46 protein-coding genes, 2 rRNA genes and 1 other RNA gene (1 of these 49 running past the window's edge) are annotated in these 57,671 nt (G+C 45.8%); 17 read left to right on the top strand and 32 right to left on the bottom strand.

The window, feature by feature from the left end; genetic code table 11:
• Window positions 1-1,163, bottom strand: the 5' portion of a protein-coding gene (locus K5Q92_RS11655; protein ID WP_220769172.1) for a YgiQ family radical SAM protein. The gene continues 1,162 nt to the left of window position 1, outside the view; the window shows 1,163 of its 2,325 coding nt (coding positions 1-1,163); it begins with the start codon at window positions 1,161-1,163; the stop codon falls past the left edge of the window.
• A 240-nt stretch (window positions 1,164-1,403) separates the two neighbouring features.
• Window positions 1,404-1,802, bottom strand: coding sequence for an MAPEG family protein (locus K5Q92_RS11650; protein WP_220769171.1), 399 nt, complete (start codon window positions 1,800-1,802; stop codon window positions 1,404-1,406).
• 212 nt (window positions 1,803-2,014) lie between these two features.
• Between K5Q92_RS11650 and K5Q92_RS11645 the strand changes: the two genes are divergently transcribed.
• Together K5Q92_RS11645 and K5Q92_RS11640 are read left to right on the top strand one after the other, a co-directional pair.
• Complete coding sequence (locus K5Q92_RS11645) at window positions 2,015-3,235, top strand: threonine/serine exporter ThrE family protein (RefSeq protein ID WP_220769170.1); 1,221 nt, start codon at window positions 2,015-2,017, stop codon at window positions 3,233-3,235.
• Window positions 3,236-3,403: 168 nt separating this feature from the next.
• Complete coding sequence (locus K5Q92_RS11640; protein WP_220769169.1) at window positions 3,404-5,044, top strand: ShlB/FhaC/HecB family hemolysin secretion/activation protein; 1,641 nt, start codon at window positions 3,404-3,406, stop codon at window positions 5,042-5,044.
• On the opposite strand, the gene K5Q92_RS11635 is transcribed toward K5Q92_RS11640, so the two are convergent.
• The gene (locus K5Q92_RS11635) at window positions 5,041-7,140 is read right to left on the bottom strand and encodes a winged helix-turn-helix domain-containing protein (RefSeq protein WP_220769168.1); all 2,100 of its coding nucleotides are present in this window, start codon (window positions 7,138-7,140) and stop codon (window positions 5,041-5,043) included. The genes K5Q92_RS11640 and K5Q92_RS11635 overlap by 4 nt on opposite strands.
• A 319-nt stretch (window positions 7,141-7,459) precedes the next feature.
• Window positions 7,460-11,113: a S8 family serine peptidase gene (locus K5Q92_RS11630; RefSeq protein WP_220769167.1), complete on the bottom strand. Its 3,654-nt coding sequence runs from the start codon at window positions 11,111-11,113 to the stop codon at window positions 7,460-7,462.
• Window positions 11,114-11,793: 680 nt separating this feature from the next.
• Between K5Q92_RS11630 and K5Q92_RS11625 the strand changes: the two genes are divergently transcribed.
• The gene (locus K5Q92_RS11625) at window positions 11,794-15,624 is read left to right on the top strand and encodes a S8 family serine peptidase (protein WP_220769166.1); all 3,831 of its coding nucleotides are present in this window, start codon (window positions 11,794-11,796) and stop codon (window positions 15,622-15,624) included.
• Between the two features lie 157 nt (window positions 15,625-15,781).
• Here K5Q92_RS11625 and K5Q92_RS11620 read toward each other — a convergent pair whose 3' ends face one another.
• The 5 genes from K5Q92_RS11620 to K5Q92_RS11600 form a co-directional block, all read right to left on the bottom strand.
• Window positions 15,782-16,201 (bottom strand): DUF6491 family protein, encoded by a 420-nt coding sequence (locus tag K5Q92_RS11620; RefSeq protein WP_220769165.1) that lies wholly within the window; start codon window positions 16,199-16,201, stop codon window positions 15,782-15,784.
• A 122-nt stretch (window positions 16,202-16,323) separates the two neighbouring features.
• On the bottom strand, window positions 16,324-16,650 hold the full coding sequence (locus K5Q92_RS11615) for a multidrug efflux SMR transporter (RefSeq protein ID WP_028767378.1): 327 nt from the start codon (window positions 16,648-16,650) through the stop codon (window positions 16,324-16,326).
• Window positions 16,651-16,899: 249 nt separating this feature from the next.
• On the bottom strand, window positions 16,900-17,739 hold the full coding sequence (gene fghA, locus K5Q92_RS11610; RefSeq protein WP_220769164.1) for an S-formylglutathione hydrolase: 840 nt from the start codon (window positions 17,737-17,739) through the stop codon (window positions 16,900-16,902).
• Between the two features lie 114 nt (window positions 17,740-17,853).
• Entirely contained in the window at window positions 17,854-18,984 is a 1,131-nt protein-coding gene (locus K5Q92_RS11605) for an S-(hydroxymethyl)glutathione dehydrogenase/class III alcohol dehydrogenase (RefSeq protein ID WP_259649550.1), read from the bottom strand.
• Between the two features lie 224 nt (window positions 18,985-19,208).
• Window positions 19,209-19,475, bottom strand: a complete 267-nt coding sequence (locus K5Q92_RS11600; protein WP_220769163.1) for a DksA/TraR family C4-type zinc finger protein — start codon at window positions 19,473-19,475, stop codon at window positions 19,209-19,211.
• Window positions 19,476-19,734: 259 nt separating this feature from the next.
• Between K5Q92_RS11600 and K5Q92_RS11595 the strand changes: the two genes are divergently transcribed.
• Both K5Q92_RS11595 and K5Q92_RS11590 read left to right on the top strand, forming a co-directional pair.
• The gene (locus K5Q92_RS11595) at window positions 19,735-20,610 is read left to right on the top strand and encodes a LysR substrate-binding domain-containing protein (protein ID WP_220769162.1); all 876 of its coding nucleotides are present in this window, start codon (window positions 19,735-19,737) and stop codon (window positions 20,608-20,610) included.
• 665 nt (window positions 20,611-21,275) lie between these two features.
• Window positions 21,276-22,340 (top strand): M43 family zinc metalloprotease, encoded by a 1,065-nt coding sequence (locus tag K5Q92_RS11590; RefSeq protein WP_220769161.1) that lies wholly within the window; start codon window positions 21,276-21,278, stop codon window positions 22,338-22,340.
• 176 nt (window positions 22,341-22,516) lie between these two features.
• Here the strand turns inward: K5Q92_RS11590 and rnpB are convergent.
• Together rnpB and rsmI are read right to left on the bottom strand one after the other, a co-directional pair.
• Window positions 22,517-22,862: RNase P RNA component class A (gene rnpB / locus K5Q92_RS11585), an RNA gene on the bottom strand.
• A 72-nt stretch (window positions 22,863-22,934) separates the two neighbouring features.
• Window positions 22,935-23,777, bottom strand: coding sequence for a 16S rRNA (cytidine(1402)-2'-O)-methyltransferase (rsmI, locus tag K5Q92_RS11580; protein ID WP_220769160.1), 843 nt, complete (start codon window positions 23,775-23,777; stop codon window positions 22,935-22,937).
• Window positions 23,778-23,879: 102 nt separating this feature from the next.
• Between rsmI and K5Q92_RS11575 the strand changes: the two genes are divergently transcribed.
• The 4 genes from K5Q92_RS11575 to K5Q92_RS11560 all read left to right on the top strand — a co-directional run bounded on the left by K5Q92_RS11575 (window position 23,880) and on the right by K5Q92_RS11560 (window position 27,481).
• On the top strand, window positions 23,880-25,808 hold the full coding sequence (locus K5Q92_RS11575; RefSeq protein WP_220769159.1) for a penicillin-binding protein activator: 1,929 nt from the start codon (window positions 23,880-23,882) through the stop codon (window positions 25,806-25,808).
• A 102-nt stretch (window positions 25,809-25,910) separates the two neighbouring features.
• Complete coding sequence (locus tag K5Q92_RS11570) at window positions 25,911-26,249, top strand: YraN family protein (protein WP_220769158.1); 339 nt, start codon at window positions 25,911-25,913, stop codon at window positions 26,247-26,249.
• A 72-nt stretch (window positions 26,250-26,321) separates the two neighbouring features.
• Entirely contained in the window at window positions 26,322-26,915 is a 594-nt protein-coding gene (locus K5Q92_RS11565; RefSeq protein ID WP_012153519.1) for a phosphoheptose isomerase, read from the top strand.
• Window positions 26,912-27,481, top strand: a complete 570-nt coding sequence (locus K5Q92_RS11560; RefSeq protein ID WP_220769157.1) for a BON domain-containing protein — start codon at window positions 26,912-26,914, stop codon at window positions 27,479-27,481. The genes K5Q92_RS11565 and K5Q92_RS11560 overlap by 4 nt, the downstream gene beginning before the upstream one ends.
• Before the next feature lie 34 nt (window positions 27,482-27,515).
• On the opposite strand, the gene K5Q92_RS11555 is transcribed toward K5Q92_RS11560, so the two are convergent.
• Window positions 27,516-28,400, bottom strand: coding sequence for a DMT family transporter (locus tag K5Q92_RS11555; protein ID WP_220769156.1), 885 nt, complete (start codon window positions 28,398-28,400; stop codon window positions 27,516-27,518).
• Between the two features lie 143 nt (window positions 28,401-28,543).
• Between K5Q92_RS11555 and K5Q92_RS11550 the strand changes: the two genes are divergently transcribed.
• On the top strand, window positions 28,544-29,416 hold the full coding sequence (locus K5Q92_RS11550) for a LysR substrate-binding domain-containing protein (RefSeq protein WP_220769155.1): 873 nt from the start codon (window positions 28,544-28,546) through the stop codon (window positions 29,414-29,416).
• A gap of 66 nt (window positions 29,417-29,482) precedes the next feature.
• Here K5Q92_RS11550 and trpS read toward each other — a convergent pair whose 3' ends face one another.
• Genes trpS through rpe form a run of 3 tightly spaced genes read right to left on the bottom strand, consistent with a single transcriptional unit; the run spans window position 29,483 to window position 31,875 of the window.
• Window positions 29,483-30,493: a tryptophan--tRNA ligase gene (gene trpS / locus K5Q92_RS11545; RefSeq protein WP_220769154.1), complete on the bottom strand. Its 1,011-nt coding sequence runs from the start codon at window positions 30,491-30,493 to the stop codon at window positions 29,483-29,485.
• 5 nt (window positions 30,494-30,498) lie between these two features.
• On the bottom strand, window positions 30,499-31,197 hold the full coding sequence (locus K5Q92_RS11540; RefSeq protein WP_220769153.1) for a phosphoglycolate phosphatase: 699 nt from the start codon (window positions 31,195-31,197) through the stop codon (window positions 30,499-30,501).
• Window positions 31,198-31,200: 3 nt separating this feature from the next.
• On the bottom strand, window positions 31,201-31,875 hold the full coding sequence (rpe, locus tag K5Q92_RS11535) for a ribulose-phosphate 3-epimerase (RefSeq protein WP_220769152.1): 675 nt from the start codon (window positions 31,873-31,875) through the stop codon (window positions 31,201-31,203).
• Between the two features lie 200 nt (window positions 31,876-32,075).
• Between rpe and K5Q92_RS11530 the strand changes: the two genes are divergently transcribed.
• Both K5Q92_RS11530 and K5Q92_RS11525 read left to right on the top strand, forming a co-directional pair.
• Window positions 32,076-32,414 carry a hypothetical protein gene (locus K5Q92_RS11530; protein ID WP_220769151.1) on the top strand — a complete coding sequence of 113 codons (339 nt, stop codon included), beginning with the start codon at window positions 32,076-32,078 and terminating at the stop codon, window positions 32,412-32,414.
• 8 nt (window positions 32,415-32,422) lie between these two features.
• Window positions 32,423-32,608 carry a DUF2970 domain-containing protein gene (locus K5Q92_RS11525; RefSeq protein WP_220769150.1) on the top strand — a complete coding sequence of 62 codons (186 nt, stop codon included), beginning with the start codon at window positions 32,423-32,425 and terminating at the stop codon, window positions 32,606-32,608.
• 25 nt (window positions 32,609-32,633) lie between these two features.
• Here K5Q92_RS11525 and K5Q92_RS11520 read toward each other — a convergent pair whose 3' ends face one another.
• The 9 genes from K5Q92_RS11520 to K5Q92_RS11480 form a co-directional block, all read right to left on the bottom strand.
• The gene (locus K5Q92_RS11520; RefSeq protein ID WP_220769149.1) at window positions 32,634-33,473 is read right to left on the bottom strand and encodes a Dam family site-specific DNA-(adenine-N6)-methyltransferase; all 840 of its coding nucleotides are present in this window, start codon (window positions 33,471-33,473) and stop codon (window positions 32,634-32,636) included.
• Window positions 33,474-33,527: 54 nt separating this feature from the next.
• Entirely contained in the window at window positions 33,528-34,931 is a 1,404-nt protein-coding gene (locus tag K5Q92_RS11515; RefSeq protein ID WP_220769148.1) for an AAA family ATPase, read from the bottom strand.
• A gap of 153 nt (window positions 34,932-35,084) precedes the next feature.
• Window positions 35,085-36,164: a 3-dehydroquinate synthase gene (aroB, locus tag K5Q92_RS11510; protein ID WP_220769147.1), complete on the bottom strand. Its 1,080-nt coding sequence runs from the start codon at window positions 36,162-36,164 to the stop codon at window positions 35,085-35,087.
• A gap of 3 nt (window positions 36,165-36,167) precedes the next feature.
• On the bottom strand, window positions 36,168-36,683 hold the full coding sequence (aroK, locus tag K5Q92_RS11505) for a shikimate kinase AroK (RefSeq protein WP_202723319.1): 516 nt from the start codon (window positions 36,681-36,683) through the stop codon (window positions 36,168-36,170).
• Between the two features lie 216 nt (window positions 36,684-36,899).
• On the bottom strand, window positions 36,900-38,951 hold the full coding sequence (locus K5Q92_RS11500; protein WP_220769146.1) for a type IV pilus secretin PilQ: 2,052 nt from the start codon (window positions 38,949-38,951) through the stop codon (window positions 36,900-36,902).
• A gap of 21 nt (window positions 38,952-38,972) precedes the next feature.
• Window positions 38,973-39,488 (bottom strand): pilus assembly protein PilP, encoded by a 516-nt coding sequence (locus tag K5Q92_RS11495; protein ID WP_220769181.1) that lies wholly within the window; start codon window positions 39,486-39,488, stop codon window positions 38,973-38,975.
• Window positions 39,488-40,108 (bottom strand): type 4a pilus biogenesis protein PilO, encoded by a 621-nt coding sequence (locus tag K5Q92_RS11490; RefSeq protein ID WP_220769145.1) that lies wholly within the window; start codon window positions 40,106-40,108, stop codon window positions 39,488-39,490. The genes K5Q92_RS11495 and K5Q92_RS11490 overlap by 1 nt, the downstream gene beginning before the upstream one ends.
• Window positions 40,105-40,680 (bottom strand): PilN domain-containing protein, encoded by a 576-nt coding sequence (locus tag K5Q92_RS11485; RefSeq protein ID WP_220769144.1) that lies wholly within the window; start codon window positions 40,678-40,680, stop codon window positions 40,105-40,107. The genes K5Q92_RS11490 and K5Q92_RS11485 overlap by 4 nt, the downstream gene beginning before the upstream one ends.
• Entirely contained in the window at window positions 40,668-41,747 is a 1,080-nt protein-coding gene (locus K5Q92_RS11480) for a pilus assembly protein PilM (protein WP_220769143.1), read from the bottom strand. The genes K5Q92_RS11485 and K5Q92_RS11480 overlap by 13 nt, the downstream gene beginning before the upstream one ends.
• A gap of 425 nt (window positions 41,748-42,172) precedes the next feature.
• Between K5Q92_RS11480 and K5Q92_RS11475 the strand changes: the two genes are divergently transcribed.
• Entirely contained in the window at window positions 42,173-44,725 is a 2,553-nt protein-coding gene (locus tag K5Q92_RS11475) for a penicillin-binding protein 1A (protein ID WP_220769142.1), read from the top strand.
• Window positions 44,726-44,808: 83 nt separating this feature from the next.
• Here the strand turns inward: K5Q92_RS11475 and argH are convergent, their stop codons facing one another.
• From argH to argC, 5 genes are all read right to left on the bottom strand, one after another.
• Complete coding sequence (gene argH / locus K5Q92_RS11470; protein WP_220769141.1) at window positions 44,809-46,176, bottom strand: argininosuccinate lyase; 1,368 nt, start codon at window positions 46,174-46,176, stop codon at window positions 44,809-44,811.
• Window positions 46,177-46,287: 111 nt separating this feature from the next.
• The gene (locus tag K5Q92_RS11465; RefSeq protein ID WP_220769140.1) at window positions 46,288-47,526 is read right to left on the bottom strand and encodes an argininosuccinate synthase; all 1,239 of its coding nucleotides are present in this window, start codon (window positions 47,524-47,526) and stop codon (window positions 46,288-46,290) included.
• A 69-nt stretch (window positions 47,527-47,595) separates the two neighbouring features.
• Entirely contained in the window at window positions 47,596-48,501 is a 906-nt protein-coding gene (locus tag K5Q92_RS11460; RefSeq protein WP_220769139.1) for an ornithine carbamoyltransferase, read from the bottom strand.
• A 12-nt stretch (window positions 48,502-48,513) separates the two neighbouring features.
• On the bottom strand, window positions 48,514-49,317 hold the full coding sequence (gene argB, locus K5Q92_RS11455) for an acetylglutamate kinase (RefSeq protein ID WP_220769180.1): 804 nt from the start codon (window positions 49,315-49,317) through the stop codon (window positions 48,514-48,516).
• On the bottom strand, window positions 49,317-50,324 hold the full coding sequence (gene argC / locus K5Q92_RS11450; protein ID WP_220769138.1) for an N-acetyl-gamma-glutamyl-phosphate reductase: 1,008 nt from the start codon (window positions 50,322-50,324) through the stop codon (window positions 49,317-49,319). The genes argB and argC overlap by 1 nt, the downstream gene beginning before the upstream one ends.
• A gap of 275 nt (window positions 50,325-50,599) precedes the next feature.
• Between argC and argE the strand changes: the two genes are divergently transcribed.
• From argE to K5Q92_RS11435, 3 genes are all read left to right on the top strand, one after another.
• Window positions 50,600-51,751 (top strand): acetylornithine deacetylase, encoded by a 1,152-nt coding sequence (gene argE, locus K5Q92_RS11445; RefSeq protein WP_220769137.1) that lies wholly within the window; start codon window positions 50,600-50,602, stop codon window positions 51,749-51,751.
• A gap of 167 nt (window positions 51,752-51,918) precedes the next feature.
• On the top strand, window positions 51,919-54,555 hold the full coding sequence (ppc, locus tag K5Q92_RS11440; RefSeq protein WP_220769136.1) for a phosphoenolpyruvate carboxylase: 2,637 nt from the start codon (window positions 51,919-51,921) through the stop codon (window positions 54,553-54,555).
• Entirely contained in the window at window positions 54,555-55,097 is a 543-nt protein-coding gene (locus tag K5Q92_RS11435) for a DUF1439 domain-containing protein (protein WP_220769135.1), read from the top strand. Before ppc ends, K5Q92_RS11435 begins: the two co-directional genes overlap by 1 nt.
• Window positions 55,098-55,186: 89 nt before the next feature.
• Here K5Q92_RS11435 and K5Q92_RS11430 read toward each other — a convergent pair whose 3' ends face one another.
• Window positions 55,187-56,461 (bottom strand): CinA family nicotinamide mononucleotide deamidase-related protein, encoded by a 1,275-nt coding sequence (locus K5Q92_RS11430; protein ID WP_220769134.1) that lies wholly within the window; start codon window positions 56,459-56,461, stop codon window positions 55,187-55,189.
• A gap of 413 nt (window positions 56,462-56,874) precedes the next feature.
• On the opposite strand from K5Q92_RS11430, the gene K5Q92_RS11425 reads away from it, so the two are divergent.
• A complete protein-coding gene (locus tag K5Q92_RS11425; protein ID WP_220769133.1) occupies window positions 56,875-57,015 on the top strand; it encodes a hypothetical protein in 141 nt (46 codons plus the stop codon).
• Between the two features lie 294 nt (window positions 57,016-57,309).
• Here the strand turns inward: K5Q92_RS11425 and rrf are convergent.
• Together rrf and K5Q92_RS11415 are read right to left on the bottom strand one after the other, a co-directional pair.
• Window positions 57,310-57,425: ribosomal RNA gene (rrf, locus tag K5Q92_RS11420) — 5S ribosomal RNA — on the bottom strand.
• A 130-nt stretch (window positions 57,426-57,555) separates the two neighbouring features.
• A 23S ribosomal RNA gene (locus K5Q92_RS11415) occupies window positions 57,556-57,671 on the bottom strand; the annotation flags it as partial.

The raw sequence follows: 57,671 nt of genomic DNA, 5'->3' as shown, positions 1-57,671 counted from the left end.
CCGCCAAAACAACCACGCATGATATTAATCGACGTCTTAATCATGTCGTAAGCTGGGATCTTCTCTTTGCCGTACGATGGGTGTGGCACACGCTGATAAGGGAGATCGAATACGCCATCCATTTCATCGGTATTCAGTGGCCACGCAGGCGGATTAACCCACACCGCACGTTCGGCGTGTTTTTGAAACAGTGCGCGGGCACAGCCAGGGTTTTGCTCTTGATGCAAAATACGCGAGGCGTGAGCATAGAGATACTTGTCTTCTGAGACCTTCTCATAACTTGGCAACATGACATAGGTCTTCTCCCAAGGCTTCGGTCTAGCTGGCTGTACACTGATCGCCTTTGGCGCATCATTGTCGAAAATCTTTTCATCCGTCGGTCCGGACAGGTTTTTACAACCTACGTCATCGGCGCCATACGGGTTCGGGATCGGGTCAATCTTATGTAGTTGATCGATCTTGCGAGAATCCATGCCCTTCCATTCAGGCAAAGGTTCTTTACGGATAACCGTGGTGCCGCGGATATCGTGCAGCTGTGACACTGGCTCGCCAGCCGCTAAACGATGCGATAGCTCCACCAGTGGTCGCTCGGCGTTACCGTAAATCAAGATGTCAGCTTTAGCGTCTAAAATAACACTGCGGCGCACTTTATCAGACCAGTAATCGTAGTGGGCAATACGGCGCAGACTCGCTTCGATACCACCAATCACCACAGGTACCTGCTTAAAGGCTTCTTTACAGCGCTGGGTATAGACTGTTACGGCACGGTCGGGACGCTTGCCGCCAACATTACCGGCGGTATAGGCATCATCATGACGCATACGACGCTCTGCCGTATAGCGGTTGATCATCGAGTCCATGTTACCTGCGGTAACACCAAAGTAGAGGTTAGGCTTACCTAACTTCATGAAGTCTTCTTTGTTAGACCAGTCTGGTTGGGAAATAATGCCCACTCTAAAACCTTGGGCTTCGAGCATGCGACCAATTACCGCCATACCAAAACTGGGGTGATCCACGTAAGCATCGCCCGTTACGATAATGATATCGCAACTATCCCATCCTAACTTTGCCATCTCTTTACGAGACATAGGCAAAAATGGCGCAGGTTTTGTCAACTCTGGGCGATACTTTGGAAAGGTAAATAAGGTGGATTCTACTTGCATGGATTAGGCAGCCTAACTGAAATACAAAAAATTACGCAGGTTTCGCGCCCCAAGTTGCTCTCACAGTGGGGACGCGGAGTATAACAGGCTACGCCTGCTAGGTGTGACTAAAAAAACATCAAATTAGCGCTTTTTTTAGTATAGACCTTTAACCCATAATTTGGCTGTGGGTATTATGCCGCTGGGATTTAACGCTTAATTGCTACACTCAATCACATCCAGTCAGTCCTGCACTCGCCATTAGAGATGAGTCACGAAAGCGAATAAGTTAGTCGCTACCAGTCCAATGATGACCGCCCATGTCATCAACACGCCCCAAAATCGGCCAAAGTGGTAACCTCCTCTCCCCTGAGTTAACCCTATGGCATGCATCAATCGAGACACTATCCACAGCGTACCAAATAGATGCAGAACTGCTGCACTTATGCCATTGCCCTCGGCGACCACCAGTAGCAACATGGTGATAGGAGCATTCTCCAAAAAATTAGCGTGTACTCTTTGTGCCAGAATCAGTGCACTATTCCCCTCACTACCAATGCCTATTTTATGTATACGCCTAAGCCTTATCACTCTATAGGTCAAAATCACCATAAGCAGCGCACTAAGGCTGAGATACAGTCCTGATATTAATAGCGGCATTCGCCCTCCTATTCTATGGACGGAAAAACCACAGCATTACAATTACGGAACATTATGTAAATAAATGGCAACTTTTTTAGCTCAAATAGGTTAAGATGCGCTCGTCAAAACATGGCAAGCAAGCACCTGCGTCGAACAACCGGTAAAAATAATAATAAGCAGTTGTTTCATCTAGTAAATCATCCTGAAATCACCTATAGCGAAGTAAGATAGTGGATAATCAAGAGTTTTTAGAAAAGCGCCGTTTCATCATCAGGCTCGGTAAGGCACTGCATAAATTTGGTACGCCAGCCTATCGCCTAGAAGCCCATCTGCAAGGTGTCTCCAAGGTACTTGGCATTGAAGGTTACTTCTTGATCTCGCCCACGGCGATGACCTTTGTACTGCAACACGATGAAGATCAAGAGTACAATCACGTTGCCCGAGTGAAACCCGGCGAACTCGATTTAGGCTCACTAGCCAGAACCGATGAACTGGTCGAAGAGTTGATGTCAGGTCAACGTACACTCAGTGAAGCTCTTGAGCGTCTTGAAGAGATAGCCAATAAACCTAACCCTTACGGCACTAAGTTGACGTTACTGGCCTTTGGCGTTTCTGCTGGTGCCTTTGCCATGTTGATGGGCACCAGTTGGAATGATGTATTTTGGTCGGGCATGTTGGGCCTAATGGTTTACGGTTTGGTTTTTAGTGCTGAGCGCTCAAAGCCCATGGCGGAGATGTTAGAACCCTTATCGGCAATCCTTTGCGCCATTGTCGCCTTTGCTATCGCCCGCATCGACCCTTCGGTGAATATTCCGGTGGTGATCCTGTCCGGCATTATTATCTTTATTCCTGGCCTCGCCCTCACCCTAGGGCTGGCGGAGCTCGCCGCCCGCGACCTTATTTCCGGCACAGCAAGGGTCATGGACGCCTTCATGCTGCTATTTAAGCTCTACTTTGGCGTGATATTAGGCATGGCCATTGGTAAAGCACTATTTGGTGAAACAACTTACATTCCGCCTGCTGCATTGCCCAAGTGGGCTGTATTTGTCTCAGTGCCTATACTATCCATGGCATTGGTGATTATATTCAGAGCGCGAATGAAAGACTCACCATGGGGAGTATTGGCGGGCACAGTGGCCTTTTTCTCTGCCATGCTAGGCGGACTCTATTTTGGAGAGTCTATCGGTATCTTCTTTGGCGCACTAGCAGTAGGAATATATTCCAATCTATTTGCTCGCTGGATGAAGGCTCCCGCCTCTATCGCACTCTTGCAAGGTATCGTAATCTTGGTTCCGGGCAGCAAAACCTATATTGGCCTTAATACCCTTATTTTAGGCGAAACCATATTTAATCAATCGCACCTTGGTATACAGATTTTCCTAATCTTTATGTCAATTATTGCGGGGTTAATTTTTGCCAACGTAGCCGTTCCGCCAAGGCGTACACTGTAATAGCTCAGAGCAACCTACATCAGAAGAGCGCATATTGGCGCTCTTTTTATTACAGAAAATCATTTTCTACTTAAGTAAATCAGTCTCTTAATACTTGACTAATCAACACTTAGCATCTGTTATTAATCTATGCCTGTTGTCGATACTAGCCAAGGAGGACTGCTATCAATGGAGCGGGTTTGCGGCCTTGCATTAGCGATCTGTTTTAGCACCCAAGCGGGTGCCGCTTCGGCTGAAAGTAAAACTCCAGATAATCACTCCTCTGGCGAGGATGAACAGAAAAAGCCAACCAAGAATATTGTAATCAAGAGTAACGATATCTTCGATCTATCGGATCCTGAAACCTTCTTCATTCACCGTTGGGCCAACTACCTACATATCAATACGCGAGACTTAGTGATCCGCGATAAGTTGAGCTTCTATGAGGGGGATGACGTCAGCCAGAAAGACCTTGAAGAAGCACAGCGAATTTTACGCTCCCAACCTTATATCCGGGATGCAAGAGTCACATTTTCTCAACCTGCAACCGATGCCGATCTCGCCGATGAAGGTGAAAACATTCTGGTTGAAACTTGGGATAACTGGTCGCTACTGCCCACCTTTAGCGCTAGCCATAGTGGCGGAGAAAGTAAGTTCTCTATTGGCCTAAAAGAGGATAACTTACTCGGCTACGGTATTCGTACTCGGATAAAGTATCAATCAAATGCCGAGAGAACAGGCTATCTATTTGCAGTTGAAACACCAGTAAACGTCATCAAACACGCAACCCTCTCCGCGAGCTTTTACGATAATAGTGATGGCCAAGCTAAACATGTTTATTTTGAAAAACCTTTCTACAGTTTAGGTGGCTCTCACAGCTACTCTGCCGAATATTTAGATGATTTGCGCGTCGACACACTTAAACAAAACGGCATGGATATCAATGAGTTTGAACATAGCGAGAACTATAACAGTGCCCGTTTTGGCTGGCTAGTCGGCCGCGATAGTGAACAAGTATCAAGAATTATCACCGGGATCACCCAAGACCGTCACCAGTTCGCCAATATCGACAGCTACCCAACGACAGAGCTGCCACAGGATAGAGATTTTCTTTACCCTTGGGTTGCCTACCAATATCTACAAGATGACTTTAAGGTGCTCAACAATGTGCACTTGATTAGTAACAACGAGGACTTTAACTTAGGCTGGCAGCACTACTTTAAGCTAGGTATCGAAACCCGCGATCTCAATAACAGCTCACCAGTGGGTTACCACTTAGGCTGGCAGTCGAGCCGCGGCTATCAAGGGAATGAACAACTCGTTTTATTAGAGATGGACGCTAAGGGCATATTCGCCACCAGCCAAAAAGATTTCTATCAAGTCAACCTTGCCGCAGAGTATTTCTATCATATCACCCCAAAATGGACAGCCTACTCCAAGCTCAGGCTCAGTACTTCACACAACAACTACTTAGACGAGCCTTTTGCCCTAGGTGATGAGACGGGCGTTCGAGGTTATCCAAATGACTACCAGTATGGCGATCATCAATGGACCTTTACCGCTGAGCTCCGTAATTATCCTAATATCAATCTGTATCAGTTAGCCGAGCTCGGCTGGGCCGTTTTTACCGATGTAGGCCACGCATTTGGCGGGCCCGATGAAAACAATGCGGTATCATCGGCTATCGGTAGTTTCGGTATTGGCGCTAGAATTTATTCATCGAAATCGAGCTACGGCAATGTCGCCCACATTGATTTGAGTGTTCCCTATACATCAGGGCCTGAAGTGAATAGTTGGGAATGGCGCTTTCAGGTTAAGAATCACTTCTAAAGTCGATGACTATCCTCCAGCGAAATTCGATAAATATCAGCATCATTAATTCCCAGCATACTCACGACCAATGCACCGTCAGCCGCTTTAGCTAATGATCTCCCTCCACGAATACTTACCGCGGGAAGTGAAAAAACAATTTCAGGCTGCCACTGACTATCGAGGCGCACCAATATATCTTGGCTATCACTGCGCTTTAAAAAGTACAGTGCCTGCTCTTGATAAAAGAAACTGCCCCAATCCCCAACCGCTAATTCCTCTGTCACTAATACTTCGTTGCCAACCTTTGGCTGATAGAAAAGGCCCGGAGTATTATCCTTACTGTAATAAAGACCGCCTAAGTTATCTTCGACCGCATACTTACCTCCCTCTTCTACAATACGCTTCACTTTCTGGGTATCCACCTCATATTGATAGATCCCCCATTTACCCTCGACATTGGATGAGTAGTAAATCTTACGTCCATCCAGAGAAAACGATGGGTTCCTTATATCTCCTAGGGCTTGGGGAACGACGTTCAACTGGTTAGCACTTAAACTACCAACATATAGCATGTAATGATCTGCCCCTACAGGCTTTAAGGGGAGGGCGTATCGATCATCCACCGGTGAGGCGGCAGGCACGCCCACCAATCCCTGTTTAGCAGTAAGCTGCTTACTGCCATTCCTCTGCTTTAGCCATAATTCCCAACTACCGCTGCGATTAGATAAAAATAGTAATTCGCCAGTTGAAACAAACTGTTGACCAAACATATCTCGGGATGATGAGGCGAGCTGTCTTAAAATACGGCCGTCAGCTAACGAACGTAGAGTGATGTGTTCCTGTGAAATATGCCTCGAATAATACAAGCTTTGGGTTGTGTCATTGATGACTAAACTGCTGATCGTATCGTCTCGATGAAAATCCTGAACCGACTGGGTCGCAAAACTGTATCGCTCAATGACAAAATTCCCCTCCCGCAATGCATTAAAATATAGCAAGTTGTTTTCGTGTTCCCACTCAAGTGAAATAATCATCGACTCACCAGAGATCACCTCTAAAGCGGTGTCATCAACCAATGAATGGATCAAAACTCGAGCGCTAAGCTCTACGGCACGTACAACGGCTAACTTTTTGCTGTCTGCAGACCAGCTGACTAAGAGATCTTCCTCGCCGATCTGTGGCATCGTTAGCTGGGTAATTTTATTACTGTGTAACTCATAACTAAAAACAGCAACTCTATCGCTTAAAGATTTTGCATACGCTAGACTCTGCCCGTCGGGCGACCAATCTAAGCTGTTCAGGTATCCGCGACTCATACAGCCAGTATCGAGTAAGCGGTCTTGGTTAGTAATCAGCTCACGTACGTGAAGCTCACACTCCCCGGAAGAGTTAAACCTAAAGTATGCCAATGCCTGCCCATCAGGAGACCAAGTTGGTGAAGTTTCTTTATCTTCGCTCATCGATACCTGTCGCAATGGCGCGGTGTCATCACTCAAGTCTTTAATGTAGATCTGCGCCTTCTTCTGATCTCGACGCCATTGAAATGCCATAAAGCGTCCATCTGGCGAGATAGCCGCTTGTTCCTCAACGCCCTCGAAGTTAGTGATACGCTCGGGAGTGACCAATACCTCTTGCTTAACCTCAGATGTAAATGGATAAAATTGATATCCACCTAGCATTAAGATAAGTAGAAACACAGCAAAGACAATGGCTTTAATCAAAGGTTTCTGAGTAGATGAAATTGGCTGGGTCTCTTGGCTGAGAGATTGAGATGGGGCTTCAACCGCTTTTGGCGTTACGAGTAACTGATAACCGACTTTTGTAATGGTCTTAAAGTATGCTTCCGGCTCCTCTCCAAGTTCAGATATCGTCTTTCTCAGCTGCCAAATCGCATTGCCAGTACCTCGCTTTCCCACCTCTATGTTACCAAGCCAAACTTGCTCGATAGCGGTTTCTTTAGTGACGGTTTCACCTGCATGCAATACCAGTAATTTAAGAAACTCAAATACTTTGGCGGGCAAAGTCAGTTTTAGCGCTCCTTTACTTATCGTCATATCGTGGCAATTAACGATACATTGACCAATCTGATATTTTTGATGTGGTAACGAAATCATATTGGCTATCGACACTCCCCAGATACCTATAAAAAACAACGAAACTTAACTTTTGTGCAACATACATCTTATCTAGGTGACTCATTTAATCTAGTGCCAACTTAATTAATTAGATTACAAACCTGTCTATAGTTAACGCTTATCTAATCTAACTGCCAAATGGCTATAGCCATCTCCCCTTAACAATCAGCAGCTTGAAGCAATGTCGGCAATACCTATATTTCGCTGTATCAATTTGTAATCTTATAAATACAAAAAGAGAGCATCTTTGATGCTCTCTTTTTAAAAGGAGGAGATCCCCTATGACATTAATGAGTCTTTAGCGACGCACTTTGCGGCGTAGGCCAAGCAAGGCAAATAGGCCTAATAAACTCAGACCCAAACTTCCGCCATCATTGCTATCTTGAACTGGCTCGGCAGTAACGGGAGCATTCACTGTCATTACAAAACTGGCTTCAGTCTTATGCACCGAATCATCGGCGGTGACCACCACACTATATTCACCTGCACTACCCGCTGAAGCATGACCCGTGATCACGCCACTAACACTGTCGATACTCATACCTTCAGGCATGCCTGTCGCACTATAGGTTAAGGCGTCTCCCTCTGCTTCAATAAAATACTCGGATGCATTAATTTCAACGGCATCGGTTTCAGTAAGTGCCAAAGCAGGCATCTCTCCTACTAGCTCAGGTGCAATGTCGTTAACATTATTAATTGCTACATATACATTAGACACAGCGCTATAGGTGTTACCTTGGCTAGCGATAACTTCAAGGGTATAACCAAGATTACCAACATCGTAGTCCAGCGCATCAGTGTTGTTGACGACTATTTCCCCTTGATCACTGATGATGAATGGATCGCCAGGAATCGCATTTGCAAGACTTAGGCTATAAGGGTAAGACTCATGCTCAAAATTAGCACTGGCAAAAAAGGTTTCAGAATCAAGCTGAATCTTTGCCACAACTGCGCCTATTTCAGCGTCTTCATCTACACTGTGGACTTGCCCATCCAGTGGGTGAGCCATTAATGAATAACTCCCTTGCCCCATAGGGGACAACATACCCCAGTTATTCTCTAAACTCATCAACATCATGCCGTGATTATCACAACCGCCGCCACTGCCAAAACCAAAGCTAAAGTCACATTCACTGGCCATCCCAAGCTCGGCTGTTTCACCCGCAGCAAGGGTTACCATAGGCTGATAATCTTTCGCCTCTCCTTCGGCGACCAAACGTGAGATGAGCGGCAATCCCCCACCGTTAATTTCCACTTCTCCCATCTCGCCAGTAAACCAGTCAAAATACGTTTCGACCTTCACTTTGCCGTATTTAACTGGATTATATTGAATGATAGGCTCACCAAGATTAGCGACCGCATCACGGTCAGTGGCGAAAATCCAACCATGGTTTTGATCTAAATCTTCAACACTGTCCATACTCTCGCTATGGAAAAGCTCTTCCAAACAGTATTGAGCAACGACATTTTGCCCATGACCTGTCATCAATGTTGGCAACTTAGATTGCGTGTAACGCTTTCGAGGCTGGGTCCAGTCATACTCTTGGTTATAGTCGATATACCACGCCGCTGGAGAGCCATTTTCATCGGGCTCAATAAAGCCACCCATAACAACTTGAGAGGACTCATCCCAAGTATAAGGATCGTTTATGACCGCTTTATCTAACTCATTATCGAGAACAAACTGCTCTTGATATACGTTCCACCACATCAATGCCGCACCACCTTTATCGAAGTGGTTCGCCATGCCTGCATCGTTTGGCCTAAAGAAGCGACTCGCAATCACTAACTTCTTACCCGTTGTACACATGGCTTCATCATAGACTCCACCACCAACGGCATTGAGCATATTGCCTTGGGTATTTTCTTTGCCCTCTGGAAGTTGCTTTTGATGATACATGACGGGAAACACCGCAAACGTGTTCTCCGTCGTACCCGTATTAGTGAACTCTTGGGTATAAGCTCCTGCTTCATGGCTAAAAAGTAGACTGAATTCACTGCTAAAGCTTTCGTTAAAAGTACTAAAATCTCGTTGAATATCAGCACTGGGCCTAGGTTTTACCAACCAGCTCATGCTCACCGTTGGCTTTTCCTCTGCTGACAGCTGCAGCTGACCAGAAAGCTCAACTTTAGACCAGTTTTCCGATATAAGATCACTGGCTTGCTTCATCGGCCAGTTATCAAGTTTTGAAAAATCAATCTCCAGTACCACAGGGAAAATAACGGTCTGCCCAGCTGGTACACTCACGCTTGTAGGCACATCCCAACTCAATGCTGAATCACCACTCTTGCCCATAGACGTCATAGTGACTTCATAGGTAACCGTCTCCTCAGCGAGGTTTTTAAGCTGAACCTCTTTCACAAAGCGCTGCAGACCCGCAGCTTCTTCAAAACCAAAACTTAAATTTGGCTGATAGCTATTTTTCTCCCAAGCAACCACCGATGAATTGATAGCGGCATCGATGTTTTCAACACCGTTACCTATCAAGACAAGATCGGCCTGCTCATTAGCGAGATTCATAACATTGTTATCGGCGGTGTTCATCAATAGCGCTTTGATCTCTACCATAGATAACTCTGGACGCTTAGATTTTAGCACTGCGGCTGCGGCAGCCACTCGCGCAGCCGCCATTACGGTATGCGATTCGGTATCTGTTTGATCGCCGCCGCCAACAACTGCAACATCAATATTTTCGGCGTAGCTCACCATATCAGGCTTTGAGAAACCATTGGCTCCACGCACAGGCCCGTGGGGAGTACTTTCGGTCACCTGCATATTGTTATCAGCATCAGTTCTCATGCCGCCAACCGTCAACGCACTAGGTGCGGCGCCGCGCCAAGTCATATTGAAGCGGTTATCAAACCACTCGCCACCCGTACCAGCGTTGACCACGACCAAAGCCCCTAAACCCGATGCCATTTCGATGGCGTGAGCCTCAACAACAGGGCTCGAGATCCCGTTGTCTGACGGCGCATAAAATGCGCTGCCACCGATAGCATCAACGACGATGATATCTGCACGATCATCGAAACTACCATCTTGATTAGGATCTAGCGCGTACTCTAAAGCCAGCATAAAGGTACTGCTACTCTCAGGTGCTAAGCTATAACCATAACCATATGGGTCTGAAACATTTGAGGTTTTAAAAGCGGCAATTTTTGCCCCTGGAGCCAGAGAGTGCACCACACTCGCAAGGCGTGTTCCATGGCCAGTATTATGAGTCGCACCATCGTAATCACGGGTGTAATAGATATTCTGATCAATTGGGTTTGGATCCAGCCCCCAGCCGGCATCACTGCTTAAATCCATCCCTTCAACGACAACATCAGTTGGGAAGCCATCAAAGGTATTCATGGCATTGGCCATCGCCTCTCCGTAAGTTGCAGCCTCGCCATCTCCTCCTAAGCCCACATGAGTATAATCCACCCCTGTGCCAATAATGGCGACCTTAACGCCCTCTCCCGCCGTTACGTCATCGACTAAAGCTGGTGCCTTTGTCATAGTTGAAGCAGTATTGGCGCTTGGCTTACTCATCGCATTGACCGGCGCTACCGCAGTGGTTGTGTCAGCGATAACCGCCTTTACACCTGCGATAGCCTTAATTTTATCGGCATAAGAAGCGTCGGCTTGAACCCGCACAAAATTACCAAAGATTTTCGCCCCCGGTAACACTTCAATATTGCCATCCAGCGCCAGAATATCGTTAAGTACGGTCTTCTGCTTAGCTTCAACCTGCTTAAGACTTTCGGCGAATTTCTTTTTGTTATTTAAAGTGGCCTTAGTCAGTGAGCCGACATCTGCAAGATAGACATTGAAAGTCTGTAGTTGCACTTTCTGAGCCTGTGTACTGAAGGCGGGTAAAGTATCTGAGTTTTGTGCGATGGCAATTGAAGCAGGAACCATCGCAGCCAGTGCAATGCATGTTGCCAGTTTAGATTTTTTAAATGACATATTTTTTCCCTAAGAAGTTGCGACATTATTTTTATTGTTCAAGTCATACATTTAAGGCCGACTAGGAATCTCACCTCGACCGAATAACAACTCATTAACGCTAACCTCTATGGTTTTCTTTTAAATACGGCTAAACAACAAGCATTCGGCCTTTGATTTTGTTTCTTTTCTCTTTCTATTTATCTTCACTCCCTTATAAATCAAAGTGTTAACTTGACAGCATTGACAAAGAAAACTCTGTTAGAAAAGCAAGGTTTCACTCAATGGCTCAGTGATTTTCTATTTGTACTCACCCTAATCTCCACATTTAGCCGCCGACCTTTTCTCTGTTGTGCCTTCCCCCTTTAACCACTTGGATATACGAGAACTATTCAAGAGCTGTTCGAACATAACTCCCTTCATCCGCCTTAGCTGACTCATCTTTAGCAGGGGCAATCCTTACCTAACACTGAAGAAATAAAAGGATACATATAGATACAAACAATCTTTATAACCAATTGTTTTAAAAGAAATTGAAAAAGAAATGAAGCATAAGTGAAGTCGAAATGTAGAGCGCTATTTGCCCTCAATCGTTTTGATGGGGTATCAAGTTGACGTCGAATTAACAACTTCTACCGATTTTGCTCTCACTACCACAGTGCTGCAGCGCAAAAAAATAATTAAAAAAACGAGGAAGACCTGTGAAATCATCTTATAAGAAAAGTCTTATTGCAGCGGCGCTAAGTATGGCGCTTGTCCCTGCATCTCAAGCATCAATGCTAGACAGTCGAGGACTTGACCCCGACAGCGGTCAACGTAGCAATAAACTCCAACCTAGCAAGCGCAATACAGATAATCTCTACATGGTTATGCTTGATGAGCAACCTCTGGCGACCTACAGAGGTGATATTGCCAACTTAAAAGCCACCAGCTTACTAAGCAATAACGCTAACAAACGAGAAAGCACTGGCACTTTAGATGTGCAAAGTGCGGCGAGCCAAAACTATCTCAACTACTTAGCCACGCAAAAACGTAGCACTATTAATCGCGCGCAAAAGAGCCTCAAGCGCCAGCTGACCATTCAGAATGATTACCAAATTGCTCTTAACGGCTTTAGTACTGAATTAACAGAAGAGGAAGCCAAGCTTCTCGGTACTGTTGACGGGGTTAAATTCGTTCAAAAAGTAGAAAGACGTTACCTCACTACCGATTCAGGGCCCAGTTACATTCAAGCGCCTTCAGCTTGGGATGGCACTGCAACGGGAATAGCCAGCAAAGGCGAAGGTGTCATCGTCGGTATTCTCGATACAGGGATCAGCGCCTTCAACCCTTCATTTGCCGATATTGGTGGCGATGGCTACGATCATACCAACCCATTGGGGGAAGGCGTATACCTAGGCCATTGCAGCGACTCTGAACTTGCCCATTACTGCAACGATAAGTTGATTGGGATCTGGGCCCATGACGGAGTTTTGGCTGACTATACTCCCGAAGGCGATGATGTGATTGGAATCGACCATAATGGTCATGGCTCCCATACTGCATCAACCACAGCTGGCAACGTAGTAAAAAACGTGCCTATCTACAATGTGATGGGGGATAAGGCTGAGTTTACTTTCGGTCAAATCAGCGGCGTAGCCCCTCACGCTAACATTGTTTCTTACCAAGTTTGCGCCGCCGACGCGGGTTGCTGGCCCGATGTTAGTGCGCTCGCCGTTGAACATGCTATCGCTAATGGCGTTCAAGTACTCAATTACTCGGTAGGTGGCGGAGCCAGTAACCCTTGGTACGATACCGATGCTCAGGCTTTTTTAGCCGCCCGAGAGGCTGGGATTCATGTGGCCACCTCTGCTGGAAACTCTGGTCCTGAAGCTGGCACTGTTGGCTCTCCCGGTAATGCCCCTTGGTTAACAACCGTTGCCGCCTACACCCATGACCGCGGATTTACCGATAAAGAAGTGAGCTTCAATGGTGGTGACTTTGCCCTAGCGAGTTTATCTGGCAAAGGCGCAACAAATGGGATCACTGCTAAAGTGGTGCATGCCGAGGATTTTGGTGATGCAGACTGTTTAAACCCATTTGCGGAAAACACCTTTAGCGGTGAAATTGTGGTTTGCCAACGTGGCGAAATTGCCCGTGTATCAAAAGGAACGAATGTTTTGGCTGGCGGTGCGGGAGGCATGATATTAGTCAACGTGGATGGCGGTTCTGAAACCATAGATGCCGACTTTCATGTGCTACCTGCAATCCATATCGATGCTTTACAGGGCAGTGAACTCACCGCTTGGCTAACCACAGGCGAAGATCATATGGCGACGATTGGCGCCTCAACCATGGAGAATACTCCCGAGAACGCTGATATAGCAGCAGTGTTTACCTCTCGCGGACCTGAGCCCATCATGAACCGCTGGTTAACCCCTCATGTTGCCGCACCAGGCGTAGCGATTTATGCCGCCAACTCTGAATATCAGCCATGGCGAGAGCAAAAAACCGAGTCTCCTTACACCTTTATGGATGGCACATCTATGTCTAGCCCCCATGTGGCTGGAGCGATGGCGCTGATGACAGCCCTTAAGCCCGAGTGGACACCCGCACAGCTACAGTCGGCCTTGATGCTAAGCGCCGAATTTAATACCCGCAAAGATGACGGGGTGACGCCATCAGACTTTTTTGACTCGGGAGCTGGTAGCATTCGTATTAATAACGCCCTCAATACGGGCCTAATTATGGATGTAACCTATCAAGAGTACGTGGACGCCAACCCCGACATTGGTGGCAAACCTGAAGCAATGAACATGCCGTCGGCCGTACAACAAGATTGCATGATAAGCTGTAGCTGGACACGTACATTCACCGCAACCTCGGCATCGACTTGGACCGTAAGCGGCGATACTAGCGTGAATGGTTTAACCATTAGCGCCTCCCCTAGCAGCTTTAGCCTAGCTGCTGGAGAAAGTATCACCTTGGAAGTGAATGCCACCATATCTAACGGTTTCAATTCAGAATACGGTATGGGTCGACTCCTACTCACCCCTTCCAATGGGAGTTTAACCCCGTCAGCTATGCCAGTAATCGGTACATTTGTCGCAGGCAGTTTCCCTGAAGCCACCTATCTTGAAACCAATAAAAATAAAGACAGTGCGGCCATAGAAGGGGTCACAACCGTTGGTAGTAGTGATCTTCAAGTTGCTGTTTTCGAACTAGCAGAAGTTGAACGTATCGAAGTCTCTATTCCGCGAGATGATAGCGATGATGCTAGTTGGCCGACTAATGTCTGGAATGATAGCCGCTTTTTCCATTCTCAACTCATTAACGTCACACCGAATACCAAGCGTATTGTGGCGCGAATCAAACAGACTACATCACCGGATCTTGACCTCTATATCGGCCGAGATTCCAACTACAACGGCAAGCCTGACGATTACTTTGAAATGGCTGAACTGCTGTGTATGAGCGCCACAGAAACCGCACTAGAGAGCTGCGTAGTCGACAACCCCCAACCTGGCAGTTACTACGTAGCTGTGCACAATTTTGGTGATACTTCAGCACCTTCAGACACGGTAGATGACATCACTATAGAACTTGCCGTTATCGATAAAGATGACTCAAGTATTAGTGTAGATTTCAAAACACAAGTCGATGCTCGAGAAGATATAGGCCTAGTACTCAACTGGGATAAAACACTCAAGTCTGACACCTTATATACCACAGTACTTGAAATTGGCACTGGCCCCGATGCCGCGAGTAATGTCGGCCTAATGCCAATTGAGCTGTATCGCAATGCCACTTACCTCACAAGCACCCTTGATAGTGAATTTGTCAATACAGGCGACAAACTCACCTTATCGCTTGAACTAGCAGCGAACCCCAGTGATAAGGAAATGGTATTCGATGTTGCGGTTAACCTTCCTGAAGGTCTCACCATCGAAAGTGATAGTCACTCAGGTCTGCTAGATCAAGGCAACCTTAGCTGGCAAGTCACCCAAGCAGTAAACAGTGAAGCACAAACGATTGTGCTGGTGCTAGATACTTCTGATCAAGTGATGTCAACGACCTTGAACTTTGAAGTGTCACACACAGTTAATAGCATTAGCCTAAGTGAAACCCTCAATCCAGTGGCATTGGAGGGGATCCCTGTCGCGCGAATTAATGGTGCCAATAGCATAGATATCACTGCCGATGAGCAAACAAGTGTGAATCTCTCGGCAATTGAGAGCACCGCTCCCAATACCGACGATGTGCTCAGTTATCACTGGGTGCAAACTTCAGGACCAGCTATCACCATCGCTGACAATTCTGCTGCAGAAATTAATATCCAGTTACCAGATATTGAAACCGATGCGACCGCTGTGGTGGAGTTGACCGTGAGTAACGGCCTGAAGACAGCAACGGCAGCCACAGCCACGATTAACATTATAGCCAAAGAGGTTAGCCCCGAGCCGACACCAGAAAAGAGCGGGGGCGCTTTAGGGCTAACGGTGTTGCTGCTTGGACTACTCGGCTATCGCCGTCAAACAGCAAAGAAAAAGTAACCAAATGAAAATAAGAAAAAGTGCACAAAAGCACTTATTAGCTATGGGAGCATAGCGCCATTCCTTGTTTGCCGACCACTTAGTGGTCGGCTTTTTTATCAACAAGCAACTCTTACGAGGGGACTGCCAGTCATTAAATCAACAAGCTCAGAACTTGCTACTTCGCATCATCAAAGGCTTCGATTTTAGCCTTAATTGCATTCTTTTGCTGTTTATCTTCCAACTTGTAGATCCGCTTTATTTGCGCCTTTATCATAGGATCTTGCACGGTCGATACCGAATCAAATCCTACTTCAACCTTACCTAGGGTCGATGTCACCAATAAGCCTTGAGCAAAGTTAAGATCATTTAAGCCACCGCTCAAAATCAGGAGGTAACTCTGTCTTGGACGGGAATTCACAATAACAGAGTATTTGTCGACACTTTCCCAACCATCCATTCGAAAATTATCGATTGAATTTACCTGTTCAAGTTCGGGAAAAGTATACATTGCGGCCCGCTCTTTACTCGCTTCACTCGAGGCACAGCCCGCTAAAAGTACAATAAATGATAAAGCTACTAATTTTAGTAAACGCATAAATTTATCTCCTTACGATTCCAGTCTACTGTAGCACCGATTAATTCATGCGCAAAAAATATCCAGCTTAATTCAGAGTAAAACCATTAGCCAAATCATAGGAGGAAAATACTCTCAAAGTTCTAATGAGCGTGGCCTTGGGAGAAGTTAATCATCATCACGCCTACGGCCACCAGCGCCATGCCGACCCAAGCCGTCATATCAAGATGCTGACGGTAAAATAGTGCTGATAACAGGGTCACAGTAACAATGGCCAGTCCAGCCCATAGCGCGTGTACCACACCAACAGGCATGCCTTTCATTGCTTGGCCTAAAAAGATAAAAGCGGTTAAGTGGCCGAGAAGTACTAAGGCAGCAGGTAGCGGCTTACTAAAGCCGTCGGTTGCCTTTAATGCCACATGAGATAAAGCCTCAGCCACCACACCAAGTAAAAGAAAAATCCAGCTCATATTATTATCCTAGAGTTTGCTTGGCAAAGTTCTGTTTGCTAAGGCATTTAAAATCAATAGCGGTATTATATTTATCTAGCGATTAATGATAATCACCCTAAAAGACAAATCACTTTTACGCTGGGGTAATAATATTATGAGAGGCAATAAAAAACCGCCTAATTGGCGGCTCTTTAGCAAAACTCTAGAGAGTCATCGAACTAAGTAATCTAACAAATGACTTCACTCATTTGAAAACTGCTTATTGCTTTATTTGGCCAAGTGTTCTGCATGAAAACGTAGATGGTTTTCGATAAAGCTAGAGATGAAATAATAGCTATGATCGAAGCCTTCTTGCATATTTAGGGTTAGCGGATAGCCACTTACCTTAGCTGCAGCTTCCAACACTTCAGGTTTTAGCTGTTCAGTAAGAAAGTCATCAGCCTCCCCCTGATCCACTAATGCTGGCACAAACTCAGTGGCTTGGCGCATTAATAAGCTCGCATCGTAGTCAGCCCAAGTGGTGGTATCACGGCCTAAATAGGCAGTAAACGCCTTCTTACCCCAAGGGCAGTTAACCGGGTTGGTAATTGGGCTAAATGCCGAAACTGACTGGTAAGCTTGTGGATTACGCATGGCAATCACTAATGCACCATGCCCCCCCATGGAGTGACCCGCAATTGAGCGCTTATCGCTGACAGGGAACATTGATTCAATCAGCTGTGGCAACTCATTTACCACATAGTCGTACATTCTATAATGACGGTTCCAAGGGGCTTGGGTAGCGTTAACATAGAAACCTGCGCCTTTACCTAAGTCGTAACCAGTATCATCGGCAACATCGTCACCACGAGGGCTGGTATCAGGGGCAACAATCGCGATGCCAAGCTCTGCCGCCATGCGTTGTGCACCCGCTTTTTGCATAAAGTTTTCATCGGTGCAGGTTAAACCTGATAGCCAATAAAGTACTGGCACCTTTTTACCATTTGACGCTTGAGGCGGTAAGTAAATGGCAAATCGCATGGCGCAATTAAGTGTCTTTGAATGATGGCTATATTGTTTGTGCCAGCCACCAAAGCTCTTATTTACACTGATATTTTCAACGGTCATTTAATACCGACTCCTATAAATTCTTTAAACTAATTCTTTAAAGCTTAATCTTTAAAAATTAGGCCTCTAAAAACATCAAGCGCCCGAAAGCGCTTGATATTTTAGACAATAATATTACTTGTCGAAGTGGATAACTGTACGAATACTCTTACCTTCGTGCATTAGGTCGAATGCTTCGTTAACTTGCTCAAGACCCATAGTGTGAGTAATGAAGTCATTTAACTTAAACTCACCTGCCATGTAACGCTCAACGTATTCAGGTAGTTCAGAGCGGCCTTTAACACCACCAAATGCGCTACCTTTCCATACACGACCTGTTACTAACTGGAATGGACGAGTTGAGATCTCTTGGCCTGCACCTGCAACACCAATAACAACTGACTCACCCCAACCTTTATGACAGCACTCTAATGCACTACGCATAACGTGTACGTTACCGATACACTCGAATGAGTAATCTACGCCGCCGTCTGTAAGCTCTACAATCACATCTTGGATTGGCTTGTCGTAGTCTTTAGGGTTGATGCAATCAGTAGCACCAAGCTTACGCGCTAGGTCAAACTTGCTTTCGTTGATATCGATAGCAATGATACGTGAGGCTTTTGCCATTGCCGCACCAATAACAGCCGACAGACCAATACCACCCATACCAAAGATAGCAACAGTTGCGCCTTCTTCTACTTTAGCGGTGTTCATTACCGCGCCCATACCAGTAGTTACACCGCAACCTAGTAGACACACTTCTTCAAGTGGTGCTTCTGGGTTCACTTTCGCTAGCGAAATCTCAGGTAATACAGTGTACTCAGAGAATGTTGATGTGCCCATATAGTGGAAGATAGGCTGACCATCTTTAGAGAAACGAGTGGTACCATCAGGCATCAAACCTTTACCTTGAGTTTCACGGATCTTCTGACAAAGGTTTGTCTTACCAGACTTACAGAATTTACACTCACCACACTCAGGTGTATAAAGCGGGATTACATGGTCACCGACTTTAACGCTAGTTACGCCTTCACCGATAGACTCAACGATACCGCCACCTTCATGGCCAAGAATACAAGGGAAGATACCTTCTGGATCGTCGCCTGAAAGAGTAAATGCATCGGTGTGGCATACGCCAGTCGCAATCATCTTAACGCGCACTTCACCCTTTTGCGGTGGCATTACATCTACGATTTCCATTGAGAGTGGTTCGCCAACTGCCCAAGCAACTGCGGCTCTTGATTTGATTGTTTGTGCTGTCATCTTGTATTCCTACTTTTAATAAACTTTAAAGTACGGTGTGTCACCGTAGTGGGTATGGAAAGATTATAACTACCTGTTCAACATTGATAATCCCATCAAACAGTAATTTACCTTTACCATATGGTAATAATCTTTTGGGAAACGGCCTTATTTACGACAAAAGCCTTTCCTTAAATAATGACTAAGCAGTGTTACTGCTTAGTTTCACTTTATTCACAGATAATCTAGCGTAATTGGCTATCTTTGCTGCCTCGGCGATTAAACAAATGTTGCTTTGCCTGGCTGCTATCGATTTCATTTTGACAATGAATACAGAGTCGAACGCCCGGAACTGCTATACGCCTAGCCTCGGGGATCTTCTCATCACACTCTTCGCAATACTTTAAACTGACTCCAGTCACTAGACGGCTCCTCGCCGCTGCGACTGCGTCCTCGACACTGCTGTCGATTTGGTCTTGTACTGCACCATCTCTTGACCATCCACCTGCCATCTTGAAACCTCTACATGACAATTGTGTTGCTCAAAACGATTAGACTCACTAGCGTCAATGAACCAACCATTAATCTATAGTTGAAGCCTTATCGTTAGTCGACACTGAACCATTAACTTTGATTAGCGACTCAAAGAGCTGCCTCTCAATTTCGATGCTGGCTATTATATTTGTTTCTCGATAAATGATAATTGGCGATAATTACAATTATCTTTTACCATATAGTAAATATAAGATTCATTGAAGATGAGGGAACCTGATGTTTAATTGGGAAGGAGTGAGTGAATTTGTTGCCGTCGCAGAAGCGGAAAGCTTTACCAAGGCATCGCAACGATTAGGCATATCGACTGCGCAAGTGAGCCGCCAAATAAGTGCACTCGAGACAAGGCTCGCTTCTAAGCTGTTTCATCGCACTACCCGAAAAGTGTCAGTGACCGAAGTGGGCCGCATCTACTACCAGCACTGCCGACAGGTACTTGATGGCTTAGAAGAAGCCGAACGAGCCATCACCAACTTACAAACAACTCCCAGAGGACTGCTAAAAATCACTGCACCGGTAACCTACGGTGAAAAAACTATTGCTCCACTGATTAACGATTTTGCGGCGCTATATCCTGAGCTTGAAGTTAAGCTAAACCTGAGTAACCAAAAGCTGGACTTAATCGACGAAGGCTATGACTTAGCCATTAGATTGGGTCACTTAGAAGACTCCAGTATGATGGCAAAGAAGCTAAGCAGCCGTACCCAGTATGTTTGCGCTTCTCCAAGCTATATTTCTACTTATGGAATTCCCCATTCGCTATCGGAACTTGATCAACATAACTGTTTAATCGGCACCATGGATTACTGGCGTTTTCAAGAGAATGGCAAAACCCGTAATGTACGTGTGAAAGGCAGCCTTAGCTGTAATAGTGGTCATGCCTTAGTTGATGCGGCAATTAAAGGTATAGGCATAGTGCAATTGCCAGATTATTACGTTCTGCCCTATATTGAAGATGGCCAGCTGACACCGCTACTTGAACAGAACCGTCAACCAGAAGAGGGAATCTGGGCACTCTACCCCCAAAACCGCCACCTCTCCCCTAAGGTACGTATGCTATTAGAACACCTAACGGAAGCCCTGAAGCAGGCCTAACATAGCGGCTATTTTGGCCCATAGCCTAAGCTACGGGTCAAAAGTGATTTTCATTTAAAGTTCATTGTTACAATTACTATGCTAACGATAATGAGCGCCAGCTAAAGCCTCGCGGTTGATCATATCTAGCGTATTCCCATTGCGCCCTAAGACGATTGGCAAATTATGTCTCGTATCGTGATGATTGATCGTGCGCAGCCGGACAGGAGCTTCTAGATCCCGGTGAGAATAACCAAGATGATTTGACTCTAATTAAGCGGAAGGCCACCTGATTGCAAGCCTAGTTTTCACCAGTTTGCTAGTCGCGCTAATTATTCTCAAACGTGTCAAAGCCAGCCAACAATCATACTTTTTGCTTTTAATTCAAAAACCTATCCGCAATCAAGTCTGCGATGATAATGGCAAGCTTCCTCTCTAGCACTAAGCTAAATACTGCTCAATAAGCAGGCTTAAGATTGACTGACTCCATCTTCTAACCAGCACCGGCAATTTACATTTTGTTTACATTAACTGTTTACAGCCGCCAAATTTTGATTATATTGTATACAGAATATTTTATCTGTTAAAGCTCAAGCTGATAAAGCTGTTATTCGATTTATCTTTGTATCTTCACAAGAGTAGAAGCAAAGAAACTAAATTAAAATCAAATAATAAGAGTAACTAAAATGAAAAAACATTTTAAAATATCTATCTGTGCAACCCTTGTCGCCGCTTCATCATTCTCAATGGCAAAACAACCTGAATTTAGTCAGCACCATTGCAAGGCAGCAGAAACCAATGCTCAGCATTATCGTAACTTTCCGAGCGCGCTACTTGAAGCACAGGAACGTCACGCCAACATCGGCAAGGTTCAGCAATCGAGAGCAATGGCAGGAAACGGCAACTCTGATACATCTCAATCCCCCTATTCACTAGCCAACGAAGTTTCACCTGACTATGTCATTCCTGTTGTATTTCATGTTTACGGTACTGTTCATAATGGTGATACCGTCAATGATGCGGTCATCATCGACGCCTTAAATAAAACCAATGCTGACTTCCAAGGGAGAACCGCTGACTTTGCCGATATAGATCCTGAATTCCAATCTATAAAGGACTCTCTAAATATTGAGTTTCGCTTAGCCACTATCGATCCTAATGGTAACCCAACCTCCGGCATTATTTACTACCCTGAATCTTCTGGTGCAGGAAACTATTCCAGCTCTGATGTTAAGCGCGATCACTGGGACAACTATCGCTATATGAACGTTTATATTCAGAACGATCTTTACGCAGATGGAGTAACAAACAACTCTGGCGTAGCTTGGTATCCAGATACTGGAATGTCTGACGATGGCTTGGCTCGAGTTGCATACAACGGCGCCTACCTTGGTACAAACACAGATGAAAACTTCCGTTCAGTGCTGACCCACGAGTTTGGTCACTTCCTCGACCTTATTCACACCTTTGAAGGTGGCTGTAAGCGCGGTGCCGAAAGACGCTGTTCAACAACTGGAGACAACACATGCGACACTCCACAACAGAACAGTTGGCAAATGAACCCCGGAGATGGTGGCATTCTTAACTGTATGGGACAAACCATTAACTGGCAGAACTTTATGGCCTATTCAGATCAATATGCCAACTATACTCAACAACAGGTCGATCGCATGATCAATGGCTTAAGCAGCCCATCAAGGGAAACACTATGGTCAGCGTCTAATTTAGCCGCAACAGGCGTGGCAAACTAATGATAGCCCTCATAAAGTCGCGCTATCGCCAGGCTAAAGATAGAAGAGAGTAACCAACAGCCACTTGCGAGATGTGGGGTTCTATTTGGATAGGTGACATTGATACCCGATAAACCGCTGTTCATCTCGCAGATAGCAAAAAGGCCTCACATTTCTGTGAGGCCTTTTATTATGAATAGGTGAGTTGGCCGATAAGCCGGGTCCTGTCGTGGACAGTTATTCATCTAGGCCTGCAATCGCTCACAGGCTCAAGCGACCTACCCGGTCCCAACGCGAGCAGCGCCATACGGGACCCTATTTGGTCTTGCTTCGGGTAGAGTTTACCTTGCAACGGACTATTACTAGCCGCCCGGTGCGCTCTTACCGCACCCTTTCACCCTTACCAATCCGAAGATTGGCGGTCTCCTCTCTGCTGCACTTGTCGTCGGTTCACACCGCCCAGGCGTTACCTGGTACCCTGCTCTTTGAAGCCCGGACTTTCCTCCCCGCTCTAATGAGCGCGGCAACTGTCTAGCCAACTCGGCGCGGATTATAGCTAAGCTCAGGCAACAAACCAAGGACTTTCACAAATCAGCTTCACTCAAAGCTAATCTATTAGAGACCGATCGCTAATCCGTGCTTATAAAGTGCATTCTTTTTAATGTCGTAAATCTGTCCAGCAACGGCAGCAGCTTTCTTAAGTGGTAGCTCTTCACACAGCAATTTAAGCGTATTTATCACTGTGGGTGAAAACTCTGACTCTTCGTCACTACGGTGGCCGTGACACATCAATACGATCTCACCACGCTGTTGATTCGGATCATCTTTAACTGTCTGTAAAACCTCACCTGCTGCACCCGTTAAGAAGGTCTCGAAAGTCTTAGTGACTTCACGAGCCATAACGATTTCACGATCTTCCCCTAAAGCAGCCACGATAGATTCTAGGCTATGCACGATACGGTGCGGTGACTCATAGAAAATTAGGGTACGAGGATCGTCTTTTAATGCCGCTAACTTATCCAGTCTCGCCTTCTCTTTTGATGGCAAGAAGCCTTCGAACGAGAAGCGGTCAGAGGGTAAACCTGAGGCGCACAAGGCGGTGATCGCCGCGCAGGGACCCGGCAATGGGATCACATTAAAGCCCGCTTCGCGAACTTGCTTAACTAAGTGGTAACCAGGATCAGAGATCAGCGGCGTTCCCGCATCTGAAATTAACGCAACCGCCTCGCCATTGCCCAACTTTTGAATGATCCATTGAGCTCGGTCTCGTTCATTATGATCATGTAAAGCTGTCTTGCGAGTCTCGATACCGAAGTGACTTAACAACTTACCGCTATGACGCGTATCTTCGCAGGCGATAAGTGATACCTGATTCAACACCTCTAGCGCACGGCTACTGATGTCTCCTAAGTTCCCTATTGGTGTGGGAACAATATAAAGCGCGACCGACAGGTCCATATCTACCTCTGTATTGAGTATTGGCAAGAGTTTCTAACAAGACTTTCGCCAAGGGGAAGAGCAGGTTAAACTATTAGCAGCATCTTACCAGAGTGAAGACCCGTGTTAAAAAGACTGAATACAACTAAATTTATCTCTATCGCAATTTTATCTGCGATTTTGTTCGGTTGCGGCACGACGACTGCACCGGTAAAGCCTGAAAAGACTGAAGTTTCTTTAACGACTGTCACCAAGTCGTCATCGCAATATATGGCGCTAGCTGCCAATGAAAAAAATAAAGAAATCCGAGATAAGTATGTTTTACTCGCAGCTCATGCCTTCATCAATGAAGGAAATGGCAATGCTGCAGACAAAACATTGAAGTCAATTGCACAGGATATCACCCAAAAGCCTGAGTTAATGGCTGAACATATCTACCTGTCGGCACGTGCACTTGAGATGATCTCTACCTATGATCACGCCCTTAAGGTACTTGACTACCCAAGCAACTGGAAACTGCCAAACTGGCAATGGGTTAGCTACTACCAATTAAAGGCGCACCTATATCTGTTGCTAAACCAACCGATAGATCAAGTAAGGCAGCTAAGTCTACTCAGTCAGTATCTGCCTACCGCAGAAGCCTATGAAGTGAATGACACCATTTGGCGATCACTACAGCCGATTAATGAGCAAACACTATTAAGCTTTAGCAACGATACTGCCAATCCAATTTTTGCAGGCTGGGTGCAGCTGGCTTATATCGCTAAACACTATGCTATCGATCCTAACGATTTAGTGCGCCACTTGGGTAGCTGGCAGCAGCTAAACCCAAACCATCCCGCAGCGGCAAAGTTACCCACGGATTTAGAAAACGCGCTTAATACTCAGCCTTACCAACCAAAGAACATCGCCGTATTACTGCCACTGACAGGCCCTCGTGCCGTTGTCGCGAATACTGTTAAGCAAGGTATTCTAGCTAACTATATGGCTACGGGTGACGATAGCGTAACACTCAACTTCTTCGATACAGCTACTGGCGCACAGGGCGCCTACCAACAGGCTGTAGCGGCGGGCGCCGAGTTTATCATTGGCCCCTTATTGCAATCAGAGGTTGAGCAGTTACAAAATATGACTCCTGAGAGTCCAGTGGTAACATCTGTCGACACTGTAGCGAGTTCCAACGGCGTGGCTAATACAAGCGCTGTGACTAATACAATGGCTGTGGCACCTACAACATCGGTTGTAAGTAAAACCATTCCTCAGCTTTACTTAAACCATATCGATACCTTTACCGCCGATCCCGATAAGTTCTTTTTTGCACTATCACCGACCGATGAGGCTACAGATGCCGCTCAGCGCCTCTACAATGATGGTATCGAGCAACCGCTATTGCTTGTCAGCAACGATGCCGTTGGCCGCCGCATGGCTGAAAGCTTTAATACCCAGTGGAAGACGCTAACAAATACACCTGTCGAAACTCACTACTATGATCGCGGTGACAAGATGAAGGTCACGGTGCAAAAAGCATTAGGAGTGATCGACAGTAAAGAGCGTATCGCCCGTATTAAAGCGATTCTAACGCCTAAGATTGAAGCTGATTTTCGATCTCGCCGTGATATCGATGCGATTTACATGATCTCTGCCAGTCAAGACTTAGAGCTACTTAAGCCATTTATCGACGTTAACTTCAGTGTGTTTGCCGATCCGGTTCCACTCTATACTACTAGCCGTAGTCGAGTTGAAGGAAACAGCCGTGAAACAGCCGAAGAGCTAAATAATCTCACTATTAGCGATATCCCGTGGCTGCTATCACCCAATAGCGAAACCCAAATGGTCAATGAACTATGGCCAAGCTGGGGCAATAGTCGCAAGAGACTGTTTATCATGGGCTATGACGCACTGGATTTAGTGGGTAAACTGGCGCAGATGCGTGCCCTGCCAGGCTACCAGTTTTCAGGTCGTAGCGGCATGCTGTCGGTATTACCTGACGGCACGATTAATCGACAGCTCAGTTGGGGCCGTTACCAAAGAGGTAATTTACGTCCGCTCTAAATCCGATGAATAAAACTTTACAGTTAAATTAGCCGAGGCAAATAGTCTCGGCAGCCACTTTAAGATATAGTCAAATTGACGCTACAAGGATGAGCGAGTTTGATGTCAGACAACCCAAACCAAGGTCAGATTGCCGAATACACAGCTAGGCAATATTTGGAACAACAAGGACTCTCCTTTGTCGAACAAAACGTTCGCTACCGTTTTGGTGAAATCGACATTGTGATGAAAGATGGCAGCGATTGGGTTTTCGTTGAGGTAAAATACCGCTCTGCGTCTCGATACGGTGGAGCTGTTAATGCGTTAAGCCACGCACAAACTCAGCGAATAAGAAAGGCTGCAAGTCATTACATACAATTAAATCGAATCGATGCCATATGTCGCTTCGATGTTATCGCGGTCGATCTCCAAGGGATACAATGGATCCGCGATGCTTTTTAAATCGTTTAATTTTCATATGCTCCACGCAATTAAAATTGTAAGAGTGGACATACATAAACATAGGGTTTATCCATGTTAGAACGCATAAAAGACAGCTTTACGGAATCAATTCAAACTAAGATTGATGCATCTGAAGCCCTACCTGAGTCAATCGCAAAAGCTGCTGAGATGATGGTTAACTGCCTACTGGGCGGCAACAAGATCCTAGCTTGTGGTAATGGTGGTAGCGCTGGCGATGCACAGCACTTTTCGGCTGAACTATTAAACCGCTATGAAATTGAGCGTCCACCACTTCCGGCTATCGCCCTTAGTTGCGATACCTCGACTATCACTGCGATTGCTAACGATTACAGCTATGATGAGATCTTCTCTAAACAGATCATGGCACTAGGCCAACCAGGCGATATTCTGTTAGCGATTTCAACCAGTGGTAACTCTGGTAACGTCATCAAGGCGATGGAAGCGGCATTGAGCCGTGACATGACGATTGTGTCACTAACCGGTAAAGATGGCGGCGCGATGGCAGGCCTACTGAGCGTCAATGATGTTGAAATTCGTGTACCTTCTAACGTAACGGCACGCATTCAGGAAGTTCACCTGCTAGCGATTCACTGCCTATGTGACAACATCGACCGCACACTCTTCCCACAGGACGAGCAGGCATGAGAGCACTGCTCCCATTAATCGCTATTATGTTAATGCTGCAAGGCTGCGCTGGAGCCATTATGGTCGGCGCGGTCGGCGGTGCAATGATGGTTAATGACGAGCGTAGCTTTAAGACCCAGATTGATGACACCAATGCCGACTTTAACGTCTCTAGCGCATTGGCTTCTCATGACGATTTAAAAAACCAAGCCAATATTAGCGGCATAGTCATGAACTCCAACGTATTGATGATTGGTCAGGCGCCAAATTCGATGCTAAGAGATAAAGCCATTCGTGTAGTAAAAGAGCTGAAAATTGGCGGAAAAATCCATAATCAGATCCGTATCGGTAATCCGACCTCATTTACCACCCGCAGTAACGACACTTGGATCACTACCAAGGTAAAGGGTCGCATGCTCAATGAGAAGGGTTTGGATGTCACCAATATCAAGGTCGTTACCGAAAACGGTGAGGTGTTTTTGATTGGCTATGTTGAGCGAGCACAGGCAGATTTAGCTGTTGAGGTCGCTCGAAATACTGCTGGCGTACGTAAAGTCATTAAGGTGTTCGAATACACAGACTCTTAGCCTGTAAACGATATGCCACCAGCAGTGAGAAGAATCATCCAGCCTTTTGCTCGATGATTTTTTTTGGTCTTAAATAAGCAATTCGAGCCGTTATCCATGGGATAATCAAAGATGGCAACACAATAAAGCCTGCACCTATCCAGCTTAATCCATCTAACCACTCATCAAACAGCAACCAGCCAAACAACACGCAAAATAGTAGTCCGGTATACTCAGCAATCGCGATTTGGCTCGCCTCGGCCTTACGATAAGCCAGCACACATAGCCAGTGATAGGCCAACAGGAAGCTATTACTCAGTGCCGCTATGCCGATTAAGCCCCAACTTATGCCCTCAAAACCCTGAACCAACACCATAACCAAGGTGAGTGGAATGCTGAGCAGGTTATACAGCATAAGCGTCACACTGGGGTTCTCTGTATCAGGTAGCTTGCGCAGTGCCAGCTGATTCAGGGCAAAGGTAAATGCCGAGATTAGCACAGCAATACCGAACCAGTTAATTTCGCTGGGGCGCAGCAGAATCAAAATACCGATAAAGCCCAAAATAGTCGCAAGCCATTGAGTCGGAGTGACTTTTTCTTTCAAAAAGATTGAGCCCATCAGGACTATCATCAGTGGTGCCGAGAAAAATAACGAACTAACGGTAGCCATCGGCAGTGACATCAAGCCCATGATCAAGCACACCGCTCCCAACGCACCGGTATTAGAGCGAAAGAAATGCACCTTCAGATATTTAGTCGTAGGTCGCTTTGCGTAAAACCATAGCGGCATTAACATCAATACCGACAATATCTGCCTAATTAATAGGAAAGTCGCGGCGTTACTATCTTCTGGCATCCACTTAATAGAGACATCATAAAGCGCACTAAAAAGGTTGCCAAAAATTAGGATTGCCATGGCGATCATGACATTAGATTTCATCTGCTATTCCACAGTACAACTGAATTTGAGCGCATGATATCGCCCGCAAAACCTAAACTAAAATGATGTTTTTTCGCCAATCATGAATTAAATTAATACTATGATTGAGATCACCTATTAAATTCATACTTAAGGCTGCGGACATGCGCAAACTACCACCACTTAGGGCTTTACAGGTTTTTGAGGCTGCTGCCAGACAGTCACATTTCTCCCGTGCGGCCACCGAGCTTTGCATTACCCAAAGTGCGGTATCTCATCAGGTAAAGCAGCTTGAAGAGCACTATGGTGAGCGCCTGTTTAAACGAGAAGGACGACAGCTTCGACTCACAGTTAAAGGGGAGTTGTTATATCGGGAACTGGAACGGATCTTCAACGAACTTAGCGATTTAAGTATGCAGATCAGTGGCGACAGTAATGATCAACTGCGGCTAGCGGTTTATAGCTCATTTGCAATCAAATGGCTGATCCCACGGCTCAGCGACTTTCGGCGCCAACATCCACAAATAAAAATTCGCCTCGATATGATAGCCGATGATCCCGAGCTAAGTGATAGCGTTGCAGATATGTTTATCACAGGACAAAGTGGTCAGCTGGGTTATTACCATCAGTCTTTGCATAAGGAGCGCCTAATTCCGGTCATCAGCCCAAGTCTGCTAACAGCAGAAAGCCCACCTCTTAACGAATTAATGGCTCATCCACTGCTTACCGTCGACGAAGGGCCATTAGGCTTAGACTGGGACAGATGGTTTGTCGCGAACAACTTAACTCTTGCTCCGGAGCAACAACAGCATGTTTTTAGCCATGTATTAATGGCTATTGAAGCCGCTATTGCTGGGCAAGGAATTGCACTAGCATCGGACTTTATGGTGCAAGCTGATATTGAAAGGGGGCTGTTGGTGGAGCTAGATCTACCGGATATTTTAACGGGCTTTGAGTTCTACTTCAGCTGCAAGCAGCGACGCCTAAAAGAGCCTGCTATCGCCGCATTTGTAGCTTGGTTAAGCCAACAAAACTAAGCCCATAAAACTAAGCCAATAAAAAAGCCAGCAAACAATGCTGGCTTTCTTGTTAAGCATATAGAGTTAAACGATAAGACCGATCTTCTCGTATACGCTCTTAAGTGTGACTTCGGCACGCGCCTGTGCTTTCTCAGCACCATCTTTCATCACTTGATTCAAGAAGGCTTGGTCTGCACGGTACTCTTTAAAGCGCTGCTGTAGCGGCTCAAGCATACCAACAACCGCCTCACCCGTTGCCACTTTCAAGTGACCATACATCTTACCTTCAAACTCGGCTTCGATGCTGGCAATCGACTGACCAGTACAACCAGACATCAAGCTTAGTAAGTTTGATACACCTGGTTTTTCAGCAACGTCAAAACGCACTACTGGCGGCTCTTCACTGTCGGTCATCGCCTTCTTAATCTTCTTCATGATCGCCTTTGGATCTTCTAGTAGGCCGATAACGTTATTACGGTTATCGTCAGACTTAGACATCTTCTTCAGCGGATCTTGTAGTGACATAACCTTAGCGCCGTGCTCAGGGATGAATGGCTCAGGGATCACGAAAGTCTCACCATAGGCGTTGTTGAAGCGAGTCGCGATATCACGAGTAAGCTCTAGGTGCTGCTTCTGATCTTGACCCACTGGGATCTCGTTCGCTTGATAAAGCAGAATGTCAGCTGCCATCAGCACTGGGTAGCCAAATAGGCCAACGTTGATGTTGTTAGCGTGCTTTTGCGACTTATCCTTAAACTGCGTCATGCGGTTTAGTTCACCCATCTGGGTGTAACAGTTTAATGCCCAACCAAGTTGTGTGTGCTGTGGCACCTGTGACTGGATAAATACCGTGCTCTTCTTTGGATCAACACCACAAGCCAAGTACAGCGCTAGAGTATCAAGACAGGCTTCACGTAATTTAACTGGATCTTGTCTGACAGTGATCGCATGCAGGTCAACGACGCAATAAAGGCAATCATGACTATCTTGCATCGCAACCCACTGACGTAACGCGCCCATATAGTTGCCGATGGTTAGCTCGCCTGATGGCTGAGCACCGCTTAGAACTACTGGTTTCGTTAGGGGTGTCGTCATTTTGTTTATTGCTCCGTTGCTTTATCGCACTGACTGAGTAGCGCGGTTATTTCACTAAATTGTTCACATACGGCATCTGGGCCGCTTAGCCCAATATCTTCACCGTAGTTATAGCCGTAGGTCAAGCCCACAGAGGCTACCTTAGCCGCTTTTGCCGCTAATATATCGTTCTTTGAGTCACCCACCATCAGCAACTGCTCAGTTTCTAGCTGCCACTCATGCAAAATATGCTGCAGCGGTAGCGGATCAGGCTTCATCTTAGACAATGAGTCCCCACCAAGCACTAGACTAAAATAACCGTCAATATTGAATGCTTTCAATAATGGGACGGTAAATTCATAAGGCTTGTTGGTCACGATTGCTAGGGGGTAGCCCGCTTGCTTAAGCTGTGATAATACCGTTTCAACTCCAGCGTAAAGAACGCTGTGTTTCTCTAGGTTCAGCTTATAAAAATGCATAAAGCGTGGCATGCAAGCTTCTAACTGCTCTTCGCTCACCTGAGCGTTGAGTGCAAAAGAGAGTGCTCTTCGCATTAGCATCTGCGCACCATTACCAACCCAGCTACGCACCTGCTCATCACTACATTGTGGCAGCTCAAGCTCTGCTAGAGTTGCGCGTGTGGCTGCAGCAAGATCGGGCACGCTGTCGATAAGCGTGCCGTCTAAGTCAAATGCTACCGCTTTAATTTGACTAAACTTGTTCATCGGCTACGCCTCGACGCTTGCAAGCTCTGCACGCATCTCATCGATCACTGCTTTATAGTCAGGGCAATTGAAAATAGCAGAACCCGCAACAAACATATCAGCACCGGCCGCAGCAATCTCAGCAATGTTATCGACCTTAACGCCACCATCGACTTGCAGGCGAATGTCATAGCCACTGTCATCGATAAGCTTACGCACCTGACGTAACTTATCTAAAGTAGACGGGATAAATGACTGCCCACCAAAACCTGGGTTGACCGACATCAACAAAATAACGTCTAGCTTGTCCATCACGTGGTCAAGATAATGCAGCGGCGTTGCAGGGTTTAGCACGAGTCCCGCTTTACAACCCGACTCTTTAATCAACTGTAGAGTGCGATCCACATGTTCGGAGGCTTCAGGGTGGAAAGTAATAATCGATGCGCCAGCTTTGGCAAAATCAGGAATGATACGATCGACAGGCTTAACCATCAAATGTACATCGATATCTGCGGTCACACCATAGTTACGCAGTGCCTGACAGACCATAGGGCCAATCGTTAGATTTGGTACATAATGATTATCCATCACATCAAAATGAACCACATCAGCCCCTGCGTTTAATACCGCATCGACATCTTCACCTAAACGAGCAAAATCAGCAGATAAAATAGAAGGAGCAATCAAAAATGGACGCATATCGAACTCACCTGAATGTTTAAGAAGTACGCTATTCTACCTGTTGCAGCCATAGCCCTCTACACCCTTGAGCGCATTTCAGGTAATTAGCTGGGGTAAAATATTTCATTCGGTTAGCAAAATAGGATTAAAATGTAAAAAATGTTTAAAATATAGACGGCTTTGCTATACTAGTTCGACTAGGCGAAAAAGGAGGGGCGATGAAAGGATTAACTCAGAACAGAGCAGTGATAAAATCAACTGCTATTCTTGCGCTTGCTACTTCTGCAATTGTAACGCTTGCCTTGTCATCTGCGCCTACTGAAACAACAGCAAACGCGGCTTGTGCTTGTGACAGTGCTAATAGTCAATATAACCCGAGTCTCCCCGCAAGCCACCCGAGCAACCGCTGCGCAAATCAGTCTCACGATCTGAGCTGGAAAAGCTGGTTAACCGGTAAGAGCCACACTAATCAGCTACACTTTATCGATCTATTTGAGCTGCTATATGGTCACGAAAGTGCACCTATCAGTAAAAATACTCCACTAAACGGCAAGTAATAGGTTAGATGCTACGGCGTTTCTGGCAAATACTCTCGAGCACTTTATCTGCATTCTTTGGTGTGCAAACAGAACAAAATCGTATTAGAGATTTTCAAACCTCATCACCCCTTGCCTTTATCATTATGGGCATAATACTGGCGATGGTGTTCGTGGTTATGCTTCTGCTTATTGTTAATCAAGTACTAGCTTGATTAACGAGAATAAACACGAGCTAAGTTAGTCATTTTCGCTGTGATAGGAATCATCATACAAGGCCATCAACTCATCGACCTTCTTGCGGCCGCTTCCCTTCTGACTAATATTACGTTGCACTTGTATCGTACCAAAACGCGCACCATGATATAGCTCTCGCGTTAAAGGAATATCATGATTACTGATCAACACAGGAATACCCCGCTCAATCGCGGTATGACGTGCGTGTCTGGCTAGTAGAGCCTGATCGTCTAGCGAGAAGCCACTGCCCACATATGTGGTAAAGCTAGCGGTTGTCGATAATGGCGCATAAGGCGGATCGCAATACACCACATCTCCAGATTGAGTCATATCTATCGCTTGCTCATAACCGATACAATGAAACTCGGCATTTTGCGCCTTAAGCGAGAATGCTCGGATCTCTTTCTCTGGGAAATAAGGTTTTTTATATGAACCAAATGGCACGTTAAAGCCACCTTTACGGTTATAACGGCACAGGCCGTTAAAACCATGACGATTCATATAAAGAAAATATACTGAGCGCGTAAAGGGATCTTTGGTCGCATTAAAAGCCGCACGGATCTTATAGTAAGCTTCCTTGTCGTTCATTTCAGGAACGAAAAGCGCCTTTGCAGCTTCGATATATCTATCGGGCTCTTTTTGCACTATCTTGTATAGGTTAATCAAATCTTGATTAATATCGCATAGCAGATAGCGGCTGTAATTAGTATTGAGGAACACCGAGCCTGCGCCCACAAAGGGTTCAACCAGACGTTCGCCTTCAGGCAGGTACTCAGCTAAGGCTTCAATCAGTTTAAATTTTCCGCCAGCCCACTTCAAAAAGGCCCTTTGTTTTTTAATCATTTAAATTGATTGAACACTGTGAAAAAAAGAGAGCTGATGATTGTACTCTGTTTATTATTGAATTTCACGACTTGGTAGTACATCTTGTAGCTCATATTCATTAAGATTTTGCCAAGCGCGGATCCAAGGGTCTGAAATTCCGGTTTTTGTCGTTAACAACGCCGCTTGCTGTTTAGCAACTTGAGCGCTGTTAAATTCACCAAATAGCACGACCCAACGCTGCTTATAGCGTGCAACCCTCACCTCAGGTATATCCTTAAGGGTCGCTAACATTTTATAAAGCGAATCTAGCTGCTTAACACTCGCAAGTTGCAGTGTGTAACCTTGGGTTGGCCTGCTCAACGAACTCGCTTGTACAGCTTTTGTCTTTGTGACTACAGCTTGTTTACTGTCGCTACGGGACTGTGACTCCTGAGGCTTTTGCTCCTCAGTTTCAGAGGTAAAAGTCGCAATGGGCTTAACTTTATATGTCGCAACAGGCTCAATACCGTTAACGACAATCTCTTCATCTTCTACCCGCTCAGATTCTTGCAGCTTAGTGCCTTGCATTGATTGTGAATCAGTGCCCCTTGAGTAACCTGCTAATAACTGCTCGCCATACTCAACAAGAAAACGGCTATCTGAATCGGAACTCGCTTTAGCATCGATAGCAAACTTAACTTCACTCGAAACTGAGGTTTTCTTATCGACTTCACCATCTAGCAGTAACCAACTAATTAGTAAAACAGTGACAATAAGAAATGAGGCTGACACTATAGTTCTGAGTCGAGAGTTTTTCGGCTCTTGTTGCTCATCACCATTAAGCGCTAGTTCAAGCAGATCAACCACCTCTTTCGGCGTCCCGCGCTGTACTTCCAAACGATTTTTAACTATGTCTCTAGGAGTAAAAGGTTGCTGCTCACTGCGGCTTAGCAGTGTGTAATACAAACCTTCTCGTTCCACTTGCTCTAAGGGCTCAATATGAATTGGGAGAACTTGCTCTAATAGTGACTCGGGGAGCTGGGCGGCCACGTCATCAAAAAATGCCATGGGTGAGGTCATAACAACCTTGACTGACTTATTCCCCAAATTCATCTGACTGAGTACGATGCACTCAGCCCAGATCTCAAGAGGTAAAAGATGGGCGTCATCGAGCACAATGCAGCTAGCCGCGGGTAGGGAATCCACCACACGAAGCAGACTCTCTGGTAACGGGATCTCGTCGTCAAAAACAGGATCGCTGAGTAACTGAACCAACACCTTACGCCGGATCTCGGCACTATCACAATGTTTTGGACAGATAACAAAAGCCGAGCTATGCCGCTCGAGCTCATTGAGTAAAGCCGTAACGAGCGTGGTTTTGCCTGCGCCATCTTCTCCTGTGAGCACCATTAGCTGTTCGCCATACAGGCTGATATGTAACAAGCGATGCAACAGAGATTCTTGGCTGGGTAATAGGGTTGAATCTGAAAACGACATCTAAAAGTTGCTCCCATCAGATAGAAGCTCTAATACCTTAATTTTAAGGCACAAAAATTCTCGGCTATGCAACACATTGATAGCCTGAAAAGGAGAAGTAAGGTTTTGATTCTCTATAATGAGTTTAGCGTTCACCAATCACCTGCAACATAACTATGCGCAGTTGATAACCTCTTCCAGTAACTCATCGGATACATCGCTGTAGATCCCTGCAAGGCCAATGCCTTTGGGTAACACCAATCGTAACTGCCCTTTGAGTACCTTCTTGTCTCGGCGCATATGCTTAATGAATTGTTCAAAATTCATTGTTTCAGGAGCTATTGTGGGTAGGTCGAATGCCGCTAACAGTGCTGTAATACGACAAACAATTGACTCATCCACTAGCCCAAGCTTATTTGAGGTTATTGCAGCAAGGACTGTGCCAGCAGAAACGGCTTCACCGTGTAGCCAAACTCCATAGCCCATTTCGGCTTCTATAGCGTGACCAAAGGTATGACCAAGATTTAGCAATGCCCGCACGGCCTGCTCGGTTTCATCTTTCTCGACTACTTCCGCCTTGATTTCACAGCAGCGACTAATCGCATACTCAAGCGCATCTTTATCCAGTACCTTCAATGCTTCAACATTGTTCTCAAGCCATTGGAAAAAGTCTGCATCCCAAATAATGCCGTACTTAATCACCTCGGCCATACCCGCTGCAAATTCACGCTTAGGCAATGTACTCAAGCAGTTAGTATCAATTAACACGCACTTAGGTTGATAGAAGGCACCTATCATGTTTTTACCTAGCGGGTGATTAACTGCTGTTTTGCCACCAACAGATGAATCAACCTGAGACAAAAGCGTTGTAGGGATCTGGATAAAATCGATACCGCGCTGATAACTGGCCGCAGCAAAACCTGTCATATCACCAATAACACCACCGCCAAGAGCGATCAAAACCGTATCTCGACCAAGATTTTGCTCTAGCAATGAGGTGAAAATCGCATTCATCTGCTCGAGGGTTTTATACTGCTCACCATCTGGCAAAATGACAGGTTTGACGCACGCGAAATCCGACAGCATAGCTTCTACCTGTTCTAGATAGAGAGGCGCTATCGTTTCGTTGGTGACAATAAGGATATTTTTAGCTTGAAGATAGCGAGCCAATAGCTCGCTACTTCTAAACAAGTTCTGGCCAATTTCGATGGGATAACTACGTTCTCCGAGTTCAACCAGAACTTGCTTTGTCATATCTTAAAAACCTAACTGTTCAATAATTTGGTTTGCAACCACTTTGGCGCTCTGCTCGTCAGTCTTAACGATGACGTCAGCAATCTCTTCGTAAAGAGGATTACGCACCTCGGCTAGACTCTCTAGCACTTCTCTTGGGTCATCGACCTGTAGCAATGGACGACGCTTATCTCTTTGCGTACGTGCAACCTGCTTATCGATAGTCGTTTCAAGGTAAACAACGATGCCGCGTGCAGAAAGATTGTTACGGATCTCTTTGCTCTGAATCGAACCGCCGCCAGTTGCTAATACAATACCTTGCTTTTCGGTTAAGTCTGCAACAACCTGCGTTTCGCGATTGCGGAAGCCCTCTTCACCCTCAACATCAAAAACCCATGCGATATCAGCACCTGTGCGGTTTTCAATTTCTTGATCTGAATCGTGGAACTCTAAGTGCAGCATCTGCGCCAGATGACGGCCTATAGTGCTTTTACCAGCCCCCATAGGGCCTACTAGGAAAATATTACGTTTTTCGGCCATTGATTTATACGTCTGAATCTTATTGAAGTTTGCCTACGCCAACCCAAATAACGTGAGTTGACCTTTAATGTTACCTTGCTCTATTGAGACTTGACCGCTGATTATCTCAGCTAAATGCCATCTATGGCAAGCGAGTAATGCATTTCTATCAAAAATGTATCGACCAAAATGACAAAGCCAGCGTCAATTACGCCGGCTTTAAAAATATCTTTTCGCTTACAGCGCTTCAGAGACGATCTTTGGCGTTACGAAAATTAACAACTCCTGACGCTCATTCTTATCGGAGGTGTTTCTGAACATAAATCCAAGATAAGGAATGTCACCTAAGATCGGAACCTTACTGACTCGGCTAATAAGCTGCTGCTGGTAGATCCCGCCCAGCACAATCGTTTCACCATGGTCCACCAGCACTTGGGTACCGATGCGCTGGGTATCGATTGATACCGCCTGCCCCGTTGGTGTATCGACAGTTTTACCCTGAGAGTCTTGAGTGATTTCAAGATCCAGAATCACTCGATTATCAGGGGTGATCTGCGGAGTCACACGCAGTGATAGCACCGCCTTCTTAAAGGTGACAGTTGTTGCACCACTAGAGCTCGCCTCAACATAAGGGATCTCAACACCTTGCTCAATGAATGCAGCCTTCTGATTAGAGGTAGTAATACGCGGGCTCGCAATAATCTCACCCTTATTTTCCTGCTCCAATGCGCTTAACTCAAGATCTAGCACGGTACCATCGGCAAGTTTAGCTACATGAAACGCAATACTTGTCGGGTTTGCCACTGCTGCTGGCAAGTTAACGTTTAAACGATCATCCAAACCCGGAATAATACCGTTGGCAATATCCCCCGCCCCTTCTAGGCTACCCGAGGTCCCTTTATTGCCTTGTTGATCGGTTATCCCCCAACGCACACCAAGATCTTCTGAGACATCATCTTTTACCGTTACCATGCGGGCCTCAATCAAGACTTGCTTAATTGGGATATCCAGCACTTCAATTAACCGATGAACATTCTCTAGCGTCTCCTCAGTATCTTTAACTAATAGAGTGTTGGTACGCTCGTCGACTGCGACGCTGCCACGGCTGGTTAGCAAACTAGAGCCTTCCCCTTTTAGCAGAACCGCAATATCCTTCGCCTTCGCGTAGTTAATTTGCAGGTATTCAGAATAAAGCGGTGCAAGCTGTTCCACTTCCTGCTTATTCTTAAGCTCTTGGCTCTCACGAATGGCGATCTCTTCGCTTGGCGCAATCATCAAGATATTACCTTCGATACGCTTATCTAAGCCTTTAGCCTGAAGAATAAGGTCAAGCGCTTGATCCCAGGGCACATCATCGAGCCTTAGCGTAATATCGCCTTCAACTGTATCACTGGTAACCAAGTTGAAGTTATTATAATCAGCAATGATCTGCAGCACCGTTCTCACTGAAATATTCTGGAAGTTTAGTGATAGCGAGCGACCATCATACTTCTTCTCCTCCTTAACGATATTCATGCGCTCTGCTTTCTTCATCGTTAATTTAAATAAATCACCATCTTGCTGATAGTTATAGTCATAGTTACCGTCGATATCGATAAGGAAGCGGGCCGTTAAATCCTCTTTAAAGGTTTCAAAACTCTTTACTGGCGTGGCAAAGTCGTAAACATCCATCACGTATAAAAAGTCGCTATTAATCTCAGTGTTATATAACTTAAGCTCGAGCTTAGCGCCGACCTGCTCTACGTTAGCAGCAACAGAGCTATTATTTAACTTAACAAGTAGCTCGCCACCGCCGTCTTGAGTTCGGCGAAAATCAATATTTTCAATACTGTTAACGAAGGCGTTATCGATGCCTGAGTTTTGATCCACGATTTCATCATTAATCGTTAAACGATAAGTATTACCAACAACCTTGCCCTGATACGGTTTAACATCATCAAGACCGACAAAAACTTGTAAATTACTACCATTGGGTACAGTGCTTACTGTTTCTACACCAACGGTTTTTATCGGCAATGTCTGCTTCTCTAATGCAGAAATCGTGTCATTAAAGCCTAGAATAATCTGCGCAGGTGAAGCTTTAAGATCGATATCTGGTTCTTGGATATCATTCTCAAATACCAACTGTAGCTCTAGCTGGTGATCAACTACCGCATGGTACTTAACATCGACTAATCGGTTTGCAGCTAATGAATGCGGACTCATACCAAGGATTAATGCAAAACCAATAACTGTCTTACAGAAAGACATTACCTTGTAGCTGGCCTTTGGCGTAATTGAAGATCTCATTGTTCCCTCAGTCATCTCTTATTATTCTCCAGTCAATTCCATACTGCTATTACGTTCCGTCCAGCAGCCAGATCCATCTGGGATTAATTCTATTATCTCGACAGTTTGCGGCGTTACTTTGGCGATCTTGCCATGGTAGAGACCTAAATATTGGCCTACTCCTAAACGATAAACACTGCCATCGGTTGTCTCTAATAAAGCCCAAATCTCTTCTTGCTCGCTTAGGGTTCCACGCATCTTCAAATTATCTAATGCATAGGTTTCTAATCGTCCTTTACGGCGTTTAAGATCGGGTTGTAAACAGTCCTTAGTTGTATCGATAACCTCTTCAGTTAATTCTCTTGAAGGTGGCACATAAGGACTTCTCATTAAGTCTGCTTGATAAGCAAAATGTTCAAACTTAGGTGTTTCTTTCAACGGAGGGATATGCGCAACGTGCTGTGCTTTCGTTGTGGTAACAAATAACTCAAGATCACTCTTATCACCAATGCAGCCCGTTAATAAAACGCTGCTCATTAAAAGTGGTAGCAGTTTCATCATTTCGCTGCCCCCTTTTTCTCTTTCGCGGGCAATTCCGCTCCCTCTTTAAAACGGTAGGTTTTGGCGAGAATATCCATTCCCAGTTCGCCAGTGTCATTCCGCTTAATAACAAAATCATGCAGACTTACTATTCGTGGCAATTTCGCGACACCACCAACCAGATGGCCTAGTTCATGGTAATCACCACTGACGACTATTTTGATAGGGAACTCGATATAAAAATCACGTGTGATTTCGGACTCCCAATCTAGGCTATTAATGTTCAGCCCCGAGTCTGTCGCGACAAAGGTAATATCATCGAGCAAACCTGGCATCTCATTTTTTGAAGGCAGCATCTTTAACAACTCTGCAAATTGCACCTCCATCATCGCGAGCTGTTCACGATACAATTTTAGGTTCGCAGCCAGTTGATACTTAGCCTTGAAGTCATCCTTTAACTGTTGCTCTTTTTGCTGCTCTGCATTAAGTACATCTATCGCATCAGAGATAAATAGGAAGTAACCGCCTACAAATACACAGACTGCCAATAACACTGCAAAAACAACTTTCACTAACTGCGGCCAAGCGCCGATGTTTTCAAAATCAATATCGTTAAATTGGCTTAGATCGAGGTTCATATGTTTGCCCCCTCAGTCTTTGCTATTTCATCGCCGTTGACAATCGTCACTCGTAAAGTAAAACGCTGTAGCTGCCTTAACTCTTCATTTTGTGCCTTAATCGACTGCATATTAGGGTCTTGTAACCAAGATGAAGCTGCCACTTTTCTCATCATATTGGCGACATTATTGTTAGACTCACTGCGACCCTCAATCCACAAGATACTCCCTTTCTTTTCTATACTCGACAGGTAGATCCCTGGGGGCACAACACGAACTAGCTCATCTAGAACATGGGTCGGCAAGTTTCTAGATTGCTGTAAACCTAAGATAATCTCGGTTCGTCTCTCGATATCTTTCTTACGCTCACGGATCTTAGTAATCTCGGCGATTTGCGAATCGAGCAACTGAATTTCTGCCTGCAGGTAAGCGTTACGACTTTTCTGTTCGTCCACAAACATATCGATCGTCATCAGTGACAGATAAACCACTAATCCAGAAACCAAAAACACCAGCGCCAGTATGCCGGTATAATCTCGCTTCTGTTTTTCCCTCGCCTCTTCACGCCATGGTAATAAGTTTATGTTCGCCATTCTGAATAGCTCCTTAGCGCCAGTCCGCAGGCCAACATATATTTACTAATTTGAGGTTGTAAATGCGCTTTTATCGCGTCATCTGCATGCAGGCAGCCTTGGAAGGGATCGGCAATGATCGTGTGGACACCTAACTCATTAGTCATGAGGCTAGCCATACCCTCAAGCTTCGATGTGCCTCCGCACAACACGATATGATCGACTTTATCTCGCCCGCTAGAAGTGCAGTATATTTGCAGTGTTCTTTTAATTTGCTGTAGCAACTGAGTTTGGAATGGCGATAAGACTTCAAAAACATAGTTGCGTGGCAGATCACCGTCTAGCTTAGCTTTTTCAGCTTGCTCATAGGTCATGCCATAAAAGGATAGAATTGACTGGGTAAACTGCTCCCCACCAAAAGCTTGTTCGCGAACAAATGTGGTTTCACCGTTTTCTACAACCGAAAATGTTGTAATGTTGGCACCAATATCCACTAACGCGACCACTTTATCGCTGACATCTTCGGAGAATTGTCCCGCGATCATGTCAAAAGAGCGCCCCAAGGCATAACCCTCAACATCGACCACTTTAGCCTCTAGATTTACCGCATCAAGAGAATCACTTAAGCTATCAATATTTTCTGTTCGACATGCACTCAACAACACATCCACTTTTGTTGGGTCGGTGCGATTTGTACTTAGAGTTTCAAAATCGATATTCACTTCATCGAGGGAGTAAGGAATAAGGTTATCGGCTTCAACCTCAATCTGTGCCTCCATCTCCTCTTCACTTAAGGCCGAATCCATATAAATAACTTTGGTCATTACAGCTGAACCGGAAACTGCAACGGCGGCATATTTGGTCGACTTAGGTAATACTCGCTTTATTTGCTTTAACGCATCAACAACAGCTTCACTATCACGAATTTCATGATCATTGATGGCTCCCTTTTTCAAAGGAACCGCTGCATGGCTTAATATTTTATATCCATCAGCTGTCTTGCTCAGCAGTATTGCTTTTACCTCATGGGAGCCAACATCAATCCCAACCATCTGCGGAGCCTGACGCTTCCAAAAATTAGAAAGCATAGTCCAAAGTCACTTTTATAGTTATTGTATCCAAAGTAGATTAGCACAAAATCAACTCGTTATAACTATTTGTACAAAATGTTTCCGCATTTTACAATCGCCATTTTTTTGACTTCAAAGCCACACTAGTTCGCAACCATGACGCGATCCAACGTTAAATTGGGTTACATTTACGACACAACTACTATATCTGCCACTATGTTCTCGATATAAACTAAAAAACAGTATTAATAGCTCATAAAATGTGAGTTTAAATAATTTAAAAATTTAAAAATTAATTTCACTCTTCAACGAAATAGCGCTCAAAATATAGACAAATCTCACTTTTACAGAAATACCTAAAGTTTTATCTAGTCACAAGACTTCACCATTTCCGGCGTGGCTTATATACTATTGTTCTTATTTTTAGTTCTTGGAATATTGCGGTGAAGTGGTTTAAACGACTTTTGATAGCTTTCTTTAGCCTAGGTTTACTTGGCATCGGAGCGATCATTGCAGCTTACTTTTATGTGCTGCCAGATCTACCAGATGTCACAACGTTAAAGACGGTAAAATTACAAACACCACTTCGTATTTATAGTAGTGATGGAAAGCTGATCTCTCAATTTGGTGAGAAGCGCCGTATTCCACTAAAACTGGAAGAGGTCCCTAAGCCTCTTCTACAAGCATTTATCGCGACCGAAGACGCCCGTTTCTATGAACATAGAGGTATCGATCCAATCGGTATTTTACGTGCGGCATCAGTCATGCTAACCACAGGCCAAAAGAAGCAGGGTGCGAGTACCATCACCATGCAGGTTGCGCGTAACTTCTTTTTGACTCGTGACAAAACCATTATACGTAAAGTAAAAGAGATCTTTATCTCGATCCATATCGAGCAACTACTCACCAAAGATGAAATCCTAGAGCTATACGTTAACCGCATCTACCTAGGCCAACGCGCCTATGGTGTTGGTGCGGCCGCCCAAGTTTATTACGGTAAAGAGGTCAGCGAGCTGACTCTACCAGAGATGGCGGTCATCGCAGGCTTACCTAAAGCACCATCGACACTGAACCCCATTACTTCAAAAACACGTGCTATGGCTCGTCGCAATGTAGTTTTGATGCGGATGAATGAAGTCGGCTATATCAATAATGCAGAGTATCAAGCTGCTGTTGCCAGCCCAATTACCGCTAAATACCACGGTGCAGTGATCGATCTGTATGCCCCCTATATTTCTGAGATGGCGCGTGATTACCTAGTTGCCAAACTCGGAGAAGAGGAAGCCTATACCGGTGGTTACGACATCTATACCACCGTAGACTCTAAGCTACAGCTCGATGCCCAAAAAGCATTGCGTAATAACGTTTACTCATATGACGAGCGCCACGGCTATCGCGGCCGAGTTAAAGAACTTTGGACAAAAACCGCCCTAGAACCTGAAGAGATCACTGCAAAACTAAAACAAACAGGAGCATTCCAAGGTATGTTCCCTGCGGCTGTTTTGTCTGTAAATGAACAAACAGCCACTGTAATGAACGCAAAAGGTGAAACCATCGAGCTCCCTTGGGATGGCATTAAATGGGCACGTAAATTTATCACCAACAAGCGCCAGGGTAAGGCACCGAAGCTGGCGTCCGACGTATTAAAGCCTGGTGAACAGGTTTGGATCCGCAACAATGGTAGCTTCTGGCAATTAAGCCAAGTGCCATTGGTCGCTAGCGCCCTCGTCTCGCTCGATCCACATGATGGCGCGATTCGTAACTTAGTTGGCGGCTTCAGCTTCTACACTAGCCAATATAACCGTGTGACTCAGGCTAAGCGTCAGTTAGGCTCGAACATTAAGCCTTTCATCTATAGCGCAGCGCTAGAGAAAGGCTACACTCTAGCCACCCTAATTAATAACGCACCAATTAATAAGCCAGATACAAGACAAGGCACAGCTTGGCGCCCTAAAAACTCACCGGATGTTTATGGCGGCCCAACTCGTCTGCGTGTGGGCTTAGCGCAGTCGATCAACGTGATGTCTGTCAGAGCCATGCGCTATGCTGGCCTAGATGCCACTATTGCGGAGCTAGTAAAGTTCGGTTTCGATCCTGCCGACTTACCGCGCAATGAATCGATTGCCTTAGGTTCGCCATCGGTAACACCACTGCAAGTAGTCACCGCGTTTTCTGTTTTTGCTAACGGTGGCTACCTAGTCGAGCCATACTTTATCGAGCGTGTAGAAACCGCAAATGGCGATATTGTAGAACAGGCGAACCCTACTTTAGCTTGTAAGCCAGTGGTGACTGAGCAACCAGTAACTAACGATGATCCTTTTGCCGCTATGGCGAATGAACTTCAAGCCAGTACTACACCTGTAGAAAGTTTACCAGTTATCAACGAAGCTCATCAGTGTGGCGATGAGAACTCTCGCTATGCTCCACAGATTATTTCTGAGCAAACTGCCTTCTTAATCACCGAAGCGCTAAAGAGTGTTATCTGGGGTGGTGGAGACTGGAGCAAAGGAACTGGCTGGAACGGTACAGCATGGCGCGCAGCTCGAGTAGTAAAACGTCGTGATATTGCAGGTAAGACGGGGACGACCAACGAATCACGCGATACCTGGTTTAGTGGCTTCAATCCGAAATTAGCGACTACCGTATGGGTTGGTTTCGATGATCATAGCCAAGAGCTTGGCCGTACAAGCTGGAATGCAAACGGTGCTAAGGATCAGATCTCTTTAGCGGAAGCCGGTGCTAAAACTGCAGGCCCAGGTTGGAATGAGTTTATGAAGGATGCATTGGCGGGCACGCCAGAGGTACCAACATCTGTTCCAGAGGGTATTGTATCTGCACGAATCGATCTGGCCACTGGTAAGCTGACGCGTAAGACCGATTACACCAGTAAGTTTGAGTACTTTATTGCCGGAACTGAACCAACTGAATACGTGACAGAGCAAGAAGACAATAGTGATATCTTCATCGACGAACCTGAAGATGACCTATTCCAGTAATCCTTATTCGTAAAAATAAAAACGCGATCACTCAAAAAGTGACCGCGTTTTTTTATACTTACGAACTCAACTCGCTTGGCCTATCAGCCCTCTTTCTTTACAGCCAATGCACTACGTACCTGCACTAAAGATGTACCACCTAGAGCTTCACGTTTGGCCAAGCAAGACTCAATGGTCAAGCAATCATATACATCGGCCTGTATTACCTCACTAAAGGCTTGCAGCTCTGTTAAGGTCAAATCTTCTAGAGGTGTTTGCTTGGCAATAGCACTCACTACGGCTTCACCAACCACGTGGTGCGCCTCTCTAAACGGCATGCCTTTTGCCACTAAGTAATCAGCCAGTTCTGTCGAATTAGCATAACCTTGCTTTGCCGCATTAAGGGTTTGCTCACGATTCACCTGCAAGCCACTTAATACCAAGGCAGCCATCTCTAAACAGATAGACCAGCTATCCATCACATCGAACAAGCCTTCTTTGTCTTCCTGCATATCTTTGTTGTATGCAAGTGGCAATGCCTTCATGGTGGTTAAGATCCCCATTAAAGCGCCGTAAACACGACCCGTCTTACCTCTGATCAGCTCCAATGCGTCAGGGTTTTTCTTCTGCGGCATCAATGAAGAACCCGATGTTACTTCATCGTCCAGTTCAATAAAGCCCGCTTCACCACTGTTAAAGAAAATTAAGTCTTCTGCCATCCGGCTTAGATGCATCATGCTAATGGAGGCATCGCTACAGATCTCAATCACATGATCTCTGTCTGAAACCGTATCTAAACTATTGAGCGTAGGAGAGGCAAACCCTAAAGATTGAGCCAGTTTCACTCGATCCATCGGATAGGCTGTCCCCGCCAAGGCTCCCGTACCTAACGGACAAGTATCGGCACGCTTAAGCGCATCTTGAAGACGACTGATATCGCGCTCAAACATCTCAACATAAGCTAGACACCAGTGACCAAACAATACTGGCTGAGCCCTTTGCAGATGGGTATAGCCCGGCATGACGGCATCGATTTCACGCTCGGCGAGCTCAATGAGTGCAGCTCTTAGGTTACCTAACAAAGTCAGTAACTGCTCACCCTCTTTTTTACACCAAAGCTTAAGGTCGGTTGCCACCTGATCGTTACGCGAACGGCCAGTATGTAGCTTCTTACCTAGATCGCCAACCTTAGCAATCAATGACTGCTCGACAAAACTATGGATATCCTCAGCACCCGAGGCGATGATGAGTTCAGGGCTGTCTTGGGTTTCTACAAGTAATTCATTTAACGCCTGATGTAGCTCAGTGCACTCTTGCTCGGTCAGAATACCGACCTGTGTAATGGCACTTGCCCAAGCAATTGAACCTACAATATCTTGCTCAATGAGTCGAAAGTCCACAGGCAATGAGTCGTTGAAAAGTTTAAACAGTGCACTGCTTTCTTGGCTAAATCTGCCGCCCCATAATGCCATTTTGACTTCCTCTTTAATCTGAGGCGAAGTCGTACTTCGCCCTTTAACTCTTTCTTTATAAGGCGCTAACCCAATGATGTTAGCGCTTACTTACTCTTATTAACCTAAAGCTTACTTCTGGTTATGCAGTGCTCTAATCCGGCTCGAAAGTGAATACAGACGAATAAAGCCTTCCGCGTCTTTTTGGTTATAGACATCATCGGCACCAAAGGTAGCAAACTCCTCTGAGTACAAGCTGTTAGGCGAGCGTTTCTTCACTACGCTAGCTTGGCCCTTATAAAGTTTAACCACCACTTCACCACTAACAAGATCGGCTAGGGGCTTTGATGCACCAAGTAGCGACTCACACAAAGGGGTAAACCAGCGGCCGTCATAGACTAGATGTGCCATCTGCGCACCAACTTGTTCACGCCACTCACGACTGGTTTTATCCAACACCAACTCTTCAATCGCACGCAGTGCAGCAAACATCACTGTGCCACCTGGCGTTTCATAGCAACCACGAGACTTCATTCCTACGAGTCTATTTTCGGTAATATCGATTCTGCCGACACCATGGGCACCCGCAACTTCATTCAGTACCATCAGCGCTTTGTAAGGCGACAATGCTTCACCGTTCACCTTAGTGATCTTGCCCTGCTCAAGTTCTAAAGAGACATATTCAGGCTGGTCAGGCGCATCTTCAGGCGCCACAGTCATGGTCCAAACTCCTTTAGATGGCTCGTTCCATGGATCTTCAAGCTCACCACCTTCATGGGAAATATGCCAAGCGTTTGCATCACGGCTGTAGATCTTGGTCGCAGATGCAGAGGTGGCAATATTACGCTCGGCGAGATAGTCCAGCAGATCTTCACGGCTCACCATCTCCCACTCACGCCATGGGGCAATTACTTTTAGATCTGGTGCCAGTGCTGCAAAACAACCTTCAAAACGCACCTGATCGTTACCCTTACCCGTGCAACCATGGCAAACGGCATCAGCACCGACCTTACGCGCAACTTCAACCTGTGCCTTGGCGATAATCGGTCTCGCCATCGATGTACCGAGCAGATATGTCCCTTCATAGATGGCTCCAGTGGCAATTGTTGGATAGATATAATCGGCCACCAGCTCTTCTTTTAAGTCAACGATATAACATTCCGATGCACCTGAGGCGATGGCTTTCTCATATAAACCTTCTAGCTCTGCATCACCCTGACCAACATCGGCGCAAAAGGCTACGATCTCACAGTTATCATAGGTCTCTTTTAACCATGGGATAATTGCAGAGGTGTCTAAGCCACCTGAATAAGCCAGAACAACCTTGTTAACCCCTGAGTGATTACTAACTGTTGAATTTTCAATAGACATCTTAATTTCCTACTCACTGTTTGTTATGTCGATCCGCTGGTGCAGATTGATAGTTGTTTTTTGATAGAATTAGCTTAAAAGAGTTACCAGCACCGCGTTCTGTGCGTGCATTCTGTTTTCGGCCTGATGCAAGATAAGCGAGCCCTCGCCATCGACAACCTCGGCAGTCACTTCAACCTCTCGATAAGCGGGTAAGCAGTGCATGAAGTGTTTCGCCCCCGCTTTTTGCATCAACTGAGCATTAACCTGATAGGGCTTAAACTTGGCCTCGATCTCAGCCATCGGCGTTGAGTCTCCCATGGAGATCCAGGTGTCGGTGTAAATTGCATGGTGATCGCTAATCGCTTCAATGTCTGAGCTCAGGGTTAATTTGCCACCATGTTTTGCCGCTAACTCCTGCGCTTCACAAACAACCTTACCGTCTGGAAAATGACCCGGAGGACAGATCACAGTTAACTGCGCCCCAAGAATCGCCGCTCCAAACATCAAGGAGTGAGTCACATTATTACCATCTCCCACATAGGCCAGTTTCACCTTACTCACATCGCCATACTGCTCGGTTAAGGTCAGAAAATCCGCTAAGCCTTGGCAGGGGTGGTAGAGATCGGACAAGGCATTAATCACTGGTACCGTGCCATGTTCAGCTAACTCTTCTATGGTTGAGTGTAAAAATGTACGGGCAACAATCGCATCCGCCCAACAGGAGATATTGGCAGCAAAGTCAGATACAGGCTCACGCTTACCCAGTGCGCCATTTTGCTGATCCAAATATAAGCAGTGGCCACCAAGCTTATTGATGCCGATATCAAAACTCACCCGAGTTCTCAAAGATGGCTTTTCAAATAGCATCACCACACTCTTGCCCTCTAAGGCATACTTATATTCGGCTGGATTAGTCTTAATATTTTGCGCCAATGCCAATAAGTCGAGTAACTGCTGCTGGCTTAGATCTTTGATAGATAGTAGATGTTGCATAAGACTTGTCTCCTAAGGTTGGATCTGTGTGCCAACGGTTTCACCTTGGCATAATGCGATTAACTGCTGTGCATGACGCCAAGAGGCTATCTGTACGGCTTGCCCCATGGACTCTGCAACATCTAATGCAGCTTCCACTTTGACCTTCATTCCTTTCTCAATAACGCCAATCTTGGTTAACTCATTAACCTGCTCTCTATTTAAACTATTAATTAACTGCCCTTTTCCATCGAGAACCCCAGAAACGTCCGACAACAAGACCAAAGAGCCTGAGACCAACTTAGCTAATGCCGTCGCCGCTTGGTCGGCATTGACGTTAAGCATCTGCCCTTCATCGCTAATGGCTATAGAGCTCACTATCGGCATCCAGCCTTGTGCCAACACAAACTCCAAATAACTCGCATCGTTTGGCTCAACTTCCCCTACCAATCCCAATAACGGATCTTTAATCTTGGCCTTCATCATGCCAGCATCGGCTAGGCTCATACCTAAACTGGTTACACCCGCCTTCATCGCGGCGGCTTGAAGGATCTTATTGGAGGTACCCGCTAATGCTCCAACGACAACAGGGATCTGCTCTTCGGGGGTGATCCTTAAGCCATCCAGTTTTTCAGTTGTCATGCCGTTCGCTTTTAACTGCTCATCAACCAGACAGCCCCCGCCATGTACCATAATCAGTGGCTGACCATTTGCGATAATCTTGGCCGCCGCTTCCATTAACCGCGCCATGCCCATTTCACACTGCAGTAAAGCACCACCGACCTTGAGCACCATCACCGGCTTACTTGCCACACTCTTTAGTTCTGCTTGAGTCATCATAAATCCCCTTCAGGCTGCTTTAACGACTCATTAAAATGAATCTTTATGCATTGCAAAGCTTGACTGGCAGCCCCCTTCATTAAGTTATCAATGGCGCTCGCGACCACTAAGTATCCCGTCTGTGCATCGTATTTCCATCCTAGGTGGCAATAGGGAGTCAGCACTACATCATCTACCTTAGGAAATTGATTTTTCTTTACTGTGACAAGCTCTGCTGCCTCGTAGCACTGATAGGCTGTCTCGATATCTTGCTCTGTGGTTTCTGGCTTTAATTTGACCGTAATCGTAGCCAAGATCCCGCGCTTAAAATTACCTAGATGAGGAGTGAAGATAACTTCTTGCCCTAGCTGAGTCGCAATCTCAGGCTGGTGCCTATGGCCTAGTACGCCATAGGGCGTTAAGCTCACTTCACAGAAGCTAGTGTGAAGCTGAGCTTTTCTACCAGCCCCTGTTACGCCGCTTACCGCATTAATCACTGGCAGCACATCGGTTAATAGATGAGAGAGTGGTTTTAGTGCTGTCAGTGATGCCGTTGGATAGCATCCCGGCACCGCTATCATCTTACTTGCCACAATTTGCTCGGTATTCCATTCCGCCAAGCCATATACTGCATCGGCGAGAACTTGCGGATATTCATGAGTAAAACCATACCACTTAGGATATTGGGCCACATCCGCAAACCGATAAGCACCACTTAAATCAAATACGGCTAAGCCCCGCTGATAGAACCAAGCAGCCAGATGTAGGCTCACACCATGATCAGTCGCCAGCACCACTGCATCGGCAGTTTTAACGATAGCCTCTTTTGCCTCATCTGTTAGAGGAGTTAGGCTCAAGGATATATGGCTATATGCAGGATAGAGTTCGGCAAGGGCTTTCCCCTTATCTAGACTATTTTCAGATACATATAGACCTTGAATCGACAGGTTAAGGTCGGCATGAATAAGAGAGGTGAGCTGTGCGCCTGTGTATCCACTGGCACCAATAATGGCTATATTTTTCATAGTCTATGACTTTAAAACCTTAATCTTGAATTTAGATGACGATGCGAAAAAGAGTGGGCACAACTTAAGCCCTGGCTGAACACCATTAATTGACAAGATTATCGTCGCAGGAAGTGGGTACAAATAACCTTAATGACTATAGTTTGAACAAGACTAAACATATTGACTCTCATTAATCAGACCAACGAAATGTGGTAGTTACCTTAGCTGTTTGATAGACTAACACGCAAAATTAATTATGCAATATATTTGAATATATATTTAGGTATTTTTTAATGAAAACACTTCCAGATATAAAAAGCAGTTTTAGTCGGCTTATCGCCACGCCTTCAATTAGCGCCCTTGAAGCCGAACTGGATACCAGCAATCTCGCTGTGATAGAGCTATTGCATAATTGGTTTTCCGACTTAGGCATGCAGTGTCAATCCTTGCCCGTTGCTAATACACGCAATAAACACAATTTAGTGGCTTCTTTTGGTCAAGGACAAGGTGGATTACTACTAGCAGGCCACACAGATACCGTCCCTTTCGACGAAGGGCGCTGGAGCCAAGACCCTTTTTCGCTAGTTGAAAAGAACAACCGCTGGTACGGTCTAGGCAGCTGTGACATGAAAGGCTTCTTTGCGCTCACTCTCGAAGCATTAAAAGAACTGCCTTTGGATAAGTTTAAACGTCCACTGCACATACTCGCCAGCGCCGATGAAGAGACTACTATGAATGGGGCTAAAGCCTTTGCGGCGGCTAAGTCCATTGCACCAGACTATGCCATCATAGGTGAGCCTACGAGCTTAAAGCCGGTTTATATGCATAAAGGGCATTTCACCCAAGGAATTAGGGTAACGGGTCGCAGTGGCCACTCATCAGATCCGGCAAAAGGACTCAACGCCATAGAGGTCATGCACTTAGTGACAGGCCAGCTGCTTAAACTTAAGCAGCACTTAGCCAATAACTATCGAGAAGATGCCTTCAGTGTACCCTACCCAACCATGAACTTCGGTCATATCCACGGTGGTGATGCAGCAAACAGGATCTGCGGTTGCTGCGACCTGCATATCGATCTTCGTCCAATTCCCGGCCTGGCACTGGATGATTTGGAGTTGATGGTTGCCAACTACCTTGAGCCAATATGCAGTCAATACCCCGGTTGCATCCACGTTGCCCCCTTATACCCAGGCTCTGAACCTTTTGCCGATAAAAAAGAGGGCAGCTGGACACAGCTTGTTGCCAAACTTAGTGATAGTCAGCCTGAAGTGGTTAACTATGCCACCGAAGCCCCCTACATCAGCCAATTAGGTTGCCAAACATTAGTCCTCGGCCCCGGAAGTATCGAGCAGGCGCATCAACCGGATGAATTCTTAGATATTAGCTATATTAACCAAACAAAAGATCTATTAAAAAAACTGATTTATCATGCATGTATAAAGTAAGTTGTTATTTTTTATCCAGCTTGCAGATTAGAGCTAGCCGGGCCTTGCTAGGCTGCCAGCAAAAAGTGATGCAGAGCACAATCATGGTCAATATTTCAAACTCGAACATTGCCTAGCACAGCACTGCTAGGTATTGTGAACTATTAGCTTACCAATATGGAGCACGTATGGTAGACATGTATGCCTCGCTAAGGTCCAATGTTGGAACCTTAGGGCAGATTTTAGGTGACACAATCCGCACCGACCTTGATGGCACTTTCCTAGATAAAATTGAACAGATCCGTCATCTTGCAAAAAGCTCACGCCAGGGGGATGATGCCGCCCGTGAGGAGATGCTTACTCTCCTATCTTCTTTAAGCGATGACGAGCTCGTTCCTTTTGCTAAAGCTTTTAACCAATTCTTGAATCTGGCGAATATCGCCGAGCAGTTCCATACTATTAGCCGTAACTGCGATGAATTAGTCTGCGTTCCCGATCCAGTAGAACAGCTATTAGGCCGTATGTTGGGTGGCAATATTGATAAAACCAAGGTGTTAGAATGTTTGAAAACACTCGACATCGACTTGGTACTCACTGCTCACCCAACGGAGATCTCTCGACGCACGCTGATCCAAAAGTACTCGGCGGTTATTGATGCGCTCGCCGCACTCGAAAACCCGCAACTTACCGAGCTAGAAAAAAAGCAGCATCACCTGCGTCTACGCCAACTTATTGCACAGATCTGGCATACCAATGAGATCCGCCACGAGCGCCCTACTCCAGTTGATGAAGCACGTTGGGGGTTAAGCACCATAGAAGCCTCTCTATGGCATGCAATACCAGATTTCCTTAGACAGCTTAATCAACAAGTCGAAGAGCGCACCAATACCCAGCTACCTATCGATATCGCCCCAGTAAAATTCTCAAGCTGGATGGGAGGAGACCGTGATGGTAACCCATTTGTTACCTCAACAGTGACCCAAGAGGTCCTCGACCGTAACCGCCATACTGCCGCACGCCTTTACCTAAAAGATGTTGTACTACTGGTAAACGAGTTGTCGATGGAAGGCGCAAACGAAACACTGCTTGCCTATACCGACGATAGTAAAGAACCATACCGAGTAGTATTAAGAGTTCTACGCCAAAAGCTTAGAAACACCATCGATTACCTCAATGCAAGACTCGAAGGGCATCAACCAGAAGTCGATCCAAGTGAAATCATCTGGCATGAGAGCGATCTAAAAGAGCCTTTGATGATGCTATATCAAAGCTTGTGTGATTCAGGCATGAGCTTAATCGCCAACGGCCTATTACTCGATATGCTGCGCCGCATAGCTTGTTTTGGTATTCATATGCTAAGGCTAGATGTTCGCCAAGATGCTCAGCGCCATGCCGATGTCATTGCCGAACTAACTCGCTATCTTGGCATGGGTGATTACGCTCATTGGGATGAAACAGAAAAGCAAGCATTCCTGCTACGCGAATTAACAGGTAAACGTCCTCTAATTCCAGCTAACTGGCAAGCGTCTGCAGAAGTTGAAGAGGTGGTAAAAACTTGTAGGCTTATTGCAACCCAGCCGGCTCAAGCCATGGGTTCTTATGTCATCTCTATGGCAAGCCAACCCTCAGATGTCTTGGCGGTACTCCTACTACTAAAAGAGACTGGCTGCCCACATCCTATGCGTGTAGTACCACTATTTGAGACCTTAGATGACTTAAACAATGCCTCTGATTGTATGTCAGCCTTATTTGCCATCGATTGGTATCGCGGCTACACCAAAGGCATTCAGGAAGTGATGATCGGCTATTCTGACTCAGCTAAGGATGCCGGTGTGATGGCAGCCGCTTGGGCGCAATACACAGCACAGGAAAAGCTAGTTGCGATTAGCCAAGAAGCCAATATTAAGCTCACTCTGTTCCATGGCCGTGGTGGTACGATCGGCCGTGGCGGCGGACCAGCTCACCAAGCGATCTTGTCTCAGCCACCAGGCTCTGTAGATGGACGCATTCGAGTCACTGAACAAGGTGAGATGATCCGCTTTAAGTTTGGCCTGCCTAAACTCGCAGTGCAAAGTCTGGCGCTTTATACCTCTGCAGTCATGGAAGCGACACTATTGCCACCACCAGAGCCTAAGCCTGAGTGGCGCCAATGTATGCAGCAACTTGCCGACGAATCGGTTTTAGCTTATCGCGCTATCGTTCGTGAAGAGCCTGATTTCGTGTCTTACTTCCGCGCCGCAACGCCAGAAATTGAACTGGGTAAACTGCCATTGGGTAGCCGCCCAGCGAAACGTCGGGTTGATGGTGGTATCGAAAGCTTACGTGCAATTCCGTGGATCTTCGCTTGGTCACAAAACCGCTTAATGCTGCCAGCATGGTTAGGTGCAGGTGAAGCACTAAAAGCGGCTTCTGAGAGAGGTGATTTACCACTACTACAGGAGATGGAAAAGCACTGGCCATTTTTCAAGACTCGAATTTCAATGCTAGAAATGGTTTACGCAAAAGCTGAACCTAATCTGTCGAAGTTCTACGAGACGAGCCTAGTCCCCACTGAACTACATCACCTTGGTGTACAACTCAGAGACCGATTGGCAACAGGTATTGAAGCCGTGCTTGAGCTAACCCAAGCCGAAAGCTTAATGGCCCACACGCCGTGGAATCGTGAGTCGGTAGAGCTTAGAAACCCCTATATCGATCCACTAAACTTCCTACAGGCAGAATTGCTAGCGAGAACCCGTAGAGAGCAGGAGTCCTCTCAAAATGTCGAGCTAGCATTGATGTTAACCATAGCTGGCGTTGCAGCCGGAATGAGAAATACAGGTTAATGAAATTACTAAAAGTGGCGCTTGCTAGCGCCTTGATGTTATTGACTGGCTGTGTCAGTCAATACAGCATCACAGAAGAAGAGCTAGAAACTTACCTTAACGATGAGATGCACTTTGAAGTAAAGCAGGGCAACCAAATCTTCGGAATTGATCTGCGTGTTAATGACATTGAAGTCACCTTAGGTGAAAAGCCAGATACCATGGCTGTATCTGCTGTCACCATCGTTAATGTGCGCAACCCTATGATGCCCATAAGCGCAAATCTTGTTGCTGAGTTTGAGGCTGAGCCGTGGTATGACGCAACGGACCACAGCGTTCACCTGCGTAATCTGCAATTAGTTAAAGTGGAATCTAATCCTCAGGACATAGAGAAAGCCATTGGCTCTATCGCCCCTGAATTAATGCGTTTCTTGACCCAGTTTCTAGAAACAAAACCTGTATATGTATTAGATACCAAAGAGTCGAATCAGGCGCTTATTGCCAATATAACCAAGCGAATCGAGGTTAAACCCGGCAAGCTCGTACTTGTTTTCGAAGACTAACCTTAAGCAGTTAGCTCGCCACTGAAACTAAAAGCAGGCTCCTTTGAGCCTGCTTTTTTATTATTTAGAGAGAGGGACTTTTAAGAAAATTACTTAGCAAAACGACCTATAGTTCCATAATCGACAATAACCGCTTCGCCTAATAACTCTCTTCTTAGCATATCCAGTGCTACCGCCGTACTTAAGCTACGCACTAAATCCCTAGAACGTCTTGGAAGCTTGATCATCTGGCTATAAACGCCTCCTTTAGTCGCTAGTGCTATGGCAACCGTCCCGACAGGCTTGTCTTCTGTGCCACCAGTTGGACCTGCGATGCCACTAGTCGCCAACGCAAAATCACTATCGAGTATGCCCCTTGCTCCTTTTGCCATCTCCTCTACCGTAGCAATTGAAACCGCGCCATGATCGTCTAAGGTTTCAGGCTTAACCCCCAACACTCGAACCTTAGACTCGTTACTATAAGTCACTAACCCTTGATCTAAATAGGATGAGCTTCCAGAGAAGTCGATCAGTTGACTTGCAATCATGCCGCCAGTACACGACTCGGCAACACTAAGACTTAACCCTGAATCGACCATAAGAGAGTGGATAACCTCAGCCAAGCTCGTCTTTTCATCAGCAACGATGGCGTTTCCCAATAAGAAGCGGATCTGGCTTTCTGTCCGATCAAGTTGCCCGATTGCTTCTGGACCTCGAGCGAAGAGTTTAATTTCGATGTGTGGCATAAAAGAACGATAGCCGATAGTCATTCCATCAGGCAGCGCAATATTCTCAAGCACGTCGGCAAGCGATGACTCTCCTTGCCCAAGAGTGAGATACTTTCTTAGAGCAACGTCTGCCGCAATTTCGAATCTCTGCTTAACAAAGGGAATAAACTGCTCTTTAACCATCTGCTTAAATTCAAATGGTACGCCCGGAGTGAAGAATAGCCAAGCACGGTTCAGCTTTACAGCGAAACCACAGGCTGTACCAACAGGATTGTCTATCATAATCGCAGACTCGGGGAGCAAAGCTTGCTTAAGATTACTCAGTGCCATTACTCGGCCACTACGGGTAAACCAATCTTCCAACCTCTCACGCCAAACCTCGTTTTCAACTAAGACCTCTCCCTTCGCCAGCGCCATTGCTTCTGCAGAGAGATCATCACTTGTCGGCCCTAGACCGCCATTTACTAGAATCACATCAGCCTCGCGACTTCGCTCTATAAATACTGATATAAGATCTTCTAAACGATCGCCCACGGTCACACGCCTTTGGCACTCGATACCATGCTCCATCATGGTATTACCGAACCATGCGGCATTTGTATCGACTATCTGACCAGCCAATACCTCTTCGCCTGTACAAATCATTTCCAGTTTCATTCGACAATCCTTAGCGTCCTCATTGCAGCTAAACTATGAAAGCTAAGCCGTAATAGCAATACACAATTGCAATTAAATCACTACAAGCTACTCACCGCCCCCATGTTCGTTCGGTCAATTCTCGTAATAAGGAGTCCAGACAATAACGAAAAAAGCCCGCTACATCGTAGCGGGCTTTCTCGCCAATCTTTAGAGAAAAGTTTAGCGACTGGAAATGAGCTACTCGGTTCGCGCAGCGAACACATGGGGGCGGAGAAGCCCTGCTTTGGATGCAACGCATTCAAGGGCTTTGAAGCGCGAGTAACTTGTTACGAAGCTGGAGGCAAGGCACATGGATGTGCCGAATGCCTGAAACGCATGGATGCAGTTTCTGGCCCCGCTCAGCGGCGGGGTGACGTAGGGAGTAGGCATTTATGCCTACCTTAAGTGAAGCAGTCACCTTTACGGGTAGCTGTATTCTAGATAAGTTGGCGTTCAATATTTCACAAACGCCCAAACGCAACTCCTCTCCTATGCCATCCATGGCATTCGAGGATAAGTACTTTCTCACTTAATTTAAAGCCTGGAAATGACCTACTCGGTTCGCGCAGCGAACACATGGGGGTGAAAGTCTGGCGCTTTGAATACGCAGTATTCGGCCTGACTTGAACGCGGAGAAGCTTGTCTTCGTAGCTGGGGACCCCGCTCAGCGGCGGGGTGACGTAGGGGGTAGGCATTTATGCCTACCTTAAGTGAAGTAGTCACCTTTACGGGTGGCTGTATTCTAGATAAGTTGGCGTTCAATATTTTACAAACGCCCAAACGCAAAAAAGCCACCTTAATAAGGTGGCTTCTTCACTTAATTTAAAGCCTGGAAATGACCTACTCTCACATGGGGAGACCCCACACTACCATCGGCGATACTGTGTTTCACTTCTGAGTTCGGAATGGATTCAGGTGGGACCACAGCTCTATGGTTTCCAGACAAATTTGGTAAATTTGAAAAGCTGGACTCGCTATGCAAGTCTTAAAAATTGGGTTCACACTACATTAAGTGCTTCATTCTAATTCTGATTAGAAACATTAGTCTCTCATACAAAACCCATCAGGGTTGTATGGTTAAGCCTCACGAGTCATTAGTATCAGTTAGCTCAACGCCTCACAACGCTTACACACCTGACCTATCAACGTCCTAGTCTCGAACGGCTCTTTAGAGGAATTAAATTCCTAG

The sequence above is a fragment of the Shewanella sp. MBTL60-007 genome (genome assembly GCF_019654915.1).
Lineage (GTDB): Bacteria > Pseudomonadota > Gammaproteobacteria > Enterobacterales > Shewanellaceae > Shewanella.
The sequence above is the reverse complement of the archived record's forward strand: the minus strand, read 5'-3'. Positions and strand labels throughout refer to the sequence as shown.

Coding starts and splice junctions, on each gene's coding strand:
- K5Q92_RS11650 (WP_220769171.1), bottom strand. CDS start 1,802: ATGCCGCTATTAATATCAGGACTGTATCTCAGCCTTAGTGCGCTGCTT.
- K5Q92_RS11640 (WP_220769169.1), top strand. CDS start 3,404: ATGGAGCGGGTTTGCGGCCTTGCATTAGCGATCTGTTTTAGCACCCAA.
- K5Q92_RS11635 (WP_220769168.1), bottom strand. CDS start 7,140: ATGATTTCGTTACCACATCAAAAATATCAGATTGGTCAATGTATCGTT.
- K5Q92_RS11630 (WP_220769167.1), bottom strand. CDS start 11,113: ATGTCATTTAAAAAATCTAAACTGGCAACATGCATTGCACTGGCTGCG.
- K5Q92_RS11620 (WP_220769165.1), bottom strand. CDS start 16,201: ATGCGTTTACTAAAATTAGTAGCTTTATCATTTATTGTACTTTTAGCG.
- K5Q92_RS11615 (WP_028767378.1), bottom strand. CDS start 16,650: ATGAGCTGGATTTTTCTTTTACTTGGTGTGGTGGCTGAGGCTTTATCT.
- fghA (WP_220769164.1), bottom strand. CDS start 17,739: ATGACCGTTGAAAATATCAGTGTAAATAAGAGCTTTGGTGGCTGGCAC.
- K5Q92_RS11605 (WP_259649550.1), bottom strand. CDS start 18,984: ATGACAGCACAAACAATCAAATCAAGAGCCGCAGTTGCTTGGGCAGTT.
- K5Q92_RS11600 (WP_220769163.1), bottom strand. CDS start 19,475: ATGGCAGGTGGATGGTCAAGAGATGGTGCAGTACAAGACCAAATCGAC.
- K5Q92_RS11595 (WP_220769162.1), top strand. CDS start 19,735: ATGTTTAATTGGGAAGGAGTGAGTGAATTTGTTGCCGTCGCAGAAGCG.
- K5Q92_RS11590 (WP_220769161.1), top strand. CDS start 21,276: ATGAAAAAACATTTTAAAATATCTATCTGTGCAACCCTTGTCGCCGCT.
- rsmI (WP_220769160.1), bottom strand. CDS start 23,777: ATGGACCTGTCGGTCGCGCTTTATATTGTTCCCACACCAATAGGGAAC.
- K5Q92_RS11570 (WP_220769158.1), top strand. CDS start 25,911: ATGTCAGACAACCCAAACCAAGGTCAGATTGCCGAATACACAGCTAGG.
- K5Q92_RS11565 (WP_012153519.1), top strand. CDS start 26,322: ATGTTAGAACGCATAAAAGACAGCTTTACGGAATCAATTCAAACTAAG.
- K5Q92_RS11560 (WP_220769157.1), top strand. CDS start 26,912: ATGAGAGCACTGCTCCCATTAATCGCTATTATGTTAATGCTGCAAGGC.
- K5Q92_RS11555 (WP_220769156.1), bottom strand. CDS start 28,400: ATGAAATCTAATGTCATGATCGCCATGGCAATCCTAATTTTTGGCAAC.
- K5Q92_RS11550 (WP_220769155.1), top strand. CDS start 28,544: ATGCGCAAACTACCACCACTTAGGGCTTTACAGGTTTTTGAGGCTGCT.
- trpS (WP_220769154.1), bottom strand. CDS start 30,493: ATGACGACACCCCTAACGAAACCAGTAGTTCTAAGCGGTGCTCAGCCA.
- K5Q92_RS11540 (WP_220769153.1), bottom strand. CDS start 31,197: ATGAACAAGTTTAGTCAAATTAAAGCGGTAGCATTTGACTTAGACGGC.
- rpe (WP_220769152.1), bottom strand. CDS start 31,875: ATGCGTCCATTTTTGATTGCTCCTTCTATTTTATCTGCTGATTTTGCT.
- K5Q92_RS11530 (WP_220769151.1), top strand. CDS start 32,076: ATGAAAGGATTAACTCAGAACAGAGCAGTGATAAAATCAACTGCTATT.
- K5Q92_RS11525 (WP_220769150.1), top strand. CDS start 32,423: ATGCTACGGCGTTTCTGGCAAATACTCTCGAGCACTTTATCTGCATTC.
- K5Q92_RS11520 (WP_220769149.1), bottom strand. CDS start 33,473: ATGATTAAAAAACAAAGGGCCTTTTTGAAGTGGGCTGGCGGAAAATTT.
- K5Q92_RS11515 (WP_220769148.1), bottom strand. CDS start 34,931: ATGTCGTTTTCAGATTCAACCCTATTACCCAGCCAAGAATCTCTGTTG.
- aroB (WP_220769147.1), bottom strand. CDS start 36,164: ATGACAAAGCAAGTTCTGGTTGAACTCGGAGAACGTAGTTATCCCATC.
- aroK (WP_202723319.1), bottom strand. CDS start 36,683: ATGGCCGAAAAACGTAATATTTTCCTAGTAGGCCCTATGGGGGCTGGT.
- K5Q92_RS11500 (WP_220769146.1), bottom strand. CDS start 38,951: ATGAGATCTTCAATTACGCCAAAGGCCAGCTACAAGGTAATGTCTTTC.
- K5Q92_RS11495 (WP_220769181.1), bottom strand. CDS start 39,488: ATGAAACTGCTACCACTTTTAATGAGCAGCGTTTTATTAACGGGCTGC.
- K5Q92_RS11490 (WP_220769145.1), bottom strand. CDS start 40,108: ATGAACCTCGATCTAAGCCAATTTAACGATATTGATTTTGAAAACATC.
- K5Q92_RS11485 (WP_220769144.1), bottom strand. CDS start 40,680: ATGGCGAACATAAACTTATTACCATGGCGTGAAGAGGCGAGGGAAAAA.
- K5Q92_RS11480 (WP_220769143.1), bottom strand. CDS start 41,747: ATGCTTTCTAATTTTTGGAAGCGTCAGGCTCCGCAGATGGTTGGGATT.
- argH (WP_220769141.1), bottom strand. CDS start 46,176: ATGGCATTATGGGGCGGCAGATTTAGCCAAGAAAGCAGTGCACTGTTT.
- K5Q92_RS11465 (WP_220769140.1), bottom strand. CDS start 47,526: ATGTCTATTGAAAATTCAACAGTTAGTAATCACTCAGGGGTTAACAAG.
- K5Q92_RS11460 (WP_220769139.1), bottom strand. CDS start 48,501: ATGCAACATCTACTATCTATCAAAGATCTAAGCCAGCAGCAGTTACTC.
- argB (WP_220769180.1), bottom strand. CDS start 49,317: ATGACTCAAGCAGAACTAAAGAGTGTGGCAAGTAAGCCGGTGATGGTG.
- argC (WP_220769138.1), bottom strand. CDS start 50,324: ATGAAAAATATAGCCATTATTGGTGCCAGTGGATACACAGGCGCACAG.
- argE (WP_220769137.1), top strand. CDS start 50,600: ATGAAAACACTTCCAGATATAAAAAGCAGTTTTAGTCGGCTTATCGCC.
- ppc (WP_220769136.1), top strand. CDS start 51,919: ATGGTAGACATGTATGCCTCGCTAAGGTCCAATGTTGGAACCTTAGGG.
- K5Q92_RS11435 (WP_220769135.1), top strand. CDS start 54,555: ATGAAATTACTAAAAGTGGCGCTTGCTAGCGCCTTGATGTTATTGACT.
- K5Q92_RS11430 (WP_220769134.1), bottom strand. CDS start 56,461: ATGAAACTGGAAATGATTTGTACAGGCGAAGAGGTATTGGCTGGTCAG.
- K5Q92_RS11425 (WP_220769133.1), top strand. CDS start 56,875: ATGCCTACCTTAAGTGAAGCAGTCACCTTTACGGGTAGCTGTATTCTA.